Genomic DNA, 57,172 nt, shown 5'->3' with positions numbered 1-57,172 from the left:
GTCTACGGCAGGGTTCGCCTACGACCCAACTCAGCTGCGCAGAGCCTGCCCCACGGTGCCGACCATCGCGTCCACCGCGAACTTCGGCTTGACGTTGACCGCCAGCGCCTCCCGGCATTCCAGAACCGCCTCGATACAGCGCAACAGCTTCTCCGGTGACGCGTGCGCCGCCATCGCGGCGACCTTGTCGGCCATGTCGGGATGATTGGGCGACACAGCGGTGGCCCCCGAGGACACCAACAGCGCGTCGCGGAAATACGTCGCCAAGTCGATCAGCGCACGGTCCAACGCATCGCGGGACGCCCTCGTCTGCCGCGATTTCTGACGTTTCTCCAGGTCTTTGATCGCGCCGGCGGCACCCCGCATCGTGCCCGCGGTGCCCTTGCCCGTACCGCCGGCGCCCAGCGCGGTGCGCAGTTCCTCGGCCTCGGTTTCGTTGCGGTCCTCGGTCAGCGCTTTGGCCTCGGCATCGGCCGTCGCCACCAGTTCCTCGGCGGCGGCATAGGCCCGCGACGGCGTCGCGGCATCACGGGCGAGGCTCAGCGCACGCTGTCTGCGTTGCCTGGCCTGCTCATCGGTAGCCAGCCTGCGGGCCCGACCGACATGACCCCCGCTGACCGACGCGGCCCACGCAGCGTCTTTCTCCGGAAGCCCGTCGGCATCGATCAGCACCCGCGCGATGGCGTCCACCGGCGGCGTGACCAGCGCGACATGGCGACAGCGCGACCGCAGCGTGATCGCGATGTCTTCCGGATCCACCGAAGGCGCACACAACAGGAACACCGTGGACGGCGGCGGCTCCTCGACGACTTTCAGCAGCGCGTTGGCCGCGCCCTCGGTAAGCCGGTCCGCGTCCTCGACGACGACGATCTGCCAACGGCCCGTACCTGGCCGGCGGGACGCGACCTGCACGATCGTGCGCATCGCGTCGACACCGATCGACAATCCCTCCGGGATGATCCGGCGCACGTCGGCATGGGTGCCCGCCATCGTCGTCGAGCAGGCCCGGCACTCGCCGCAGCCGGGCGGCCCGTCGGACGTGCACTGCAGGGCGGCCGCGAAGCACAGCGCCGCCACCGAACGTCCCGAACCCGGCGGACCGGTGATCAGCCACGCATGCGTCATCGTGCCGGTCTGTGCGCCAGCCCCCTCACCGGCACCGTTGTGAGCGGAATCACCGCGTGCCGCGCGTGCTGCGGCGATGAGCTCCGCTTCGACAGCGTCCTGCCCCACCAGACGAGAGAAAACACCGGCCATCGCCGATAACAGTAGTGCTGCGAACCGACACGTCCGTCCCAGACGCCCCTTCTGCGTCAGCGCGGCCCGATACGGTTAACCAATGCCCGGCGAAGCGACCGAGATCGGACGGATCAGTGCATTCGTCCGCTGGGTCGCGCGCACGCCCTGGCCGGTGTTCACCCTGGGCATGCTCCAGGCCGACATCATCGGTGCCCTGCTGGTCCTCGGTTTCCTGCGGTTCGGTCTGCCCCCGGAGGACCGCATCCAGCTGCAGGACCTGCCCGCCTTCAACCTGGCGATCTTCCTGGGCTACCTGTTCGTCTCGTTCACCGTGGCGTCGTACCTGACGCTGCGGATGCTGATCCCGGTGATGCGCTGGCAGCGCCGCGACATGCTGCTCGGTGACCGCGACCCCGCCGACACCGAGGTCGCCCGCATGCGGGCGCTGAAGATGCCGTTCTACCGGTCCCTGATCAGCGCGACGAACTGGCTGCTCGGCTCGATCGTGTTCATCGTCGCCAGCTGGCCGGTGGCGTCGAAATCCGCACCCGTGGTGGCGGTCGCGACGGGCCTGGGCGCCACCGCGACGGCGATCATCGGCTATCTGCAGTCCGAGCGCGTCCTGCGCCCAGTGGCGGTGGCGGCGCTGCGCGGCGGCGTTCCCGAGAACTTCCGCGCACCCGGCGTCATCCTGCGCCAGGTGTTGACGTGGGTGCTGTCCACGGGTGTGCCCGTACTGGCGATCGTGCTCGCGCTGGTCGCGAGCAAGTTCGAAATCCTCACAGCGCCCGCAGACCGGCTGATCACGACGATCCTGCTGTTGTCCATCGTCGCGCTCGTGATCGGGCTGTCGAGCACCGTCCTGGTGGCCATGTCGATCGCCGACCCGCTGCGGCAGCTGCGCTGGGCGCTGGGCGAGGTGCAGCGCGGCAACTACAACGCCCACATGCAGATCTACGACGCCAGCGAGCTCGGGCTGCTGCAGGCCGGGTTCAACGACATGGTCCGCGACCTGGCCGAACGACAACGTCTGCGCGACCTCTTCGGCCGCTACGTCGGCGAGGACGTCGCCCGCCGTGCCCTGGAGCGCGGCACCGAGCTCGGTGGCCAGGAACGCGACGTCGCGGTGCTGTTCGTCGACCTCGTCGGCTCGACCCATCTGGCCGCGACCATTCCCGCGTCCGAGGTCGTCAACCTGCTCAACGAGTTCTTCCGGGTCGTCGTCGACACCGTCAACCGGCACGGCGGCTTCGTCAACAAATTCCAGGGCGACGCGGCGCTGGCCATCTTCGGTGCCCCGATCGAGCATCCCGACGCGTCCGGCGCGGCGCTGGCAGCGTCCCGTGAGCTGCACGACGAGCTCATCCGGGTGCTCGGCGAGACCGACTTCGGTATCGGGGTGTCCGCGGGCCGGGCCATCGCCGGCCACATCGGCGCGCAGGCCCGCTTCGAGTACACCGTCATCGGCGACCCGGTCAACGAGGCAGCACGGCTCACCGAGCTCGCCAAGCTCGAACCCGGCCACGTGCTCGCGTCGTCGCTCGCGGTCGCCGACGCACTCGATGCCGAGGCGCTGTGCTGGGATGTCGGCGAGATCGTCGAGTTGCGCGGACGGACCGCGCCGACTCAGCTGGCCCGCCCGATCAATCTGTTCACCCCGGGCAGCGTCGACGGTCAGGTGGCAGACGACGCGTCCAGCAGAATCCGCTGAACTCGGCCTTAAGCCTTCTTGGCGGCCTTCTTCGCGGGGGCCTTCTTCGCAGCCTTCTTGACCGTCTTCTTCGCCGCGGCCTTCTTCTTCACCGGGCCGCGGGCCCGGCGGTCGGCCAGCAGCTCGGAGGCCCGCGCATCGGTGATCGACAGCACGTCGTCACCCTTGCGCAGGCTGGCGTTGGTCTCGCCGTCGGTGACGTAGGGGCCGAACCGGCCGTCCTTGATCACCATCGGCTTCTCCGACACCGGGTCGACGCCGAGTTCGCGCAGCGGCGGCGTCGCCGCGCCCTGCCGTCCACGACGTTTCGGCTCGGCATAGATCTTGAGCGCCTCGTCGAGCGTGATGTCGAACATCTGCTCCTCGGTGGCCAGTGACCGAGAGTCGGTGCCGCGCTTGAGATATGGGCCGTAACGACCGTTCTGCGCGGTGATCTCCTCGTTGTTACTCGGGTCGACGCCCACGACACGCGGCAGCGACAGCAGACGCAGCGCATCTTCGAGCGTCACCGTCTCGAGGTCCATCGTGCGCAGCAGCGAACCGGTGCGCGGTTTCGGCCCCGTCGGAGTCTTCTTCTTCTTGGCCGTCGTCCCGTCCTCGGGATCTTCCGGCGGTGCGGGCAGCACCTCGGTGACATACGGCCCATACCGGCCGTCCTTGGCCAGGATCTCGTGCCCGGTCTCCGGGTCCACACCCAAGGAGCGGCCCTCTTGCGGTGTGGCGAAAAGCTTTTCGGCGAGTTCGAGGGTCAGCTCATCCGGGGTCAGCTCGTCTTTGAGGTTGGCGCGCTGCGGCTTGAAGCCCGTCTCACTCTCGGGATCGGCGATCATCCGCTCGAGGTACGGCCCGTTGCGGCCGACGCGGACGTTGATCGCACGGCCTTCCTCGTCATCAAAGAGCTTGATGGAGTTGACTTCTCGTGCGTCGATCTCTTCGAGGTTGCCGCCGACGAGCTTCTTCAGGCCACCGGCGCGGGCGATGGAACCGTCGACGCCGTGCTCACCGCCGAAGTAGAAGTTGTTGAGCCAGTTGGTCCTTCGCTCGTTCCCGGAGGCGATCTCGTCGAGCTCGTCTTCCATCGCGGCAGTGAAGTCGTAGTCGACCAGGCGGCCGAAATGCTGCTCCAGCAAGCCGATTACGGCGAACGCTACCCACGACGGGACCAGCGCACTGCCCTTCTTGTGGACGTATCCGCGGTCCTGGATCGTCTTGATGATCGAGCTGTAGGTCGAGGGCCGGCCGATGCCGAGGTCTTCGAGCGCCTTGATCAGCGACGCCTCGGTATAGCGCGCGGGCGGCGACGTGGTGTGGCCGTCAGCCGTCAGATCCTTGGCGTCCACGCGCTGACCCTGGGTCAGGTTCGGCAGCCGGCTCTCGGCGTCGTCCGCCTCGCCACCTGCCTGCTCATCGAGGCTCTCGACATAGGCCTTCAGGAAGCCCGCGAACGTGATGGTGCGGCCGCTGGCGTTGAAGACGACCTGCTCGCCACCGGAGGCTTGCCCCGAAATCCGCAGCGACAGTGTCGTCCCCCGCGCATCGGCCATCTGGGACGCGACGGTGCGCTGCCAGATCAGCTCGTAGAGCCGGAACTCGTCGGTGTCGAGCTGGCTGTGCAGCTGGCCGGGCGTCTGGAAGACGTCACCGGCGGGGCGGATGGCCTCGTGAGCCTCCTGCGCGTTCTTCACCTTGCGGGTGTACTGGCGCGGCGTCGGGTTGACGTACTCCTCGCCGTACAGCTGGCGGGCCTGGTTGCGGGCGGCATCGATCGCTGACTGCGACAACGTCGTCGAGTCGGTACGCATGTAGGTGATGTAGCCGTTCTCGTACAGCCGCTGCGCGATGCTCATCGTGCGCTCCGACGACATCCGCAGCTTGCGGCCCGCCTCCTGCTGCAGCGTGGAGGTCATGAACGGCGCATACGGGCGGCGGGTGTACGGCTTCTGCTCGACCGACGAGACCGCGAGCTGCGCACCGCGCAGCCCGGCAGCCAGGCCGGTGGCCGCAGCCTCGTTGAGGACGAGGACCTCGTCGGGCTTCTTGACCGCACCCAGGGAGTCGAAATCGCGGCCCGTGGCGACGCGGCGGCCGTCGACGCTGTTCAGCTTGGCGACGAAGGTCGGCGGGCTCGCCTGGGCATCGGACACGCTGGCATCGAGCTCGGCGGTGACGTCCCAGTACCCGGCGCTGCGGAACGCCATGCGCTCGCGTTCCCGCTGCACGATGATGCGCGTCGCGACGGACTGCACGCGGCCTGCCGACAGCTTCGGCGCGACCTTCTTCCACAGCACGGGACTGACCTCGTAGCCGTAGAGGCGGTCCAGAATGCGGCGCGTCTCCTGGGCGTCGACCAGGTCGTTGTCCAGGTCGCGGGGGTCCTCGGCGGCGGCGCGGATCGCGGGCTCGGTGATCTCGTGGAACACCATCCGCTTGACGGGGATACGCGGCTTCAGGGTCTCCAGCAGATGCCACGCGATGGCCTCGCCCTCGCGGTCACCGTCCGTCGCGAGATAGAGCTCGTCGACGCCTTTGAGCAGGTCTTTCAGCTCGGCAACAGTGTTCTTTTTGTCCGGGCTGATGATGTAGAGCGGTTCGAAGTCGGCGTCGACGTTGACGCCGAGACGCGCCCACGGTTCCGACTTGTATTTGGCAGGCACATCGGCGGCCGCGCGCGGCAGGTCACGGATGTGTCCGCGGGAGGACTCAACGATGTAGTTGGACCCCAGATAACCTGCGATTTTGCGTGCCTTAGTGGGCGACTCGACAATGACCAGTCGCCGCGTTGAAGACCCGTTCCTACCGCCGCCGCGGTCCTCGTCAGCCACGTGACTTATTCACCGATCCAGCTCCACCATTCTTCTGCTGCCTACGGAGGCATTTACTCATGCGTCCCGCTCTGGCAACTCACAATTTCGCACTCCGGGCTTGCCTACGCAAACCGTCCCTCCCCGATCGGACTGCCGCAGACCTACTGGATCCGCGGCCAATGCGACAACGCCTCAGCAGCCGCAGGAGGTTCCCCCACGTTCTCTACCAGGCGCGATAGACGTCGTCGTCCACTGATCCGCAGCGCCGGACGCGACCCTCGGGTACCGATGAGAGTCGGCGCGATGCCCACCCTCATCATTGCCGATGCCAGCGCGGAATGCGTGTCGGGAGCGTGCGGATCCAGCCCGAGCAAGTAGCGATCGGCCTCCGGGGTGCCTGACGCAAGCGTCCAGGCCCGTAACTCGCGGGCCCCGGGCAACCACTGCGCCGGGACGGTCTTGACCGCTCCTCGGGTCCATTCAGCGGCAATTCCGGCGAGGCGGACGTCGGCTGCGGTGCGCACGAGCGGGTTGTTCTCGTCGGTGCGAGCGATCTCGGGGTCCAGGCCGGCGTCGGCGATCATCTCGGCGAGCGCCTCGGCGCGCCACAGCTGATCCACCACGACGGACAATCGGGCGGCGCCACCGGTGACCACCACCTGTCCCGGCGCGGCCAGTAGACCCGTCAGATCGGCGATCGCCGGGGGCACCGACTCCGCCGAAAAGAAGGACAGCTGACTCACACCGACGACACTAAGCCAGGGGGACTCTGCAGACGCGTTACCCGGCCGCAGGTCCTTTTCCCTCACAAGAGAAACCCCCGCGTCATCCGGTGGACGGCGCGGGGGCGTGAGGTCTTTGGTTGCTCTTGCTCAGACGGCGCGGACGCCGGTGGCCTGCGGGCCCTTGGGGCTCTGGCCGACCTCGAACTCGACCTTCTGATTCTCTTCCAGGGTGCGGAAGCCGGACCCCTGGATCTCCGTGTAGTGGACAAAAACGTCAGCGGAGCCGTCCTCGGGGGCGATGAAGCCGAAGCCCTTCTCCGCGTTGAACCACTTCACAGTTCCCTGTGGCATCTTTCGTACTTTCCTTCTCTATATTCACCGGGTGCGGCCCGCCGTGTTTCGGCAAGCCGGGCCCGTTCCGACCGCCATACCTTCGTGGAGTGCCCGGAACTCGACCCGACCTACAACCCTCGCAGGAACCGCGACCGCAACGTCGTTCCTGCGAGTGCTGATACACGAACACAGAAGCTGCGACCGCGATTAGTCAACCACGTTCATGGCTGCTGCGACAGTCTCGCCGGGATCGCGTAGTGAAGAATTCACGTACACCTTGTGCTGGGCCGGGTTTTGGGCGGCTTCAGCCTCCAACCGGGAGGGTCGGATGTGACTGATCCGGTGCCGGATTTCGGTCGCGAACTGCTCGCGTGCGCGGTCGAAGGCACCGCCGCAGACGAGCATCCGCTGCGCCATGTCGCAGATCTGGCGCCCAGGCGTGCCCGATCTCAGACGTGGCCGCACTGGGCGGACCCAGATGTGGTGCGGGCGTTCCATGATCGTGGTGTCGAGTCGCTGTGGTCGCATCAGCTCGCGGCGGCCGAACTCGCTCACAACGGGCGCCACGTGGTGCTCAGCACGGGTACCGCGTCGGGCAAGTCGCTGGCGTATCAACTGCCCATATTGACGAGCTTGAAAGACGATCCGCGGTCCCGGGCGCTCTATCTGTCACCCACGAAAGCACTCGGTCACGACCAGTTGCGGGCGGCGGCAGCGCTCACCGCCGCCATCCCGCAGCTCCAGGATGTCGCGCCGGCCGCCTACGACGGGGACAGTCCGTCCGAGGTGCGGCGCTTTGCGCGGGAGCGATCGCGGTGGATCTTCTCCAACCCGGACATGATCCACCTGTCACTGTTGCGCAACCACGCCCGTTGGGCGGTCTTCCTGCGCAACCTGCGCTATGTCGTCGTCGACGAATGTCATTACTACCGAGGCATTTTCGGCTCGAACGTCGCGATGGTGCTGCGCCGACTGCTGAGGCTGTGCCAAAGATATGCGCCAGCCGATACCGGCTTCTCGGGCCCGACGGTCATCTTCGCCAGCGCGACCACGGCCCAGCCGGCGGTGACGGCGTCGGAGCTGATCGGACAGACCGTGGCCGAGGTGACCGACGACGGCTCGCCCCAGGGCGCCCGGACGGTGGCGCTGTGGGAACCGGCTCTGCTTCCTGATCTGTTGGGCGAGAACGGGGCACCGGTGCGGCGGTCGGCCGGCGCCGAAGCGGCGCGGGTGATGGCCGATCTGGTGACCGAGGGCGCGCGCACGTTGACGTTCGTGCGCTCGCGCCGGGGCGCGGAGTTGACGGCCTTGGGCGCGAAGGCCCGGTTGGCCGACACCGCACCGGAATTGGAACCGCTCGTCGCGTCCTATCGAGCCGGGTATCTCGCCGAAGACCGCCGGGATCTCGAACGCGCGCTCACCGATGGAGAGCTGCGTGGCATGGCCACCACGAACGCGCTCGAGCTCGGGGTCGACATCGCGGGGCTGGATGCCGTTGTGCTGGCCGGGTTCCCGGGGACAGTTGCGTCGTTCTGGCAGCAAGCCGGGCGTGCGGGCCGACGCGGTCAGGGGGCGCTCATCGTGCTGATCGCACGCGACGATCCGCTGGACACCTACCTGGTGCATCATCCCGCGGCGCTGCTCGACAAGCCGATCGAACGCGTCGTCATCGACCCGAGCAACCCATACGTGCTCGGCCCTCAGCTGCTTTGCGCCGCAACGGAATTGCCACTCACCGACGTCGAGGTTCGGACGTGGGACGCGGAGACGGTCGCCGCCACCCTCGTCGACGACGGCCTGTTGCGCAGACGCCCGAGCGGATACTTCCCGGTTCCGGGCCTCGACCCGCACCCCGCCGTCGACATCCGCGGCTCCTCCGGAGGGCAGATCGCGATCCTGGAGGCGGGCACCGGCCGGATGCTCGGCAGTACGGGCGCCGGGCAGGCGCCTGCCTCCATCCACCCCGGCGCCGTTTATTTGCATCAGGGTGAGAGTTATGTCGTCGACTCGCTCGATTTCGAGGACGGCGTGGCCTTCGTCCACGCCGAGGATCCCGGTTACACGACGTTCGCCCGCGAAGTCACAGACATCGCCGTCACCGGACCGGGTGAGCGCGTCGAGCATGGTGCCGTCACCGTCGGACTGGTCCCCGTCTCGGTCAGCAACACCGTCACCGGATACCTCCGCAGGGCCCTCGACGGCGAGGTGATCGACTTCGTTGAGTTGGAGATGCCGACGCGGACGCTGGACACGATGGCGGCGATGTGCACCATCACCCCGGAAGCGCTGCAGGACAATGGGATAGGACCGCTGCGAGTACCGGGATCGTTACACGCGGCCGAGCACGCTGCCATCGGTCTGCTGCCGCTGATGGCCAGCTGCGACCGCGGCGACATCGGAGGGGTGTCCACCGCCGTCGGTCCGGTGGACGGCCTTCCGACGATTTTCGTCTACGACGGCTATCCCGGGGGCGCCGGGTTTGCCGCCCGTGGTTACCGCACGATGAAGCGGTGGTGGGAGGCGACGGCGTCGGCCATCGAGGCGTGCGAGTGCCCGGCGGGTTGCCCTTCGTGCGTGCAGTCCCCGAAATGCGGCAACGGCAACGACCCGCTCGACAAGGCAGGAGCCGTTCGGGTGTTGCGCCTGGTCACAGCCTTGCTGGACGAGCAGTCGGGGTAGGTAAGATCTGCCCATGACCCACGACTGGACGCTCGTGGAAACACTCGGCACCGAACCCGTCGTCGTCGCACACGGAGCCCATACCAAGAACCTGGTTCCGATTGGCACGTTCTTGCGCCGCAACCCGCACCTGATGGCCATCCAGACGGCGATCGCCGAGACGGTGCGCGGGGCCAGCGGGTTGAGCAGCATCACCCCGAAGAACGACCGGGTGATCCGGACCGAGGTCGTCCAGATGTCGGACGGCCGCATCCACGGCGTTCAACTCTGGCTGGGCGCACCTGATGCGGCACCGCCGGAACGGCCGCTGGTGGGGTCGCTGCTGTGGGATCTCACCGCGGGTACCGCGACCGACACGACCGAATCGCTTCAGGTCGGCGGGTGGAACCCTGCCAAGCAGATGACGCATGGCCGCGCGTTCGCCGACGACCTGCCGCGGCGGGCGTTGAAGGCCAACGAGGCCGAGGTGATCAGCATGGTGATCAATCCCGAAGTGGGACTCACCATTTGCGACACCTGGGATGTCACCGATTACCGCGGGGAACCGATCACCGTGGGCTTCGTGGCGCGCTCGGTGCCCGAGGTCCAGGAGGACGGCAGCGAACGGTTGATCTGCCGGGCGATGAACTGGCGCAGCGTTCGCGAGGGCCCGGGAATTCAGCACGACGTGCTGGCGCAGCGCATCTTGGACGGGCTGGCGCAGCCGGGCGTGCATCGCGCGCTCGTCGACCCGAGGAATTGGACGCTGCTGAAGTGGCTCGACGACCCGGTGCCGTTCTTCGACTGGCGCGCGGGCATGGTTCGCGAGCACGCGGTTCACCCGCAGGACCGGCAGACGATGAAGGAGATGGCCGCCGCGTTCGACAACGGCAGGGCCAGCGGGGTGCTTCGCATGGTCGGCCACGAGGGTGGCTGGACACCCGTGCACATCACCGTCAACCGCGTGGAGCTCGGCCGCGGCGTCTCCGCCGGTCTGGCGTCGATGCGGATGCCGACGCAGGAGGAGCTCGCCGCGGCGGGTATCGACGGCAACGCCAGGGCTTAGCTGCGCACCTCAGGGCTTCTTGCCGTTGCCGTTCCCGCGGCCGTTTCCGTTGCCCTGGCCGGGTGTGTTCTTCTTGTCCGGCTTCTGTTGCGGGATCTGCGGGGCGGGCTGGGTGACCGGGACAACCGAGGTGGGGGTCGTCGGCGGCGGCGTCGTGGTGCTGGTGGGCGGCGGCGGCACGGTCGTGCTCGTGTTGACGGTCTGCGGCGGTGTGCTCGGCGTCGACGAATCCAACGCCAGGGCGAGCGCCGCGACGACGAGCCCGCAAAGGACCGCCGCGGCAAGCAGATACCGGCGTGTGCGCGTCATCGGCCGTCGCGGCGGAGGCACAAGACGAGTCGCGGGATCGGGCAGCGGTTGGGACAGTACTTTCGTCGCCGGCCTCGGTGCACCGGCGGTCAACGCCGCCACATCGCCGGCGAGCGCGGCCCGCATCTGCGCCGCACTGCCGAAGCGGGCGCGGGGGTCTCTGCTGATCGCCCGGTCGATCACCGCGGCTGTCACGGGGTCGACGTCGGCCAGGGTGCTCAGCGGCGGCGGGGGTGCGTCGACGATGGCGCGTGCGAGCGCGACGGGATTGTCCTGAGGGAACGCGCGATGTCCGAGAACCGCCTCGTACCCCATCAAGCCGACCGCATAAAGGTCGTCCGATACCGATGCGGGCGCACCGGTGACCCGCTCCGGGCTCATGTAGCACATGGTCCCGATGACCTGCCCCGTCATCGTCAGTGCTGCTCCCCCACTCTTGGCGATACCGAAGTCGGCAACCTTCATCGAGCGTCCGTCGGAGGTGAGGAGAACGTTCGCGGGTTTGATGTCGCGATGCAGCACGCCCGCTGTGTGCGCGACCGTCAGGGCTGCGAGCACGTCGTCGAGCATGGAACGAACCTGCGGCGGCGGCATCGGACCCTGGGCGATGACATCGGCAAGAGTGTGGCCGGGCAGACGCTCCATCACGATGAACGGTGTGCCGTCCTGATCGCCGAAATCGTGGATCGCGACGATGTTCGGGTGGGACAGCGGCGCCGCCGACCGCGCTTCGTCTTCGAAGCGACGGCGGGCGTCAGGGTCTGCGTTGAAGCTGGGGTGCAGGAGTTTGACGGCCACGGGGCGGTCCAAGCGTGCATCCCAGCCGTCGCGGACCTCTGCCATTCCGCCGCAGCCGAGCAGACCGCGAAGTTCATAGCGGCCGACCAGCATCTCCTGGCCCGTCATCCTGCCTGCTTAGCCCTCCTTGCGTGGGCGTAAACCCCCACGCGAGGAGAACTCTAGACCGGCCCGGCCCGCGCGATCGCACGGGCCGCACCTGTCCCGACCAGACGCACAGCCACCGGCGCCTCGATCGTGACAACGAGGTCGAGGCCGTCCACCGCGCAAGCCACCGCAGCCGTGCCCATCGTGAACGCCAGCGCCGAAGCCCGCGCGCATGCCTGCTCCGTCCCCGCGGGTACCGACGCCGCGCCGGCGAGTGCGGCGAGGTCGGCGGCGGCCTGGGCCTTGTGCCGAGCGATCACGGCGGCGCCGATGTGCGCCCCGCCGACGGTCACGGTCAGCAGTGCCGCACACATGACGGCAGCGATCAGACTCGCCGAGCCGTCTTCGTCAGCCAGCCGACTCGACAGCGGAGACACTCTGCGCGCTGATCGACAGCATCGGCAGCAGAACCGATTTCGCGGTGACCCGGGCGACGACGAACCCACCGTCGCGGCGCACGTCCACCACCGCTGACGACGGGGCGATGCCCTGAGCCGCCCGTGTGGCCGAAGTGCTGTCGCCTCGCGCAGCCAGCCGCGCGGCCTCACGAGAGGCGTCGATACACCGCACCTGCATCGACACCGCGGTGAGACCGGCGACGCAGACAGCGAGCACCGCGACCAAGGCCGCGATGCCGAAAGCTGCTTCGGCAGTGGCGATTCCCGCGTCTCCACCTAGACGTTGGTGCTCAGCGCCCGGTTGATGATGTTGGTCAGCGCGGTGACGATCGAGTCGCCTGTCACGACGGTGTAGAGAATGGCCCCGAATGCCGCCGCGGCGATGGTCCCGATGGCATATTCCACCGTGGACATGCCATCGTCGTCGACTGCGAGGACGATCAGCCGTGCACGCAGAACCTGAAGGCGTTGTCTCATAACAGTTTTCTCCTTTGCATTTCATCACAGCACTCCCGACTGCAGGACTTCACCGGCCAGCCCGGCCACGACCGGCACGATGCCGAGGCACAGAAACGCCGGGAGGTAACAGAGGCCGAGCGGACCGGCCATCAACACCGATGCCCGCTCAGCCCTGGCGCTTGCCATGTCGGCGGCGTCTGCGCGCAGTTGCACGGCGAGTTCCTCAACCCCGTGCGCGAGTGCGGTACCCGATGCCGCCGATCGCCGCGCCATCCGGAGAAACGCTTGCACGTGAGCATCCAGCGGGCCCGCCGGATTCGCCCACGCGTGCTCCGGCGCCGCGCCCAGGGCAAGAAGATCGGCGGCTCGGCCGAGGAGGGCGGCGAGATCGTCTGGAGCCGACTCGGCGACGGCGGCCGCCGCCGTCGACACCGCCATCCCGGAGCGCAGGCACGCGCCAAGGACGTCCAAGCTCGCGGCCACCGCCAGGTGGTCACTGCCCTCATCACAGGTCTGCTGCTCGTTGACGGCATCGTGACCACGCCGCATCCTCGTGGTCGACGCCGGTGGCAGCGCAAGCAGCGCTGTGGCGAGAAGGACTGCCGCCCAGCTCATGCGAGCACCTTCGACGTGATCCGGTCCGACCACAGCAGGCCGCAGCACACGAGCGCCGTACCGACGACCAGCAACCACCCGCCTGCCCCGCCGGACAGCAGGAAGCGCAGCGGCTGCGCGCCGATAGCGTGGCCGAGCAGTACCCCCAGCAGCGGCAGACCGGCCAGAATCGCCGCCGTGGCGCGGGCACCGGCCATGCCGGCGTCGACCCGTCCGCGAAACCGCTCACGTTCGGCGATGTCGCGCTGCGCTGCATGCATCAGAGTGGCGACGGCCAGGCCGTGCTTCTGCGCGAGGTGCCAGCACACCGCCAGCCGGTCCCAGTGGCCTGGCGACGGCGAACTCCGGCCTTCGGAGCGCAGACCGACGGCGACGTCGGCGCCCAGCAGTGCCCGGGCCCCGACGGTTTCCAGAGATCGTGCGACCCGCCCGCCGGTTTCCTGCGCGGCGATGCCGATGGCGGCGACGGGGTGCGCCCCGACCCGAAGCTCGCCGACCAGAACGTCGAGCACTTCCTGCAGGGAGGTCCCCTCTTCGGTGCGGCGGCGCCGCCGCTGCGTGAGGCGACGCCGCAGGAGCAGCGTCGCAAGCAGCAGAGCGAGTGCTGCTGCCGCGGTCGGCGTGGACAGGACCGCCGTCGTCACGCAGACCGCGATCGCGACCGCGGGCAGCGGAACAGGCACCCGCATCGGCTTGTCCGTCAGCAGCGCCCGCGCGCGCCGCCGCGGGTCAGTGGGTGCGATCAGCACGGCCAACGCCAACGCCAGCGCCGCGGTAGTCACGAGATGTTCCTGGCACGGACGAGTTCGTTCAGCGCGTCGGCGCCTGCACCGAATCCGCTGTCGCAGTGCCAGCACGTCACGACGTCCACCCGACCGTCGTCGCAGCGGTGCAGCACGCCGACCTCGCTGAGCCGGCGTCGCCCGGAACGATCCCGGGTCACATGCAGCACGACCTGGACCGCCGCGGCCAACTGACTGTGCAATGCCGCCCGGTCGAGACCGCCGAGTGCGGCCAAGGCTTCGAACCGGGCCGGCACCTCAGCGGGACTGTTCGCGTGCACGGTGCCGGCGCCACCGTCATGTCCGGTGTTCAGCGCTGTCAGCAGATCGACGACTTCGGCGCCGCGCACCTCGCCGATGACGATCCGGTCGGGCCGCATCCGCAGCGCCTGTTTGACGAGGTCGCGGACCGTCACCGCTCCGGCCCCTTCCACGTTGGCGTTGCGTGCGACGAGCCGGACCAGGTGTGGGTGGTCGGGGGCCAGTTCGGCGGCATCCTCGACGCATACGATGCGCTCCGCCGCCGGCACCGCGGCCAGGAGAGCGGCCAACAGCGTGGTCTTGCCGGCACCCGTTCCGCCGGACACCACGAAGGCCAGCCGTGCCGCGAGCACGTCCCGCAGCAGCGCGGCCGCGTCGTCGTCGATGGCGCCCGCGGCGATCAACGCGTCGAGATTCTGGTTCGCCGGCCGCAGCACGCGGAGCGACAGACACGTGCCGGCCGCCGCGATCGGAGGAAGAACCGCGTGCAGCCGCACGCTCAGCGGAGCTCCCGGCTGGTCGGTGTGCAGGCCGGTGAGATGGCCGTCGACCCACGGCTGCGCCTCATCGAGGCGGCGCCCGGCACTGAGGGCCAACCGCTGCGCAAGCCGTCGCACCGCGGCCTCGTCAGCGAACCGCACCGAGGTTCGTCGCAAACCGCGGCCGTCGTCGACCCAGACCGAGTCGGGGGCCGTCACCAGGACGTCAGTGGTCCCCGGTGCGGACAGCAACGACTCCAGAACGCCGGCGCCGAGAAGCTCGGTGTGCAGCTCGCGCATGCTGGTCAGCACCTCGGCGTCGCCGAGGACACCGCCGGACTCGGCCCTGATGGCGGCAGCAACGACACTCGGCCGCAGCGGCGCCGCCTGCGCTGCGAGTCGTTCGCGGACCCGTTCGATCAGCGGTGCACTCATGCCGCGGTCTCCGCGGCGGCGAGCAGGTGGGGATTCTGGCTAAGCACCGCGAGGACCTTTCGGGCGGCGCGGGCCAGGGGCGACCGCGGCCGGATCCGCAAACCGCCACGCTCCAACAGCGAATCGATTCCCGGCTGAGGGCGCATCGCGGCCAGCACCGGGAGGCCGACGATCCGCGCGACGTCGACGGGCCGCAGCCCGCCCGGCGCAGGACCACGGACGACGACACCGGTGTTCGGATTTCCGGCCGACACCCACTGCGCCGTCGCCGCCGCCGCGGCGCATGAACGCACATCCGCCGGGGTGACCAAGACCACAAGATCCGCCGAGGCGACCGCGATCTCGCTCGCGGCGGTGGGACGCCGGGCCACATCGCACACGACGGTCACGCCGCCACGACTGCCCGAATCGATCACGGCGCCCAGCGGCGCGACGTCGATGTCGTTGCTGGATCTGTCGCCAGACAACATGCGACTGCCGGACAGGACGGTGACGCCGTGCCGCTTCGGTAGCGCATCGCGAAGCGCTGGGAAGCTGACGCGGCCGCCCGCCAGCGAAAGATCGGGCCACCGCAGTCCTGACTCGGTCTCGCTGCCGAGGACCAGGTCGAGACCGCCACCCCACGGATCCCCGTCGATCAGAAGCGATTCCGCGGCCGTCTGCGCGAGCGCCGTCGCGAAGACCGATGCCCCGCCTCCACCGCGGCCTGCAAGAACGGCCACGACCGGACCGCGCGAAGCACCTTCGTAGCCGGCCTCTGTGGCATCGGCCAGCTCGGCCATCAGGTCGCTGTCGCCCGCCGGCAATGTCACGATTTGTTGCGCACCGACGGCGACCGCAGCTTCCCAATCATCGGGACCGGGCGTCTCTGCGCAGATCAGGAGGACGCGGGCACGTCGCGGCAGACCACGGGCGGCACACCGGCGCGCGGCCGCGGAATCGACGACGATCGCCGCGGCGCTGGTCCAGACCCGCCGACTCGACGGGTCGGTGGCGCGCACGATCCGAAGACCGGCGGCCGCCGCGACCCGGTCGATGTCGGCATCGAGGACCCGGTCGTCAACGAGGGCAAGGATGCCGTCCGTGGCGTTCATAGCGCCCAGCCTGCAGCCGGACGTGACGGCCCGAAAGGGTCACAGCAAGGATCTGTGGATCAACTCGGATCTGTGCAAAACCTGCGCGGCTGCCTGTGAAAACACCATTCCGCAACGAACTAACGGCAAATTAACTATCCGCGTGGCGAAAACACCCTACAAAAGGGACGACCCCCGCCAGGGGGGGAGGAGGCGGAGGTCGTCGTGTATCAGCCCCGGGGGGTCGGGCTGATGCACACCCGGCATAAGCCGAGTAATGCCCACTATACACACGCCTGACAGGGCCAGCGCAAGTATCGAAATGGGAACAAGTTGGTGTTGAGCCGTAATGACAGCAGTCGCAGACAGGTGTCGTGATCTGCCAATTTGTACGATCGGGCACGATCTGTCACGCAGCTCACCTCTATGCTGAGCGTGTGACCTCATCCGACCCGGCGGCTGGGGGTAGCCAGACGCCTCCTGCGTCCGCCTCATCGGACCGCCCCATCCGCACCGCGGCGTTCTTTGATCTCGACAAAACAGTTATCGCAAAATCCAGCACTTTGGCTTTTAGCAAACCGTTCTTCAGCCAGGGGCTAATCAACCGCCGAGCGGTGCTGAAGTCGACCTATGCTCAATTCCTCTTCCTGATGTCCGGCGCCGACCACGAGCAGATGGACCGGATGCGGTCCTATCTGACCAACATGTGCGCGGGCTGGGATGTCGAGCAGGTGAAGGCGATCGTCGGCGAGACATTGCACGACATCGTGGACCCTCTCGTCTTCGCTGAGGCCGCCGAGCTCATCGCCGACCACAAGCTGTGTGGCCGCGACGTCGTCGTGGTGTCGGCGTCCGGCGAGGAAATCGTGGCGCCCATCGCCCGCGCGTTGGGCGCCACGCATGCGATGGCCACGCGGATGGTTGTCGAAGACGGCAAGTACACCGGCGACATCGCCTTCTATTGCTTCGGCGAGGGCAAGGTCGAGGCGATCCGCGCTCTTGCCGACCGGGAGGGTTACGCCCTCGAGCATTGCTATGCCTACTCGGACTCGATCACCGACATTCCCATGCTCGAGGCGGTCGGCCATCCGACGGTCGTCAACCCGGACCGGACGCTGCGCAAGGAAGCCGCGGCCCGCGAATGGCCGATTCGCACTTTCACCAAGCCGGTGTCGTTGCGCGACCGCCTGCCCGCCGCACCCTCCGGCGCCGCGGTGGCGACGACGGCGGCGGTGGGGATCAGCGCGCTCGCTGCCGGCGCGCTGACCTACTCGCTGCTGCGCCGATTCGCGTTCTGACACAAGCTACTTGCGGGTAGCTGGAGGCCGGTTGTAACGATCAGAAATCGCGGGCCAATTACCCTTGATGTGACTGGGGTCACGTAGTACAAAGGAAGCACGGAAGCCGGGCGAGGCCAAGATCGAGCCGGAAGAGAAGGCTCGATCTCCCGACCTCGGCTCCCCAGCACGGGTCCCGGAACCCACGCGGAGCACATGCCGCGGAATAGGCAAAAGTGTTGCGGGCCTGCGTAGTTGCGAAGATCGGACGACCTCGACGGCCCTTTGGGTGGGGCTGCGGTTGTAGCGGATCGCGAAGGCGCCGAGGCCACCCACGTAACCCATCACGCACGCTTGGTAACCGGAAACCCGTGCTAGCGGGCGGTGAGCCGATGAGGTCGCAAGACCACAACGGAGCACCGCCCGCTTCATGTTGCTAGACGTTGTGAGCAGAAGCGGTCACGACTGCGGCGCCTGGGCAATCGACAACGCTTCGCGAGCGCCTGCGTGCAGTGCCTCATTGCTCAGCAGCAGCCAGGCCGTCAGCCCGTCCGGAGTGCCGGACGCAAAGCCGCGCGCTGCGGCCCGGTAATCATTGGACCGCTTCATCCAGTGCACCTCGGGCACGCCCAGCCCGTGGGGGTCGAGTCCGCTGGCGATCGTGATCAGCCGCGACACCGCGCGCGCCACCACCCCGTCGGCACTGCCGAACGGTTCGAGCGTCAGCAGCTCGCCGTGGGCCACGGCCGCGAGCACCGTCGCCGGCACCCGGGTTCCTCCCGTCACGATGTCGGACAACAGTTCCAACCGGCGGCCAGCCCCGTCCCGGGGCCGTCCGAGCGCGTCGTCGTCGACGAGATCCGCCGCAGCGAGCGAGTGCAGCCGGGCCATCGCCTGAAGGGGCGCCCGCCGCCACACCCCGATGAGCGCGCCTTCCCCGCCCTCGAGCGCCTCGGCGACGCGCAGGGCGCCCGCGAGAATCGGGTCCCGCTCATCGACGTCGGGCGCGAATTGCAGCGGTCCCCCGTCCAGTACGGACGACGCCCGCGCCGCCCGCAGCGAGGCTTCGGCCGCCGTCTTCGGCCAGCCGCGCAGATTGGTGCGGTGCCGGTGCGCTCTGCCGAGTGCTTCGCGAGCTTCCTCGCCCGCCTCGGCGACGCCGGGTAGCTCTGTCAGCGGGGCCAACGGGTCGGTCACGCCCCAGAAGATACCGTTGGACCGACGAGCGCCGACGTTCGTCGCGCCGCAGGTGCCGCCTGCAGCCCCGGATGTGAGTTGCCAACCTCAATGCAACGTTGGGTGACTACCCTCACAATCATGACCGAGACGCACGTGGACGCACCCTCGTCCTATCCTCCGGCCCCCGAGTTCGCCGAGAACGCCAATGCGACAGAGGCGCTCTACGACGAGGCGGAGGCCGACCGGCTGGAGTTCTGGGCCACGCAGGCCAACAGACTGAGCTGGGAGACGCCGTTCACCGACGTGCTGGACTGGTCGGACGCCCCGGTCGCGAAGTGGTTCGTCGGCGGCAAGCTCAACGTCGCCTACAACTGCGTCGACCGCCACGTCGAGGCAGGCAACGGCGACCGGGTGGCGATCCACTGGGAGGGTGAGCCGGTCGATCATTCCCGCAGCATCACCTATGCAGAGCTCAAAGATGAGGTGTCCCAAGCAGCCAACGCGTTGACCGAACTCGGACTCAAGTCGGGTGACCGGGTGGCGATCTACATGCCGATGGTGCCGGAGGCGATCATCGCGATGCTGGCCTGCGCGCGTCTGGGCGCGATGCACAGCGTCGTGTTCGCCGGCTTCTCTGCATCGGCGCTCAAGGCCCGCATCGACGATGCGCAGGCAAAGCTGGTCATCACCACCGACGGTCAGTACCGCCGCGGAAAGGCCGTCTCACTCAAGGAAGGCGTCGACGAAGCCATCGAAGGGCTCGGCGACAAGAGTCCTGTCGAGCACGTACTTGTGGTGCGCCGCACCGGGATTGACACACCGTGGACCGAAGGCCGCGATCTGTGGTGGGACGAGGTCGTCCCGAAGGCCTCCACGGACCACACCCCGGAGGCGTTTGACTCCGAGCACCCGCTCTTCCTGCTGTACACCTCGGGCACCACCGGCAAGCCCAAGGGCATCATGCACACCTCGGGCGGCTATCTGACCCAGGCGTCCTACACCCACTTCAACGTCTTCGACGTCAAGCCCGAATCCGATGTGTATTGGTGCACAGCCGATATCGGCTGGGTCACCGGGCACAGCTACATCGTCTACGGGCCGCTGTCGAACGGCGTCACCCAGGTGGTCTACGAAGGCACCCCGGCCTCGCCGGACGAGCACCGTCACTACCAGGTGATCGAAAAGTACGGCGTCACAATCTATTACACCGCCCCCACGCTGGTCCGCACCTTCATGAAGTGGGGCCGCCAGATCCCCGCCGAGCACGACCTGTCGAGCCTGCGGCTCCTGGGTTCGGTCGGTGAGCCGATCAATCCCGAGGCGTGGCGGTGGTACCGGATGGCGTTCGGCGCCGACAAGACCCCGATCGTGGATACGTGGTGGCAGACCGAGACCGGTGCGATCATGATCTCTCCGCTGCCGGGTGTGACGGACTGCAAGCCCGGTTCGGCGATGCGCGCACTGCCGGGCATCTCGGCCAAGATCGTCGACGACGACGGCAACGAGCTCAAGCCGGGCACCGACCACGGCGAGCAGGTCAGCGGGTACCTCGTCCTGGACAAGCCGTGGCCGTCGATGCTGCGCGGCATCTGGGGCGACGAGGAACGCTACAAAGAGACCTACTGGTCACGTTTCGCCGAGCAGGGCTGGTACTTCGCCGGTGACGGCGCCCGGTACGGCAAGGACGGCGAGATCTGGGTGCTCGGCCGCATTGACGACGTCATGAACATCTCGGGACACCGCATCTCCACCGCCGAGGTGGAGTCCGCGCTCGTCGGGCACTCCGGTGTCGCCGAAGCCGCGGTCGTCGGCGCGACCGACGAGCAGACCGGTCAGGCGATCTGTGCGTTCGTGATCCTGAAGTCGAGTGCCCACGGCGGTGAAGAGACCATGATCGACGAGCTGCGCGCCGAAGTGGCCAAGGAGATCTCCCCGATCGCCAAGCCGCGCGAGATCCACGTCGTGCCCGAGCTGCCGAAGACCCGAAGCGGCAAGATCATGCGGCGCCTGCTGCGTGACGTGGCCGAGGGCCGCGAACTCGGAGACACCTCGACGCTGGTCGACCCGAGCGTGTTCGAGGCGATCCGGGCGAGCAAGTAGTCAGGAACCGACGGGTCGGAAGCCGCTTCCTGGCCGGTTCTTGGCGACGATGTCGGCCAGCTGGGTGTTGATCGACATCGTCACCGCGGGCGTGTGCAGCGGGATGAACTTGACCACGCAGGTCGGAAGGTCCTCGGAGAACGCGCCGTGAATCATGCCGACGAGCCGGTTGTTCACGGTGACGGGGGCGCCGGAGTCGCCGGGCTGTCCGCACACCTGGTTGACGATCGTGCCGGGTTCCTGACCCGGCCCCCACGTCACGCCGCAGGAGTAGCCGGTGGTCCGGCCCAGCTTGCAGGCCACCTCGCCGAAGGTCGGGTCGGGCCCGAGGCCGTCGATGCGGAAACCGTTGACCTCGTTGACGGGCGTGACCTTGGCCGGATCGAACTTGATCACGGCGTAGTCGAGGATGTCGTTGCCGGCCACCATCTCGCCCACGATGCCGGCATTCTGGGCGCCCTCGGCGCCCACGACCGCGCCGGGTCCACCGCAGTGCGCCGACGTGAACCCGATCAGGTTGCCCTGGTTGTCGGTGCCGATCGCGGTCAGCGTGCACAGCGTCTCGCCGTTGACGACGAGGCCGGAGCCTCCGCCGAGCGGGACGGGGGCTTGCGCGTGAGCGGTTACGGTGCCAAGCGTGGCGGCGACGCACGAAGCGGCGGCCAGGGCCACGAACACGGCACGAACCGTCAGCCAGAGGCTGTTGGCTCTCAAGAAGTGACTCCCTCTCTCCGAAAACAGACGTGTGCCCGACCCGCCCAGCAACGAACGTGGGCAGTCTATCGTCGGCCGGAATCGTTTAGGTCGACGCTACGTGGCAACATGAACGCGTCCGAGTACGACAGGCGGGAAGGAAGCTTGTAGTGAGCGACCGCAGGAACGGCGTCCCCAACACAGTGACGTCGATACCGCTGGTGGATCCCCACGCACCGAAGCCCGATCCGTCGATCGGCGATCTGGTCAAGGATGCGACCGCGCAGGTGTCGACTCTGGTGCGCGCCGAGGTCGAGCTGGCCAAGGCGGAGATCACCCGCGACGTCAAGAAAGGCCTGACCGGCAGCGTCTTCTTCATCGCGGCGCTGGTGGTCCTGTTCTACTCGACGTTCTTCTTGTTCTTCTTCATTGCCGAACTGCTCGATACCTGGCTGTGGCGGTGGGCAGCGTTCCTGATCGTATTCGGGATCATGGTCGTCGTGACGGCGGTGTTGGCGCTGTTCGGATATCTGAAGGTGCGCAAGATCCGAGGTCCGCAGAAGACCATCGAGACCGTCAAGGAACTCCCCGGCGCTTTCACTCCCGGTCCCGATACGAAAGCTGTTGCCGCCACAAACGGCGACCCGGCTGCGCAAAAAGACCCGTCAGGCTGGTAGTGGGCCGGCCCGATCCGTCGGTTGTGCGCATCGGCGGGCCGTGGCGCCATGTGGATGTGCACGCCAACGGGATTCGTTTCCACGTCGTCGAAGCCGAGCGGCCCGCCTCAGCTGATGATCAGTCCAAGCCGCTCACGGACCGTCCGCTCGTCATCCTGCTGCACGGCTTCGGGTCGTTCTGGTGGTCGTGGCGCCATCAACTCACGGGTCTGACCGGCGCCCGGGTGGTCGCTGTCGATTTGCGCGGTTACGGCGGCAGCGACAAGCCTCCCCGGGGTTATGACGGCTGGACGTTGGCCGGCGACACGGCCGGGTTGGTGCGGGCGCTGGGACACAACACGGCCACACTCGTCGGCCACGCCGACGGCGGTCTGGTCTGCTGGGCCACAGCGGTGCTGCACCCGCGGGTGGTGCGGGCGATCGCCGTCGTCAGTTCGCCGCACCCGTCCGCGCTGCGCGCGTCGGCACTGAGGCGCCGCGACCAGGGCAGGGCGCTGTTGCCGTGGATGCTGGGCTATCAGATGCCGATGTGGCCTGAGCACAAGCTGACCCGGCACAACGGAGCCGAGCTCGAACGGCTGGTGCGCAGCAGGGCGGGCGCCGCGTGGCAGACGGGCGAGGACTTCGCGGAGACCATCGGGCATCTGCGTCGCGCGATCCAGATTCCGTCGGCGGCGCACTGCGCACTCGAGTATCAGCGCTGGGCGGTGCGGAGCCAGTTGCGTGGTGAAGGCAGGCGCTTCATGCGGGCGATGAGAGCACCGGTGACGGTTCCGCTCGTGCATCTGCGGGGCGATGCCGACCCGTACGTGCTGGCCGACCCGGTGAACCGGACGCAGCGGTACGCACCGCACGGGCGCTACGTGTCGATCGCCGGGGCCGGGCATTTCGCCCACGAAGAGGCCCCCGAGGCAGTCAACGGGCAGTTGTCGCGGTTTCTGGGCCAGGTGTACGGGTGATCAGCTGGCGCTGATGCAGGTTCCGGTGGGAACCCGCTCGACGTTGCCGACCTTGGCCATCTGCGCGGCCACCTCTTTGGCGGTGAGCACGAATCCGGTGTCGACGTCGTCGACGGCCGCGCCGAACACCACGCCGAGCACCTTGCCCTGCCGGTTGATCATCGGACCGCCTGAATTACCTTGCCGCACAGTACCTCTGATGGTGTACACCTCGCGGGTGACGGTTGTGCTGCGGTAGATGTCGGGCCCGTTGAGCTCGATGACTTCGCGCACCCGCGCCGGGGTCGCGGTGAAATCCCCGCCGCCGGGATAGCCCATGACGATGCCGTCGGTTCCGGGCGGGGCCTGGCCTTCGGCGAACTGCAGGGGCGCCGACGGCAGGTTCGGGACGTCGAGGATGGAGATGTCGGCGTCGGGGTCGTAGGAGATGACGCCCGCGTCGTAGGTCTGTCCGTCGATCTCGATGGTGACGCTGTCGGATCCTGCGACCACGTGGGCGTTCGACATGACCCGGTTGGGGGCGACGACGAACCCGGTGCCTTCCAGCACCTTCTGGCAGCTCTGGGCGACGCCGCGCACCTTCACGACGCTGGGCTGGGTGGTGCCGACGACCGCCGACGTCGCCAGCGACGCGTCGGGGGGTTCGATGTCGGCGACGGGGGTGGGCCCGAACGGTTTGAGAACGTCGTGCAGACCGGCGGTCTCCCACAGCGACGACAACCGGTTGGGTACGGCGCGCAGCCAATTGGGCGCCACCGAATCGACTTCGGCGATCACCCGCGACCCCTGGACGGCGGCGGCGAGATTGGGCTGCGGCGACGACACGAGTGCGGTTCCGAGCAGCCACGACGCGGTCAGGACGAGCACGAGTTGCAAGGCCACGCCGACGACGGAATCGGCGATGCGCAGCCCCGGGTTGCGGATGGCACCGCGCACGGCCCTGCCGAGGACCACACCCGCAATCTCGCCGATGACGACCAGCACCAGGATCAGGAAGAGGGTGACGAACAGCTTCGTGCGGGGACCGCTGAGGTGGCTGACCACATGCGGGGCGAGCAGAATTCCGGCGGCCGCCCCGAGAACCACCCCCACCAGGGCAAGCAGGGACCCGGGCGCACCGGAGCGCCAACCGGATATGGCGGCGAGGAGCGCGATGGCGAGGATGGCGATATCAAGCCACTGTGACGAGTTCATCGTTGCGCATCACCGTAGCTGCCCTCGGCGTCGAGTAGCGCCATTGCATCGCTGAGTTCGTACAGTTTGTCGTTTTGCCAGGGCACCGCCCAGCCCGCCACGTCCAGCATGGCCGAGATGACCTGGCCGGTGAATCCCCAAACGAGCATCTCGTTGAGCAGGAACGCCGGACCGGCCATGCGGCGGGTGTTCTCGCTGCGATACACCATGATCCGGTTCTCGGGGTTGATGAATGCGCGCACCGGGACCCGTGCGACGTGCGCCGTCTCGTGTTCGTCGATGACGGCGACGGGGCCAGGGTCTGATGAGTAGGCCAGCACGGGGACGACGTGGAATCCCGACGGCGGGATGAACATCTTCTCCAGCGTTGCCAGCGGTTGCAGCCGGCTCGCGTCGATGCCCGTCTCCTCGGTGGCTTCCCGCAGCGCGGTGTGGACGGGGCTCGCGTCGCCGGGGTCCGCGGCACCGCCGGGGAACGCGGCCTGTCCGGCGTGATGCCGCAGCGTCGATGCCCGCACCGTGACCAGCAGGTCGGCATCGTCGGGAAGGGTTCCGCGCACGCCGTCACTCGGGCCCGAGAACAGCACGAGCACCGCAGCATCTCGGCGGGTTCCTGCCAAGGCAGCGGTGGTGTTCGCCGCGGTGACCGCCGCCAGGACAGCGGCGGGGACCCGGCGACGGTAGGCGGCTTTGACGGCACCCGGCTCGACCAGCGGCGCGAGCCAGGGCGGCGCCGAGGACGGAGCCAGCCCACCTTCTCCGCTGTCCCAGCTCACGACACTCCGATCTTCGGGTCGACTGCCGCGGCGATGTCGTCGACCGTCGCGAAGGACCGGGGCAGGATCTCGGCCACGCTACCGTCGGCGCGCAGGACCACCGTCGCAGGCATGACGTTGGGGACCTGCAGTGCAGCGGCGATGGTGCGTCGTCCGTCTTGCAGGGTGGGTAGGTGTACGCCCAACTCGGCCATCCGCAGCAGCGCCGCGGTCTCGTTCTCGTCCTGGTGCACGGTCAGCACGGTCACGTCGGGTCCGACGCGTCGCTGGTACTCGGCCATGGCGGGCAGTTCGTCGGCGCACGGGCCACACCAGTAGGCCCACAGGTTCAGTACGACGGGACGCCCGGCCAGGGCCTTGGCGACGTCGACGCTCGTGCCGTCGCCCGCGCATTCGAGGACGATGCCCCGCAACGCTTCCGGCCCGGGACCATCCCCTGGCGCGGGGCAGGGCTGGAGTTCGGCGTCGGCGCGCGGGCCTGCGAGAGCCTGCGGGGTGTCGGCGTCGCGCCGGTCACGGGCGGAGACGGCGCTGCGCTCTGCGGACGGGGTCGACGGCTCTTTTCCGAGCTCCGACCACAGCGCGACGCCGAGGGCGACCAGAATCACCAACGCCACGATGCTCCAGCGGGCCGACGCGCTCACCGCTCCTACAGTCCGGCCAGCGCCAGCAGATGCTCGGTCTCGGGCCCTTTGACCAGCGGAGCGGCAATCAGCGGGTCGGTGGGCCCTTCGCCGTAAGACGGGCAGTCCTTGGCGAGCACGCAGACCCCGCACGCCGGCTTGCGGGCGTGGCATACGCGTCTGCCGTGAAAAATGACCCGATGACTCAACAGCGTCCACTCGCTGCGCTCGATGAGATCGCCGACGATGTGCTCGACCTTCACCGGGTCTTCCTCTGCGGTCCAGCGCCAGCGGCGGACCAGCCTGCCGAAGTGGGTGTCGACGGTGATGCCCGGGATGTCGAACGCGTTGCCCAGCACGACGTTGGCGGTCTTGCGCCCGATACCGGGCAGCGTCACGAGTTCGTCGAGTGTGTTGGGCACCTCGCCGTCGAACCGCTCCTCGAGGGCCTGGCCGAGGCCGATCAGCGAATTCGTCTTGTTCCGGTAGAAGCCGGTGGGCCGAATCAGCTCTTCGAGTTCGGTGCGATCGGCGGTGGCGTAGTCGCGGGCGGTGCGGTACTTGGCGAACAACGCCGGCGTCGTCATGTTGACCCGCACGTCGGTGCACTGCGCGGACAGGATGGTGGCCACTGCGAGCTCGAGCGGGGTGGTGAAGTCCAGTTCGCAGTACACATGCGGGAATGCTTGTGCCAGAGCGCGATTCATACGACGTGCCCGCCGCACCAGACCCAGGTGGGTCTCTCGGTCCCATTTGGCGGCACTCTTGGCGGCCTTGGCCCGGGCGGGCTTGCGCGCCCCGGCCGACGACTCACTCACGGTCACCACGCCAGCGTACTGACCAGGTCCGACACGCCCGGCGGTGCATAGGTCATTAACGTGGACTTTTCGTGATCCCGCTGAGACCTTCGCCGTGTTTACTTCCTCCTTGTGTCGTGGTTGCTCGTCGCGCTGATCCCCGGGTTGCTCATCTTGGCGACCCTCGGATTGGAGCGCGTCGAATCCGGTCTGCGGCGGGAGGCGCTCTCACCTGCCGACGTCGATGAAATGGTCGAGCAAGCCAGAGGTCAAGCGGTCGACGCGCATGCTCGTCACGTTCCGCAACGCGCACTTCCCGTGAGTCGACGACCGGTCACCGAGACCGCGCCTCTGGCCCGCCGCTTCGTCGAGCCGATCTCGTCGCCGGGTTTGCCGACCCACGAGTACCTCGCACACCTGGCGAATACTGAGTTTCGGCAGACCCGACATGCCAATCGTGTGTAGCGTGGGCTGGTCACGCTAGGGGGCTCATCGTCGGCAACGTCGCCGAGGACGTACCTCTAAACTGATCTCGAGGCCTTCCGGGGCCGTTTTGTCTGATCACCGAACGCTTATAAAGGGGCAACGTGGACGAGATCCTGGCCAGGGCCGGAATCTTCCAGGGGGTCGAACCCAGCGCAGTCTCCGCGCTGACGAAGCAATTGCAGCCCGTCGACTTTCCCCGTGGACACACCGTGTTCGCCGAGGGTGAGCCCGGCGATCGCCTGTACATCATCATCTCGGGCAAGGTGAAGATCGGGCGGCGTTCGCCGGACGGTCGCGAGAACCTTCTCACGATCATGGGCCCATCGGACATGTTCGGTGAGCTGTCGATCTTCGACCCCGGTCCCCGGACCTCGAGCGCGACCACGATCACCGAAGTGCGTGCCGTCTCGATGGACCGCGACGCGCTGCGCGCGTGGATCGCCGACCGCCCCGAGATCGCCGAGCAGCTGCTGCGCGTGCTGGCCCGTCGTCTGCGCCGCACCAACAACAACCTCGCCGACCTGATCTTCACCGACGTTCCCGGCCGTGTCGCCAAGCAGCTGCTGCAGCTCGCGCAGCGCTTCGGCACCCAGGAGGGCGGCGCGCTGCGCGTGACGCACGATCTGACGCAGGAAGAGATCGCACAGCTCGTCGGCGCCTCCCGCGAGACGGTCAACAAGGCGCTCGCCGACTTCGCCCACCGCGGTTGGATCCGCTTGGAGGGCAAGAGCGTGCTGATCAGCGACTCCGAGCGGCTGGCCCGCCGAGCGCGGTAGCGCGAGCATTCAGCGGCGAGCGCGGTAACGCGCGAGCATTGGGCACCGAGCGCGGTAGCTAGCGCCTCAGGTAGTTCAGCTGGGCCTGCACCGACGATTCGGCTGCGTCCCACAGCTTTTCGTCGACGTCTGTGTAGACGTGCTCGACGACCTGGCGGGCGCTGGCGTCGGCGCCGATTTCCCGGAGGGCACCACGTACCTGGTCGAGCCGTTCCTCACGGTGCGCCAGGTAGGTGTCGCTGGTGGCGACGAGGTCGTCGAGCTCCGGTCCGTGCCCGGGCAGCACCCGGCGGTGACCCAGGCCCCGCAGCCGGCGCAACGAGTCCAGATAGTCCCCGAGGTCGCCGTCCTCTTTGTCGATGACGGTGGTGCCGCGACCAAGAATGGTGTCGGCGGTCAGCACCGCATCGTCGACGAGGAACGACACCGAATCGGCGGTGTGACCGGGGGTGGCCATGACGGTGATCTTCAACCCCGCCGCGTCGATGACCTCGCCATCGGTCAGCGGTCCACCCAGCCCGCGCAGGAAGCCGCTCCCCACCGACCGGACCACGGCGCCGGCGAGTTCGACGATGCGGTCGATGCCGCCGGTGTGATCGTGGTGCCGGTGGCTGATCAGGACCAGCGGGATCTTGCCGAGCGCCGCGAGCCGCTCGATGTGTTCGTCCTTGTCGTCGGGTCCGGGGTCGACGATCACCATCTCGTCGCTGCCCTTACCGCGCAGCACCCAGGTGTTGGTGCCTTCGAGCGACATGATCCCCGGGTTCTCGCACAGCAGTACCGACGCGGTGTCGGTCACCGGCCTCAGTAGTCCGTACGCGGGGTGTTCCACTCAGGAAACCTCGGCGATGACTTCCACTTCCACCGGAGCATTGCGTGGCAGCTCGGAGACTCCGACCGCCGACCGGGCGTGCGCGCCGTTCTCGCCGAAGACCTCGCCGAACAGCTCGGAGGCGCCGTTGATGACGCCGGGTTGTCCGTCGAAGCCGGGTGCCGAGGCGACGAAGCCGACGACCTTGACGATCTTGACGACCGCGTCGATCCCGACGAGTGCGTCGATGGCTGCCAACGCGTTCAGCGCACACTGGCGGGCCAGGTCCTTGGCGTCTTCCGCGGACACCTCGGCGCCGACCTTGCCGGTCGCCTGCAGTTCGCCGCCGCTGATCGGCAACTGGCCTGCTGTGTAGACAAGGTTTCCGGTGCGCACGGCCGGGACGTAGGCCGCCAGCGGCGCCACGACCTGAGGCAGCTCGATGCCCAGCTCGGTCAAACGGGCCGACCAGCTGGTCATTTGGCTCGCTTCAGGTACGCCACGTGCTGCTCACCGGTCGGTCCCGGCAGGACCGAGACGAGCTCCCAGCCGTCCTCACCCCACTGGTCGAGAATCTGCTTGGTCGCGTGCGTCAGCAGCGGAACGGTGGCGTATTCCCATTTGTTCGCTCCACTCACGACGCCCACCTCTTCTGCTCACTCATACGGCTGAGCTTATCCGGAGGCCGACCCGCTATGGCTAGCATGCTTGCGTGGCTACCACCTCATCTGGGTCTGACGGCTCACCGGACGGTCCCAAGCCGGTCGGCTGGCCGTCGCGCCTGACCAAGGCCCGCCTCCATTTCGTCACCGGCAAGGGCGGCACCGGCAAGTCGACCATCGCCGCGGCGCTGGCGCTGGCGCTGGCCGCGGGCGGCCGCAAAGTTCTTCTGGTGGAAGTCGAAGGGCGCCAAGGGATTGCGCAACTCTTCGACGTCCCGCCGCTGCCCTATGAAGAGGTGAAGATCGCGACGGCCGAGCGCGGCGGCGTGGTCAACGCGCTCGCGATCGACACCGAAGCCGCGTTCCTCGAATACCTGGACATGTTCTACAACCTCGGGCTGGCGGGGCGCGCGATGCGCCGCATCGGCGCCGTCGAGTTCGCGACGACGATCGCGCCGGGCCTTCGGGACGTGCTGCTCACGGGCAAGATCAAGGAGATCGTGACCCGCAATGAACGGGAGCAGCCGCGCGGCAAGGGTGGCGTCTATGACGCGGTCGTCGTCGACGCACCGCCCACGGGTCGTATTGCGCGCTTCCTCGATGTGACGTCAGCGGTGTCCGAGCTGGCGAAGGGCGGCCCCGTGCATTCGCAGGCCGATGGCGTCGTGAAGCTTCTGCATTCCGATCTCACCGCGATCCACCTCGTGACGCTGCTGGAGGCGCTGCCGATCCAGGAGACCCTGGAGGCGATCGACGAACTGCGCGAGATGCAGTTGCCTATCGGCAGTGTGATCGTCAACCGCAACATCCCGTCCTTCCTGGCGCCCGACGATCTTGCGAAGGCAGCCGAGGGCGTCATCGACGCGGACGCCGTGCGGGCGGGTTTGGAGTCCGCGGGAATTACCTTGCCGGACAACGATTTCGCCGGTCTGCTCACCGAGACGATTCAGCATGCCACGCGTATCGCGGCACGCACCGAGAGCGCGCGACAGCTGGTCGAGCTCGATGTGTCACGGCTCGATCTGCCTGCGATCGCCGACGGCGTCGATCTCGGGAGTCTGTACGAACTGGCCGAAGCGCTCGCCCAGCAGGGCGTGCGGTGAGGGGAGGGGCACGATGAGCGCTTGCGCGAAGAGGAGATGGCCCAGATGAGCACTACCCCAGCGGTCCTCGACATGGCCGCCATCCTGCGCGACACCTCGAATCGTGTCGTCGTGTGTTGCGGCGCAGGCGGAGTCGGCAAGACGACGACCGCCGCAGCGATGGCGCTGCGTGCGGCCGAGTACGGACGCACCGTTGTCGTGCTGACCATCGACCCGGCGAAGCGACTCGCTCAGGCGCTGGGGATCCGGGATCTCGGGAACACGCCGCAGCGAGTTCCGTTGGCGCCCGAGGTGACCGGCGAGCTGCACGCGATGATGCTCGACATGCGCCGCACGTTCGACGAGATGGTCATGCAGTACTCGGGTAGCGGTACCGCAGAAGCCATTCTGGACAACCAGTTCTACCAAACCGTGGCCACGTCCCTTGCTGGGACTCAGGAGTACATGGCCATGGAGAAGCTGGGACAGCTTCTGGCAGAAGACAAATGGGATCTGGTGGTTGTCGACACTCCCCCGTCTCGCAATGCGCTGGACTTCCTCGATGCGCCGAAACGGTTGGGAAGCTTCATGGACAGCCGACTGTGGCGCATGCTGCTGGCACCGGGCCGGGGCCTGGGCCGTTTGGTGACCGGGGCGATGGGGCTGGCAATGAAGGCCATGTCGACGATCCTGGGTTCTCAGATGCTTTCCGACGCTGCATCTTTCGTGCAATCACTGGACGCGACATTCGGCGGCTTCCGCGAGAAGGCGGACCGCACCTACGAGCTGCTCAAGCGGCGCGGTACCCAGTTCGTCGTGGTGTCCGCCGCCGAGCCCGATGCACTGCGCGAGGCGTCATTCTTCGTCGACCGGTTGTCGACCGAGCACATGCCGCTGGCGGGACTGATCCTGAACCGCACCCATCCGACATTGTGTGAGCTGCATGCCGACAAGGCGACAGAGGCCGCGGACGATTTGGCGAAGAAAGATCCGGACTCGGTGGCCGTGGCTGCGTTGCGCATCCACGCCGCCCGGGCGTCCACGGCGAAGCGCGAAGTGCGGCTGCTCTCGCGGTTCACCGGCGCGAATCCGGCCGTGGCGATCGTGGGTGTGCCGTCACTGCCGTTCGACGTGTCCGATCTGGAAGCGCTGCGGGCGATCGCGGATCAGATCTGCGCCGAAGGCACCGCCGCCGCCTAGTGCCCACACGGAGAAGCCGCGCCCCAGGCGGGCGCGGCGTCCGTGAATCAGGCGTTCGAGTGTCTGACAGGTGAGCCAATCCGCGAATCAGGCAATCGCGGCTTAGCTGTCAAACTTCTTAGCCAGCAGTGCGGTGTTTGCGCTGGGCGGCAAAAAAGTCAGCCCAGGAAACAACTTCGGGGTGCTGCTTGAGCAGAGCGCGGCGCTGGCGTTCGGTCATGCCTCCCCACACACCGAACTCGACGCGGTTATCCAAGGCGTCGGCACCGCATTCGGCGATGACCGGGCAGTGGCGACAGATGACCGCGGCTTTGCGCTGAGCGGCGCCCCGAACGAACAACTCGTCCGGATCGGTTTGGCGACACCGGGCTTGCGAAACCCAAGCAATACGGGCTTCAGCCTCCTTACCCTGCACAATGGACTGGGCAGTTGGATTCAACGTGGCATTTCGAGCCGCGGGCTTGATTGTTGACACCAGCGATCCCCTTATCGTTCTGGCCGCGCCCCGACAACGCAGACGACTGTTTACCCTCGCGTCGATAGCTAGTGCGATCTACGCCACATTGCGAGTACTGGGTGTGACCTGCATCGCACTGTGCGCTCAATTTAGGTGGTCACAGGGCTTCTACGCAATACATTCGTGACCACTTTTTTGGGACGACCGTGCCGTCAGCGGCGTACAGTGCCTGCTTTCGGCGTTTGACATGCCCTGACATGTGCTTATCGGGGCCGCTCGAGAGCGGAGTGGCCACAACTCGTCGCTACTCTGTACGCATGCCGGACCACCCCCCGACACGCCCGCCGCGCGCGGTCACGCTCATCAAGCTCGCCTGGTGTGTCGTACTCGCCAGCGTGGTGGTCGCCGGTCTGCTGTTCCCTGTGGTCGGCGGGTTCGGCCTGGTGTCCAACCGCGCCTCGGATGTGGTTGCCAACGGCTCCGCCCAACTGGTCGAGGGCGAAGTCCCTCAGGTGTCCACGATGACGGACTCCAAAGGCAACATCATCGCGTGGCTCTATACCCAACGCCGCTTCGAAGTTCCGAGCGAACAGATCGCCAACACGATGAAACTGGCGATCGTTTCCATCGAGGACAAAAGGTTTGCCGACCACAACGGTGTGGACTGGCAGGGAACGCTGACGGGTTTGTCGGGCTACCTGTCGGGCAACCTCGACACCCGCGGCGGCTCGACCATCGAGCAGCAGTACGTCAAGAACTATCAGCTGCTGGTGATTGCGCAGACCGACGCCGAGAAGCGTGCCGCGATCGAGACCACCCCGGCCCGCAAGCTGCGCGAGATCCGGATGGCGCTGACGCTGGACAAGACGTTCACGAAGCCGGAGATCCTGACGCGCTACTTGAACCTGGTGTCCTTCGGCAATAACGCCTTCGGTGTGCAGGACGCCGCGCAGACCTATTTCGGGATCAACGCCTCTGAGCTGAACTGGCAGCAGGCCGCGCTGCTCGCGGGCATGGTGCAGTCCACCAGCACGCTGAATCCGTACACCAATCCCGACGGCGCCCTGGCCCGGCGCAACGTCGTGCTCGACACGATGATCGACAATCTGCCCGAGCACGCCGAGGAACTGCGCGCCGCGCGGCAGCAGCCTCTGGGAATCTTGCCGCAGCCCAAGGAGCTACCGCGGGGATGCATCGCGGCCGGTGACCGCGCGTTCTTCTGCGATTACGCCCTCGACTACCTGGCCAGGGCCGGCATCAGCAAGGACCAGGTGGCCAAGGGCGGCTACTTGATCAGGACGACGCTGGACCCCGATGTGCAGGCGTCGGTCAAGAACGCGATCACCCAGTACGCCAGCCCGGATCTGCCCGGTGTCGCCAGCGTCATGAGCGTGATCAGGCCGGGTAAGGAGTCCCACCCGGTCCTGGCGATGGCGAGCAACCGGACCTACGGCCTGAACCTCGACGCCGGGGAGACGATGCAGCCCCAGCCGTTCTCGCTCGTCGGTAACGGCGCCGGCTCGGTGTTCAAGGTCTTCACGACGGCTGCCGCAATGGAGATGGGCATGGGCATCAACGCCCAACTGGACGTGCCCAGCCAGTTCCAGGCCAAAGGTCTGGGCAGCAGCGATCGGCCGGGCTGCCCGAAAGAGACCTGGTGTGTCTCCAACGCCGGCGGCTACCGAGGGACGATGAACGTCACCGATGCGCTCGCCACATCTCCGAATACCGCGTTCGCCAAGCTGATCGCACAAGTCGGGGTACAACGCGCCGTCGACATGGCGGTTCGCCTGGGCCTGCGGTCCTATGCACTGCCCGGTACTGCGCGTGATTACGACCCGGAGAGCAACGAGAGCCTCGCCGACTTCGTCAAGCGTCAGAACATCGGGTCGTTCACACTGGGCCCGATCGAGGTGAACGCACTCGAACTGTCGAACGTCGCCGCGACACTGGGCTCGGGCGGGGTGTGGTGCCCGCCCAATCCGATCGCCGAGGTCCGGGATCGCTACGGCGAGCAGGTCTCGGTGACGACGGAGACCTGTGAGCAGGTGGTTCCCGAAGGCTTGGCCAACACGCTGGCCAACGCGATGAGCAAGGACGACACAGGTGCGGGCACCGCGGCGGGCGCCGCGGGCTCTGTCGGGTGGAGCCTGCCGATGTCGGGCAAGACCGGCACAACGGAAGCGAACCGTTCGTCTGCGTTCCTGGGCTTCACCAACCAGTACGCGGCAGCGAGCTACATCTACGACGATTCGACGGCACCGACGGAGTTGTGCTCGTTCCCGCTGCGGCAGTGCGGGTCGGGCAACTTGTTCGGCGGTAACGAGCCGGCGAGGACGTGGTTCGCCGCGATGAATCCGATCGCCACCGCGTTCGGTGATGTCGCGCTGCCGCCCACCGATCCCCGGTACGTCGAGGGCGCCCCGGGTTCGAAGGTGCCCAGCGTGGCGGGCATGAACATCGACACCGCGCGTCAGCGGTTACGTGAGGCGGGTTTCCAGGTCGCCGATCAGCCCACTCCGGTGAACAGCACCTCCCCGTACGGCGCGGTGGTCGGAACGGCACCGAGCGGTCAGACGGTGCCCGGTTCGATCATCACGATCCAGATCTCCAACGGTGTCGCCCCGGCGCCGCCACCACCGCCGCCGGGTGCTCCGCCTCCGGGCGTGCCCCCGCCGGTGGGCCAGACGGTGATTCAGATCCCTGGTCTGCCGCCGATCACGGTGCCGGTCCTCGGGCCGCCGCCGCCTCCCGCACCGCCCCCACCGCCGCCGCCCTAGACCCCCGACAGACTGTGTCTCACAGGGTCTGGCAGTAGGCTGCAGGGCATGTCTGCTCCTCGATTTGGGGGCCCTGGTGCCATCCTCAAGACCACGGCCGTCGCCTCCGCGGGCACGCTCGTCGCGGGCATCGGATACGCGTCGCTGATCGAACGCAATGCGTTCGTCGTACGTGAGGCGACGATGCCGGTACTCTCGCCCGGGTCGTCGCCGCTGAAGGTCCTGCACATCAGCGACATCCACATGCGGCCCGGCCAGCGGCGCAAGCAGGCGTGGCTGCGCGACCTGGCCCGGCTGGAGCCCGATTTCGTCGTCAACACCGGCGACAACCTGTCGCATCCGAAGGCTGTCCCGTCGGTGGTGCAGGCGCTCGGAGATCTGCTGGCGGTGCCGGGGGCGTTCATCTTCGGCAGCAACGACTATTTCGCGCCGAAGCCGAAGAACCCGGCCAATTACCTGACCAAGCCCAACGCTCGTATTCACGGTGAGCCGCTGCCCTGGCAGGATCTGCGCGCGGCCTTCACCGAGCGCGGGTGGCTGGACATGACGCACACGCGGCGGGAATTCGAGGTGGCCGGGCTGGTCATCGCTGCCGCGGGTGTCGACGATCCGCATCTGAAGCGGGACCGCTACGACACGATCGCGGGGCCGGCGAGCCCGGCGGCGAACCTGACGTTGGGGCTGACGCACTCGCCCGAGCCGCGGGTGCTGGATCGCTTCGCCGCTGACGGCTACCAGCTGGTGATGGCCGGCCACACGCACGGCGGGCAGCTGTGTGTGCCGTTCTACGGGGCGATCGTCACCAACTGTGAGCTCGACCGGTCACGGGCCAAGGGTCCGTCACAGTGGGGTGCCCGCACGCAGCTGCATGTGTCCGCCGGGATCGGCACGTCGCCGTACGCGCCGCTGCGGTTCTGCTGCAGGCCTGAGGCGACTTTGCTGACGCTGGTGGCGGCACCGACCGGCGGCTCGGACGTCGGAACCCATGTGGGGCAACAGCATCCGACCGTATCGGCGCGGTGAGCCCGTCGGGCCCGTGCCGCCAGTCGCGGACGTGGGTGGACAACGCGGTTCGGTTGATCGAGGCGGATGCGCGACGCAGCGCTGACACGCATCTGCTGCGGTATCCGCTGCCGTCGAAGTGGTCGGGCGATGTGGATGTCGCGCTGTATCTGAAAGACGAGACGACCCACATCACGGGCAGTCTCAAGCACCGGCTGGCGCGTTCGCTTTTTCTCTATGCGCTGTGCAACGGGTGGATCGGCGAGGACACCACCGTCATCGAGGCGTCGTCGGGTTCGACGGCGGTGTCGGAGGCGTATTTCGCGGCGATGTTGGGGTTGCCGTTCATCGCGGTGATGCCGGCGTCGACGAGTGCATCGAAGGTCGCGCTGATCCAATCACAGGGCGGCCGTTGTCATTTCGTGGAGCAGTCGGCGCAGGTGTACGACGAGGCGCAGCGGCTGGCCGAGGAGACCGGCGGACATTATCTGGATCAGTTCACGAATGCCGAGCGTGCGACGGACTGGCGCGGCAACAACAACATCGCCGAGTCGATCTTCGAGCAGTTGGGCGAGGAGACCCATCCGGTACCGGAGTGGATCGTCGTGGGGGCGGGCACTGGCGGCACGAGCGCGACGATCGGCAGATACATCCGCTACCGCCGCTATCCGACGCAGCTGTGCGTGGTGGACCCGGAGAACTCCGCGTTCTTCCCGTCCTACGAGCGTGACGACCCTGACGTTGTGACAGGAATCTCATCGCGGATCGAAGGGATCGGCAGGCCGCGGGTGGAGCCGTCGTTCTTACCGGGGGTGGTGGACCGGATGGTGTCGGTGCCAGACAGCGCGTCGGTGGCGGCCGCCCATCACGTCAGCCGGGTCCTCGGACGCCGGGTCGGACCGTCGACAGGCACCAACATCTGGGGTGCGTTCGGCTTGCTGGCCGAGATGGTCGCGCAGGGCTGCAGTGGCTCGGTGGTCACGCTGCTCGCCGACAGCGGCGACCGCTACGCGGACACCTACTTCTGCGACGAGTGGCTGACCAGCCACGGCATCGTGCCGTCGGAATCGGCCCTGTCACTGGCCGAGTTCGAGCGTTCCGGTGCCTGGCCCTGAGCCTTGGGGCGCCGCGTCAACGGCACGTCGGAGGTCAGGAACAGCCACAGCGCCGCCAGCGCGAAGAAGCCTAGGTAGATCGATGCGCCCAACCCAGTCATGTCCCGCCTCGTTTCACGTCGTTCGTGCTTTCAGTGTGCATAACGTCACCGACACCTCGGTTCCATCCCGGGGCGTGTCACCTCGGCTGTTCTGTACCCGTTATGCGTTTGGCTTCCACGGGGCCCGGTGCGATACGCTGTCGTGGCTTCACTCGGGGTGTGGCGCAGCTTGGTAGCGTGCTTCGTTCGGGACGAAGAGGTCGTGGGTTCAAATCCCGCCACCCCGACAGAGTGAGCAGGGCCCTGATCCGTTTCGTTCGGTCAGGGCCTTCTCATTTGGCCGGGGTCGGCGCGCCCAGATCCTCGGGTATTTCGTCGGGTCGGTATGCCGGCAGTCTCGACGCAGGCAGGATCGCGACAGCGCTGATGCCGGCCAGGATGAGCAGCCCGAGTTTGAGGGCGCGCAGGCGCGCATCGGTGTTGATCTGTACTGCGGCGTCGACTTCGGCATCGGACGCATCGGTGCCGGCGAGAACGTCGCGCAACTGGTCGTTGCTGACGAAGTTGACCTGGTCGAGATCGACCTGCGCGATGAGCCTGTCGGGGATGGCCACGTCGTTGATGACGGCCCGGCCGACGTTGAGCGACAGGATGCCCACCAGCATGGCGCCTGCGAGCGCGGTACCGACGGCCGACGCGAGGTTCTGGGTGGTGCCGCGCACCGAACCGACGTCTCCGGCGAGCTCTTTGGGCGCGGCGGTCACCAGCACGTTGAAGACGAGCGTGACGAGGGCGCCCTGACCGATGCCGAACACGATCAGCCCGAGGATCGTCGGCAGTGTCTCCCAGTTGTTGGTGACGACGAACGACAACCACACCAGCGCCACGGTCGTCAGCGTGAAGGAGAAGATCCCGATGACGCGCGGACTGAAACGGCTATAGAAGCGCACGACCAGTGTCGCGGTGATGAAGACCGTGAGGTTGAACGGCAGCATGGCCAGCGACGTGTCAAAAGGCGTGCGGCCCTGGACGATCTGGATGTAGAGCGGCACCGTGAAGTTCAGCGCGGCTTCCAGCGACACCACGATGAACATTGCGTAGACGGCCGCACGTTCACGGCCCGACCCCAACACCGACAGGCTCACCAAGGGCACTTTGCCGGTGCGCGTTCGGTGGCGGGTCCACACGAAAAAGCCCTGTCCCAGAATGACTCCCACGATCACCAGGACCGGCGCCGGGGAGAGTCCGAGGATCGCGAAGGGCGCATCCCCGGTGGCCTGGAGCACGCCCCAGCCGTTGAGGTTGTTGAACCCCAGCGTCAGGGACATGATCGCCACGCCGATCAACAGTGCGGCAAGAACGTCGATCTGGACCGACTTGTCGCCCGCTGCCGAGTGCAGCCGGAAGCTGAACAAGAACACCGCGACTGCCAGCGCGAGAACGATCATGAAGACCGGCCGCCAGCCCACGAAAGTGCCGAGGGTTCCCCCGATGAGGAATGCGCTGACGCCGGACAGTGCACGCGCCGAACCCAGCGATCCGACAGCGGTGGCTTGTTGTGCACCACGGTAATTCGCGGCGATCAACGCGACCAGGGACGGCACGATGATGGCCGCCGACGCTCCTGCCACGGCTTGCGCGGCGATCACCCATGCCACCGACGGCGAGAGAATCATCATCAGCGCCGAACCCGCGAACGCTGCGACCACGAACCGGAACACTACGATCCACCCGATCCGCTGGCCGAGTTTCGCACCGACCATCACGAGCGCTGCGACCACAAGGCCGTAGGTGACGATGGCGGTGCTGACCGCGGTCGGGGGCACCCCGAAGTCCTCAACCATCCCCCCGATGGACACGGGCAGTGCGGCGACGTTGAACGACATCAGCATCTGGGCCAGAAACAGGCCCACCATCGGAATCCAGGAGGTGCGCTCGGCACCGGGTGAAGTCGGTTCGACGGTCACGCGTGATCCTTTCGTCCGATCACCGAGGGGTGGGCACTGGACGCGAAGATGTTGAGCCCGAGCACCCGCGACAGGTAGGCCGTGGCACGTTGCCCACGAACGCTGTTGCCTGCCGGATCCAGGGGTGGCGAAAACGTGCCGATGCCCGCCTTGCCGGGGGCGACCGTCACGAGGCCGCCGGCGACCCCGGACTTGCCGGGCAGGCCGATCTCGAAAAGCCATTCACCGGAACGCTCATACGCGCCGTTGGCTGCCAGGATGGCCAGCGTGTCGCGGCATACGTCGGCCGAGACGACGCGCCGCCCGGTCACCGGATTCACGCCGCCGTCGGCCAGCGTCGCCCCCATCACCGCCAGGTCGGCCGCGGTCACTCGTAATGCGCACTGGCGGGTGTAGACGTCGACGACGGCCAGCGGATCCGCATCGATCCGGCCGTAGCTTTCCAGCAGGCGCGCGATCGCACGATTGCGTTGGTTGGTCTCGGTTTCGGACCGGTAGACGGTCTGGTCCATTTCCAGTGGGCGGCCGGCGAACTCGGACAACCCGGATGCGATGGTGTGCCACTGTTCTTCCGGGGTGCTCCCTGTCACGAGCGCCGTGGTGGCGATCGCGCCGGCATTGACCATGGGGTTCATCGGATGGCCGTCGTTGAGTTCGATGGCGATCACCGAGTTGAACGCCAAGCCGGTGTTGTTGACGCCGATGCGCTCGGCGACGACTTCGTGGCCGTAGGTGTCGCACACCAGCGCGTAGACGAACGCCTTCGAGATCGACTGGATGGAGAACTCGACGCCGGCGTCGCCTGCGGTGTGGACGCTGCCGTCGACCTCGGCGACACACACCGAGAACCAATTCGGATCGGCCTGCGCCAGCACCGGAATGTAGTCTGCGACAACGCCGTCGGCATCTGCCCGGCATCGTCGGTAAGCCGCCTCGACCAACGATTCGACCTCAGACCACTGCGGCAGTTCGCCGGTATGCGCCTGTTGCGTGACGTCGCCCACCTCGACATCCATTTCCGAAGCCTATGCAGGTCTTCGGCGGACCGCGTCACGTTCGCGAAGTTCTGGTTGACTTCCGGCATGGGCCTACGGCGACCGACAGCGTGGATATCCGCCTTTTTCGTCGTGGTGCTGGCGGTGTTGCCGACCGCGCCCGCTCACGCCGACACACCGAACTGGTCTGGCCTGGACGCGCGATTCTTCGCCGAGCCGATCCCCGCGCAGGGCACGACGATCGCGTCGGTGCCGTTGGATCCCGCGTTGTCGATCAGCGGGGCAGGTCCGGCCTACCGCGTCCTCTACTCGACGCTCGACCAGCACGACCAGCCGGCTGTGAGCACCGGCGCAGTTTTCCTTCCACCCGGTCCGGCGCCCGAAGGCGGCTTCCCCGTCATCGCGTGGGCGCACGGCACGGTCGGAATGGGCGACGACTGCACCCCCTCGGCGCTGCCCCGGACACCGCGTGACAACGAGTACCTGTCGCACTGGTTGAACGAGGGCTACGCCGTGGTCGCCAGCGACTATGCCGGCCTCGGCACTCCCGGATTGATGAGCTACCTCAACAGCGTGACGACGGCTCACGGCGTCGTCGACTCGGTGGTCGCCGCCCACGACATGGGTCTGCCACTGTCTCCGAAATGGGCGATCGTGGGGCAATCCCAGGGTGGTGGCGCGGCGATCAGCAGTGCCCGCTGGGCCACCGAGTTCAGTGAGGGCACCGGCCTGGACTACCGCGGTGTCGTGGCCACCGGCACGCCCGCCAACATCGACGAATTCATCAAGCACGCGGGGCCCGATCTTCAGCTGCCCGAATTGGGCCCGATTGCCAACGCGTACGCCGCGTACATCATTGCGGCCCTCCGCGAGGTCCGACCGGACCTTGATATCGACAGCGTGCTCAGCCCTGCGGGACTGGACGCAGCTCAGCGCGCTGAGACCGTCTGCGTCCTGCAGCTGTCGGAGCAACTCGCTCGTTTGACGCCGGCTGCGCTGTTCTCGGCGCCGTTGAACACGATCCCGGGGATCGCCGACGCGCTCTACGCGTTCATGGGCACCCCGTCCACCGGGTTCGACCGCCCGATCATCCTGGGTGTCGGGCTGTTGGACCGGGATGTGCCGCCACAGTTGACGCTGGCGTTCTACGACCAACTCGTCGCGAACAACCAGAACGTCACCCTGCGGATCTATCCTGAGGAAGACCACAGCGGCACCGTGCTCGCATCCCTGCCCGACTCCACGCCGTTCCTCAGAAACGTCTTCGTCGGCAACTGATTTCGCGTCACGCAGTTCGCAGCTGCCGCACAGCCGCGACTGACTTGACGACCGCCGCTACGACCGGAGCGCCGAGCACCATGCCCAGCAGGCCGGCCACCGTTCCGCCGACCATCGTGGCCAGTAACACCGCGACCGGGTGAAGACGCAGGGATGACCCGAGAGCCCAGGAGCTGACGACGCTCTGGATGGTGCCGTTGGAGACGACGAATGTCACCCCGACGATGAGTGCCGCGGTCGGCCCACCGGAACCGAACGCGATCAGCACGGCGAACACTCCGGTGATCCACGCCCCGAGGTAGGGGACGAAGGACAAGACGAAGTACAGGATGAAGATGGGGATCACCAGCGGTACGCCGAGAAGGAGCAGCGGCACCATGAAGATCGGCGCGGTGACGAGAGCGGTCACCGCGGTGCCCTCGAAGTAGCCGCGCACGGACTCCCGCGTCGACGCCACCACCGCCGCGACTTCCGCGGCGTCCAGCGCCGTGGTCCGGGCCAGCCAGGCTGGGAACCGGTTGGCATCGCGCAGCGCGAAGAAGAGGAAGAACACCGCCAAGAAGGTCCCCATGACAAGCGAGACCGCACCGTAGAACGTGCTCGTGACCGCACCGAGGATGCCCTGCCCCAGCTGGGGCGCATGCCCTTCGAAGGCGGAGCGGGCGTGCGAAAGCCACTGCGTATCAAGGTCAAGTCCGGCCGCCCACTCAAGCAGGCGGGTCCAGCCGAGCACCAGCTGCCGGTAGATCTCCGGCCATTGCCGCGCGAATCCCACGACCACGAGCGCGATCGAACCGGCCGCGGCGCCGAGTGCGGCCAGCATCGTCGTCACAGTGGCCAGGATGGTGGGAAACCCGATTCGCTGGAGCCCCCGAGACACCGGTTCGAGCACGATCCCGATGATGACCGCGATGACCAACGGGATGAGAACTCCGCTGACCGCGCTCACTGCGACGGCCACCACCGCTGCGAAAGCGATGATGCCGAGCGCTGACCAACAGGTGTGCCCTGCGTGCCGGATCGTGTCCCGCGCTCCCATGCGCGTGATTGTGCCCGACGGTGCCGCACTGGATTGGTGATCGAGACCCCTCCGTGCTGCGGTTAGGGTTCTCGTGACCGCCGAATCGACTGGATGAAACGGAACCTGCGTACCCGTGCTGCCCTCCCGCTCCCGGCTTGAGAGCTGGAATCCCGATTCCCTGACGTTCGCCGGCAAGGCGATCCAGGACCGCGGAAAGGCCGTCGCCGACTCCGTGACGGCGTTGAGCACCAACATCGCGACCATGCCGGAGACGAGAGCGTGGTCCGGAATCGCCCACGACGCGGCCACCCAGATGTTCGGGCGGGCGGACAAACAGACGACAGCCTTCTCGGCCTACACCACGGCTCTCGGAAACGCCCTCTCCGCAGGAGCCGGCAAGATCGGCGGCGCGCGAACGGCGTTGTTGGACAAGGCCGATCAGATCGACATGACGGGCCAGTTGTACGTCAGCGACCAGTGGGTGGTCCTGATCACCGGCGCCAAGATGACCCTCGAAGAGGCGGCCGCTCTTGAGAAGCGGGCCCAGGCCGAACAGGCCACCGTCAACCGACTGCTGTTGGCGGTGGGCGCCGCCGACGATGCGACGGCCGACAGCCTGACCGCCGCTGCGAAGCCGCACGGTTTCGAAGTACCTAATTCCGGAGCGCCAACCGACCCGCTCAGCGTCCCGATTGCGGGTTCTCAGAGACCGGGAGACGAGGTCCCCAATCCGTCCAACCCTGTCGGCATGATGCAGCAGGCAACGCTTCGGGACGCCGACATGTCCCAGACTGTCCGCGATTCCAAGACCGAGACGACGTACGACCCTGCGACCGGCGAGGAAACATCTACGACGACGACCGTCTACATGCAGGACGGAAGTCGTCACGAGCGGACGGTCGACGCCCGACCTAACTTTCCCGATCGAGGGCCGACCACCACCAATACGCATTACAGCAAAGACGGCAAGATGATCACCGAGACCAGCTCGACCACATTCAACGATCTGGGCGACCACAGCCTGAAGAACGCGCACGTGGACACCATCAAGATGGCCGACGGAACCGTCGTCACGGTCATCGAACGCGCGAACGGCAGCAAGTCCGCCAGCATTTTGACGCCGGATGGCCGCACAGCAGACGTTCCACACGAGTTCTTCTCCAACCCCGTCATGACGGGTGTCGACGCGACCATAACGGGGCTGGGGGCGCAGGCCGAGCGCGGTATCCCGCGTCTCACCGACGAAGCCCTCGAGCACATCAAAGTCGGCACCAAGTATGGTGGCCCGGCGCTCGGCGTCGCCCAGTCTCTGTGGAGTGTGGCCGTTGCAGACTCCGGGTTTGAGAGATGCGTAGCCGCAGCAGAAGGGGCCACATCGTTCACGACAGGTACCCTCGCCGGTCTGGCGACCGCGGAGGCGGGACCCTGGGTGGCCGTACCGGTAGCCATCGTCGCCTCGGAAGGCGGTACTGCGCTCGGAAACTGGATTGGAAACACGTTTTGTCCGCGATGAGAAGTCCGGTACGACCGATCCTGCTGGCCGTCGCCGTCGGTGGCATTGGTGTCTTCACTGGCTACTGGTCAGTGGCGTGGGCACTCCGCGGGAGCTATGTAACTGCGTTGATCATGCTGGCTGTGGCGATATGGGGCCTGGGCTTCGCCGCGTTCTATCTGTGCACTGCCCTCGGCGCAGCTACCCCGCGAACTGACAGCAGCTCGGCGGGCACCCTGTTGCGCCCAGGATTGTTTGTGGACATAGTCACCGTGGTGCCCATCGCAGCGATCACCATCGCTGCGGCCATGTATCTCGTCCTATCGCCTTTCGGCCTCGTCGACTACAGCCCGTCCGGAATCGCGCGTGGCATTCCCCTTATCTTCGTGGCCTTTCTGGTTCTCGGCGTCACGACTCTCTACCGGATGGTCAAACACAAAGGCGGAGGACACCTGCGACTCGACCCAGCGGGCTTCGAAGTGTGGAACAGCCACTGGAACTCATTCAGAGGCGGTACATGGGACGAGATCGAACAGATCCTCGACCACAAACCCAACGGCGGCAAGCCATTCAACAAGCTAGTGGTGTTTGTTCCGTCAAAGGGCGCGAACGCGGTGCTGTACTCCGACGCCATCACGTCCGACAGCGACGCCCTACTCACGTGGATCCGGTTCTATTGGGAACACCCGGAGTACCGCGACGAGCTTGTCGACGATCGGGGCTTGCAGCGCCTCAGCGACGAGAAGTTCACCCCCGAGCGATGAGTGGGCCTGCACGCGCGATCGTGCTGGCGTTGTTGCTCGCCGGGTTCGGCGTCTTCTCCAGCGTGTGGACAGTCAACTGGCTCGTGCGGGGAAGCTACGTGACGGCAGCTCTGATTGGCTTGCTGACGATATGGGCGTTCGGATACGCGGCGTACTTCGTCATCACGGCACTGGGTGCGCCAAATCCGCGAACGGACAGCGGTGCACACGGCGTACTCCTGCGGCCAGGGATAGCTCTGGACGTCGTGAACTTCGTCCCCGCCGCGGCGATCTCTCTTGCAGCGGCGCTCTATCTGATCTTCTCGCGGTTCGACATGATCGACTACACCCCGGCCGGTATCCAGCGAGTAACCGTGCCTGCCGGTTGCGTGGCGCTGCTGCTATTCAGCGCGCCGACCATGTATCGCCGATTCAAGTACAAAGGCGGCGGGCATCTTCGTCTCGATCCGGCCGGCTTCGAGGTCTGGAACGGTCAGTGGGGATCGCTCAAGCATGGGGCTTGGGACGAGGTCGAGGAGATCCTGGACCACCCGATCAAGGGAAAAGCGTTCAACAGGGTCATCGTTTTCGTCTTGGCTGATGGGTCTTCGGCGACGTTGATGGCCGACACCATCATCAGCGACTTCGAGCCCCTCTACGAATGGGTCCGGTTTTATTGGGAGCACCCGGAGTATCGCGGCGAGCTCGTCGATGACCGAGCCTTCCAGCGCCTCCGTGGGGGAAACTTCACCACCGGGTGACGTCGGCGATCATTCCGTTGACGTACGCGGTCAACGTCTCGACGTCGACCGGTTCGGCGTTTTCGGTATCTCCCGCATCGAAGAGGTAGTCGCCGTCGGCGTGGACCTGGGCCCACTGCAGGGCCGGGAGGGCGGGATCGGTGCCCCACTGCCGTGCCGCCTGGCTTCGCGCCTGGACCGTGCCGGTCGCGACGACGTCGCGCACGCTCACCTGAGGGACCGACACGTCGGTGGGTGCTGCCAGGAAGTCGAGATCGCCATAGCCGTCGGGCTCGGAAACAGGGCGCGTCACCGCGATGCGCGGGTGCGCGCCCGCGCCGACGAGCCCGACCGATTCGGCGACTACCGCACCCACCAGGTCCGGCGACACCGCGTAGATGTCCACGACGTCGACCCCGTCGCCGTCGCTGCCCTGCATCGCGACAAACGCCGTCTCGCCTGCGCTCACCGTGTGCAACCGGAGATCGGGAGTGTCCGCATCGACGTGATGCACCCGGCATTCCACACAGACATCGGCGCGCACCAGGGCTTCCACCCAGGCCCGGATGCCGCGAAGGTCGCCGTCGGCGAGTCGTTCGTCGATCGGCGCGACGTCGCGGCTCGCAAGCCACACCGACCCGACAGGACGGCTCCGGCCAAGCGGATACGGCAAGACATCGCGGCCGTACTGTTCGCACGCCGATTCCAGATCGACCACCGCGACGGTGCCCAACAGTTCAGACCAGATCGATTCCGGAAGACTCGGCCGACGCGTCATGGTTCCCATTGTCTCGTCACCCACCGATGAGTCCGTGCGCCAATTACGGTCAGAATCGACATGACAGAAGAGTTCGTCGCCGCGAAGGCCGTCATCGGCGCCTCGGCCGAGACCGTGTTCGACCTGCTGGCCGACCCCTCCACCCACGGCGCGATCGACGGCACCGGATGGGTGCAACAGCCCGTCGACCGTGACCGCCTGACGGACATCGGCCAAATCTTCCGAATGGGCATGTATCACGACGGCCACCCGAACAAGCACTACGAGATGTCGAACCGGATCGAGGTGCTGGACCGGCCCCGCGCCATCGCGTGGATGCCGGGAGCGCAACCCCGGCACATTCCGGGTCGCGACGCCTCCGAGGGGGACACCGTCGAATACGGCGGCTGGATCTGGCGCTACGACCTCGTACCGGCCGGAACCGACCGCACGCACGTCACGCTGACCTACGACTGGTCCGGCGTACAGGACCCCGATATCGAGTTCCCGCCGTTCGACCCCGTGCACCTGGACAACTCGTTGCAGCATCTGGCGGAACTGGCCGAGAGCGCCTAGGCGGGTCAGCACCGGCCTGTCGGTGCGCTGCGGCACGATATCGGCATGCTTCCGGGTGACGACTCCTCGCTGCGCAAGGCGCGCGGTGCGTTCTTCACCCCGGCGCCCGTGGCGCGCTTCCTCGCCGACTGGGCCGTCCGGCACCCCGGCCACGCCGTCCTCGAGCCGTCCTGCGGAGAGGCGGTGTTCCTGCACGAGGTCGGCCGGCGCGGCCACGACGGCCCGCTTGTCGGCGTCGAGATCCACACCGAGTCCGCCGCGGCTTCCGAACGCAGCCTCCGCTCCGGCGGCATAGCGGCCACCATCCACGCGCGGGACTTCTTCTGCCACACCGAGTTCGGCACCTACGATGCCGTGATCGGCAACCCGCCGTACGTCCGCTACCAGGATTTCACCGGGGAGTCGCGCACCCGTGCCCGCGAGGCTGCGCTGCGTGCGGGCGTCACACTGTCCAACCTCGCGTCGTCGTGGGCGGCGTTCACCGTGCACTCGGCCCTGCACCTCAAGCCGGGCGGGCGGCTCGGGTTGGTGCTGCCCGCGGAGCTGCTCAGCGTCAACTACGCCTCCGGCGTGCGCCAGTTCCTGATGGATCATTTCGCGTCCGTCGGTCTCGTGTTGTTCGACGAACGCGTGTTCCCCGGGGTTCTCGAGGAAGTCGTGCTGCTCCTCGCGGACGGCTTCACCCCCGCGGGGGGCAGCGGCGCCACCCATATGCAGCTGTCGCAGGTGAAGGACGCCGACGCGCTCGACCGCGACACCGCGACGCGGCGCTGGACACCACCGGCCAACGGCGCCAAGTGGTCGGCCGGGTTGATGTCGGCGGCAGGCCTGTCGGCGTTCGACGCCGTCGTCCGCGGCGAGGCGTTCACGTTCCTCGAAACCTGGGGTGACACGACCTTGGGGATGGTGACGGGCAGCAATCGGTTCTTCACGCTGTCCCCCGCCAAGGTCGAGGCGCTTGGGCTGGCCGAATCAGACATCATCACGCTGTCGCCTCCCGGGTCCCGCCACCTCCGCGGCCTCGGCCTGACCGAGCAGTCGCTGCAGGGGCTCGGGCAGGAAGGCCTCGCAACGTACCTCTTCCGTCCGGCGCAGCAGCCGTCGGCGGCCGGTTGGCACTACATCCGCTCCGGCGAGGACCTCGACGTACATCAGGCCTACAAGTGCCGTGTCCGAAACCCTTGGTGGCGTGTGCCGTATCTGCGTCCGGCCGATCTGTTCCTGACGTACATGAACGCCGACACCCCGCGCCTGACGAGCAACCGCGCGCGGGCACACCATCTGAACTCGGTGCACGGCGTGTACCTGCGCGACGAGGTGCGCCGCGACGGGATGAACCTTCTGCCGCTCGCGTCGCTGAACTCGGTGACCCTGCTGGGCGCCGAGACGGTGGGCCGCGCCTACGGTGGGGGGATGCTGAAGATCGAGCCGCGCGAGGCCGACGTGCTGCCGGTGCCGTCGCCGGATCTGGTTCGGCGCACCGCCGATCAGCTGCGCAGCGTGAAGCCTGCGGTGGCGGCCCGGCTGCGTGACGGTCGGCTGCTCGATGCCGTGGCCCTCGTCGACGAGGCCCTTCTGATCGGATCGATGACGGTGACCGAGCGGCAGCTGCGCGCCATCCGCCGGGACCACACCAGCCTCACCGCCCGCCGCATCGCCCGGGGAAAAGCCCACGGTGCCAAGTAAACCCAGCTCGAAGTCGCTCGCCTGGCCGCTGTTCGACGCGATCGTCGACCGGTCCGCCCTGAAGGACGTCAACCCGTGGCAGGCCGACGGGTTCGCCCCGGACTACGACGCGCTGCGCAAGCTGCTGGCCGTCCCGATCCTTCTCGGCGCCGAAAGTCGTTCCGGTGTACCTGCACTCGCGCTCGACGTGTGGGTCGCCTATGAGCTGCGACGCGCCGGCCTCGACCCCGACGCGGTGTGGCCCCGGGCCGAGGCTCCCCGCGTCGTCGACCGCGACGTGCTGAACTTCGTGAAGTCGATCCCCAAGGCCGCACGCAAGGAGCTCATGGAGCGGCTCCGGGCCGGCGGAGGCATTGGCGCCGCATCCGCCAACATCGCCGGCAAGAACTACTTCAAACAGGTCGATGTGATCATGTCGTCGTGGCAGACGGGTCCGGAGCTGCTCATTTCGACGAAGCGGATGGACTCGTCGTTCGGCAAGAACGCCGCCAACCGCGTCGAGGAGTCCTACGGAGACGCGAAGAACCTCGCGCTGCGTCATCCGCTGGCTGCGCTCGGTTTCATGTACTCGTTGCGCTCGACCGCCTATTCGGAGGAGCGCAGACAGTTCGACTGGATCGTCGACCTTCTGATCAAGCTGGGCCGTGAAGACGACGCGTACGACGCGTGCGCGCTCGTCGTGCCCGAATGGGAGGGCGACGCACCGCCGGACGGGCCTCCGGCCGCCGACGACGCAGTCATCGAGCCGTACCTTTTCGACATCGACGAGCCCGACGACAGGGACGCACCTACGGTTGACGTCTCCGCGCAGCTCGCAGCGCTGCCGGAGGTGACCCTGCGGACCGACCTGGTGCCCGCCGAGCTCAGCCCCGCCCGATTCTTCGCGCGGATGCTGACGATCGTCCTGGACAACTCGAACATCACCCAACACGAGGAGGCTCGTCTGCGCCGCAGTCAAGTTGTCGGCTAGGGTCTGGCAGTCGTGCACACGGGACTCGACGAGACTGCGCGGCGGCTCCGCCGGGCGCGCCGCCGGTGGACCGTCATCGCGATCTGCTCGTCGCTGTTCTTCGTGGCGGTCTACCTTCTCGCGGTCCGCACCTCCACCGGTCAGGCAGTCGAGAACGCTGCGCTCAATGGTGCCGAACAAGTGGGCGAGCGCGCGTATCTGGCTGCGAGCAAAGCCCTGAGCACCATCACGTATACATCGCTGGCGGTGGCGACGTTGGGTGTCGGCGCGATCGGGCTGCTGCGCCGCCAAGTCCATCTCGCGGTGGCCGCGATGGCCGTGATCCTCGGCAGTCAGGCGGTCACCCAAATTCTGAAATATGTTGTGCTGCAACGACCTGAACTGCTGTCCACCAACGAGTATCTGGAGAATACGCTTCCGAGCGGGCATACGACGGCGGCCATGTCGGTGTTGTTCGCCACGCTGATCGTGGTGCCGTACCGTTTTCGAGGCATCGCGATGTTCTTCGCGCTCACGTGGGCGGTCGGCATCGGGGCCTACACCGTGATCGCGCGCTGGCACCGTCTCTCGGATGTCTTGTCCGCGGATGCGGTCACTCTCGTCGTAGCATGCGGCGCAGCACATTTCCTCGCCCGCACCGACCGAATCCGGGCGGTGGTGTCCCCGGGGGCGGCTCGGTTCACACTGCGCACCGTCTTCGTCACGGTCGTCGCCCTTGTTGGCACGGTGAGCCTCGCACTGGGTAGCGTGTCACTCATTGCTGCCGTCGATGAGCGCATCGACGGCGATGTCGAGTGGCAGTTGTTCCTCAGCGCCCAGTGGGTCGCGGCCGCCGGATCGATCTTCGCGGCGCTGCTGTTCTGGTGGACGTGGCACCGCTTGGAAACCAAGCGCCGAGGTGATCCCGTCGACGCGCGCTGATCACGCAGTGGGCTCGTCGGCGTCCTTGTTGACGTCTGGGGTGTCGTCGGTTGCGCGCCGCTCGACGTCCTTGTCGTCGGCGTCTGTGCTCTGCTTCTCGTCGTCGTAGATTCCCTTGCCGCGGGTCATGAGGTCCTCTCTCAGTGCGATGCGGAGCGGAGCTTGTCGAGCAGCGGCCCTGCTGCCTCTTCCAGGAACGCGTCCTGGCTGTCGCCACCGACTTGGACGAGCGCGATGTCGGTGAAGCCGGCTTCCCAGTACTCGCGCACCGACTCGACGATGGCATCGAGGTCGGGGCCGCACGGGATGGACTCGGCGACGTCTTCTTTGCGGACGAATTGCGTCGCACCGTCGAATCCGGCAGTGGTCGGCAGATCGGCATTCACGGCCCAGCCGCCGGCGAACCACCGAAACTGGTCATGGGCGCGATCGATCGCTGCGTCGCGATCGGGATCCCAGCAGATGGGGATCTGCCCGATCACGCGGACGTCGCCCGGCAGTCCGGTGGCGCGCCGCGCCTCGTGCCAGCCGTCGACAACGTCTTTGTCGGGTTGGACGGCGATGAGGTGGTCGGCCAGCGGGGCGAACGTCTCGACCGACCGGTCGCCGGAGACGGCAGCCGCGATGGGCAGGGGGACATCGGGGACGTCCCAGAGCCGGGCCGAATCGACCTGGAAGTACTCGCCTTTGAAATCGACGATGTCACCGCTTTGCAGTTCGCGGATGATCTGGATGGCCTCGCGCAGCATCTCCTGTCGCCGCGCGACGGTCGGCCATCCTTCACCGACGACATGCTCATTGAGGTTCTCTCCGCTGCCGAGTCCCAGCGTGAAACGGCCATCGGCAAGGATCTGGGTTGTCGCGGCTTTCTGGGCGACGATCGCCGGGTGATAACGGAACGTCGGGCACGTCACGTAGGTCATGAGTTCGACGCGGTCGGTCGCGTGGGCGACAGCGCCCAGCACCGACCACGCGTACGGCGCATGCCCCTGCGAGGACAGCCACGGGAAGTAGTGGTCGCTGGAAACCTCGAAGTCGAACCCCACATTTTCTGCCGATATCGCATAGCGGACAAGCTCTTTCGGTCCGCTTTGCTCGGTCATCAGGGTGTAGCCGAAACGCGTCATAGGGTTCGGGTACCCGGGCTGGTCGGCGCAAAACGATACTGATCTCTGGACGTCTACTGATCTTGATAGATACCGTTGTGGCCAGCAGAAACACCTCGGACTTCCAGGATGACAGGAGTGCCCATGAAGATGCGTGCCGCGAGGATGTACGGGTACAAGCAGCCGTTGCGCCTCGAAGAGATCGACGTCCCCACCGCGGGGCCGGAGGAGGTGCTGATCCGCGTCGGCGGTGCAGGCATGTGCCGCACCGACTTTCAGCTCATCGACGGCTACTTCGACAACGGCCTGTCGATGGATTTCCCGATCACCCCAGGCCATGAGGTCGCCGGTTGGGTCGACGGGATCGGCGCCGCCGTCCCGACGTCGGCCGGCCTGTCCGAGGGCGACCAGGTCGTGGTGTTCGGCAGCTGGGGCGACGGGGCGTGCCGGCAGTGCCACGAAGGCAACGAGCAGCTCTGCGCCCACGGCGTGTGGGCCGGTTTCGGCCTCCACGGCGGATACCAGGAGTACATGCCCGTCAACTACCGGTAACCTGATCAAGATGCCGGGAAACGGCGAGCTGTCCCCCGACAATCTGGCACCGCTGACCGATGCGGGGCTGACTCCGTATCGCGGACTGAAGAAGTTGCGGGCAGCGGGCCATTTGGGCCCCGGGCGCACGGTTGCGGTGTCCGGTGTGGGCGGGCTCGGCAGCTACGCGGTGCAATACGCGAAGTTGCTCGGCGGCGGAGCCCAGGTGGTGGCCTTCGCGCGCAGCGACGAGAAACTCAAGATCGCCAAGGAGAACGGCGCCGACCACGTCATCAACGTCCGGGACAAAACCGTCGACGCCGTGCGCTCCGAACTCGAATCACTCACCGGGAGAAGCGAACTCGATGCGGTCATCGAGTGCGCCGGTTCCGAGGACTCGATTCGGCTGGCATTCTCGCTGCTCGCCGCGGAGGGAGCCGTCGCCTCGGTCGGGCTGATCGGCAATCGGGTGGACATTCCGCTGTTTCCGTTGGTGGCTCGCGAATACACCTACTACGGGTCGTTCTGGGGTAACTACAACGACCTCACCGAGGTACTCGCGCTTGCGCAAACCGGGCAGATCAAGCATTCGGTCACCAGGGTGCGGTTCGACGATGTCAACGACACACTCGAAGCGATCGCCCGCGGCGACGTCCTGGGCCGCGCGGTCATCGTCTACGACTGACCTCCGTCAGCTGACGTTGTCAATTTCGCGGCTGATCGACAGGATGGTTGCATGACCTACGACGCCGGCGGCTACGGACCGGCGGGGCCACCACCCCACGGAGCCGCGCCTCCGGGGTATCCGCCGCACGGCTATCAGGCACCCCCACCCGGCTACCCGGGCTACCCACCCCCCGGTTACGGGCCCCCGCCCGGCTATGGCCCGCCACCTGGCTACGGCGCACCGCCGCCCGGGTACGGACCGCCACCGAACTGGCAGCCGAACGGGTACGGAGCACCGGGCTATCCCCCGCCGTACGGCCCGCCTCCGGTCATCAAACCCGGCGTCGTACCGCTGCGCCCGCTCGGCCTGTCCGACATGTTCAACGGGGCGGTGTCCTACGTCCGCGCCAATCCCAAAGCCACCCTGGGTCTCACGACGATCGTCGTCGTGGTCGCGCAGATCATCACGCTCCTGCTGTCGCTCTGGCCGATCGCCTTCACGGGGGACTTCGCCACCGCCCTCGACGGCGACGAACCGTCCGCAGGGCTCATCCTCAGCTGGGTCGGGTCAGCCCTGGCCGGTGCCATCACGACCGCGCTATCGGCGTCCATCCTCAGCGGCATGCTGACGGTCGTCATCGGGCGATCGGTGTTCGGCGCCGGCATCACGATCGGCGAGGCGTGGCAGCGACTAAAGCCAAGGATCTGGCCCCTGATCGGGTTCTCGCTGCTCAAAGCACTCGCTTTCGTCCTGTTGTTCGGCATCGTGGGCGGGCTGAGCGCGGTCGCATTCTTCGCACTGGACGGGCCCGCCGGATTCGTGGTCGCGGTGCCGCTGGTCCTCGCTGCCATCCTGCTGTCGATCTGGGTGTCCACCGTTCTGACGTTCGCGCCGGTGATCATCGTGCTGGAACGTCGCGACATGATGTCCTCGATCAAGCGGTCGTACGCACTGATCAAGGGCGACTTCTGGCGGGTTTTCGGCATCTGGCTGCTCGCTTACATCGTCGCGCAGTTCATCGCGGCAGCGGTGTCGATCCCGTTCAGCATCGGCAGCCAGGTCGCGATCACCGTGTCCCCGACGACCGGCGCATTCCTGCTTTCGCTCGTGCTGGCTTCCGTCGGCGGCGCGATCGGTCAGATCATCACCGGCCCCTTCACGGCCGGAGTCGCGGTCCTGCAGTACACCGATCGCCGCATTCGCGCAGAAGCCTTCGACCTGGTGCTGCAGACGGGCGCCGCAGCGGGCCCCTACGCTCCGGCTAACTCCACCGACGACCTCTGGCTCACCGGTCCGCGCTGACGTGTCGACGATTGACATCGACCGCGATGCGGCGCGCGACGCCGCGCAGGCCGAGCTCTCGAAGCCGATCTATCCGAAACCGTCGGCAATGGACATCCTCAGTGACTGGCTGGAGGAGTTGCTGTATCGCCTGACGGCGGGCGCGTCGAAGTTCCCCGGTGGTTGGCTGACGATCTCCGTCCTGCTGATCCTGCTCGTCGTGGCGATCGTCATCGCCGTGCGCATCGCGCGACGGTCGATGCGCAGCAGCCGCGGTGAGACGGACGTTCTGTTCGGTGACCATATGCTGAGCGCGGCCGAGCATCGGGCAACCGCGGAACGCTATGCGGCGTCCGGGGATTGGGCCCCCGCCATCCGCCATCGGCTGCGCGCGATCGCCCGCCAACTGGAGGAGAACGGCGTCCTCGACCCGGTGCCGGGACGCACCGCCACCGAACTTGCCCGCACCGCGGGTCGCGCGACATCCGGATTGTCTGGTGAACTGTTGACCGCCGCAGAGGTTTTCAACGATGTCACCTACGGGGAACGTCCCGCGACCGAGCCGCAGTACAGGATGATCGCCGACCTGGACGGCAAGCTGGGCACGCAGACCGCGCCGAGTCCCGGCGTATCCGACGACGCGTCGGCCTCCCAGCCGTGGGCCGAGGTCCGATGAGCACGTCGACCGCGGTGGGTTCGACGATCACGCAGCGGTGGCGGGGTCTGCGGTGGGTGCTGCTCGGGCTGGTCGCAATCGTCGCGGTCGCGACGGCGACGACCCTGCTGACGGCGCCGCGACTCGGTGGGCGGCTGGACCCGGCCTCCACCTCGCCCGAGGGTGTCCACGCCCTGATGGCGCTGCTGCGCGACCACGGCGTGACCGTCGTCGAGGCAGGCACCATCGACGACGTCGAACGTGAGGCTCAAGACGGCACCCTCGTGGTCGCCGCGCAGACCTTTCATCTGTTCGATGACGAACTCCTGCAGCGCCTGTCCGAGGTCCCCGGTGACCGGCTCCTGATCGCCCCGATCGGCCGGACCAGGGAGGCGCTGGCACCCGAGCTGACGCACGTGGACGCGACGGAATACACGGGGTTGACACCGGGCTGCGACCTTCGGGAGGCGAACCAGGCCGGTGCCGTGCAGTTCGGCGTCGCCGAGACGTTCGAGGCCCAGGGTTCGGTTCCGGTGACCACCTGCTACGAGGGCGCTCTGGCGCGTTACACCGACGCCGGACGCACCATCACGGTCGTCGGCAGCGACGAATTCGTCCTGAACTCACGCCTGTCGGACGAGGGCAACGCGGCGCTGGCGATGAACCTTGCGGGCACCCAGCCCCGAATGATCTGGTATGCACCCCAATTCGATCAGGGCGGCGGATCCTCCGGTTCGGCCTCGTTCACCGATCTCATCCCGTCGCAAGTGTATTGGATGATCCTGCAACTGGCGCTGGGAGTCGCTCTGTTGGCGTGGTGGCGCGGCAGGCGCGTCGGTCCACTGGTCGCCGAGCAGCTACCCGTGGTGGTGCGCGCATCGGAGACCGTCGAGGGTCGCGGGCGGCTGTACCGATCCCGGCGCGCGAGAGACATCGCGGCCGAATCGCTGCGCGCGTCGACGCGGCAGCGCATGCTGCCCCGGCTCGGACTCGACCAGGCGGCCACGGAGCCGGAAGTCGTTGCAGCCGTCGCAGATCGGTGCGCTCTGGACTCCCATTCCGTCGGCTCGACGCTCTACGGCCCGCACCCGGCCACCGACGCCGATCTCGTGAACCTCGCACGCGCACTCGACGACATCGAAAGGCAGGTCGCACAGTCGTGACAGAGCCCACCCATCATGAGGGTGCCCGCAACGCGTTGATGGCCCTTCGCGCCGAGATCGCGAAAGTCGTTGTCGGCCAAGATGCCGTCGTGAGCGGCTTGGTGATCGCCCTGCTGTGTCGCGGCCATGTTCTTCTCGAAGGCGTGCCGGGGGTGGCGAAGACGCTGCTGGTGCGAACGCTTGCCGCGGCGCTGCAACTGGAGTTCAAGCGCGTGCAGTTCACGCCGGACCTGATGCCCGGCGACGTGACCGGGTCGCTGGTCTACGACGCACGCACCGCCGAGTTCGAGTTCCGCGCGGGCCCCGTGTTCACCAATCTGATGCTGGCTGACGAGATCAACCGCACACCACCCAAGACGCAGGCCGCACTGCTGGAGGCGATGGAGGAGCGTCAGGTCAGCGTCGACGGCGAACCGCGCCCGCTGCCCGACCCGTTCATCGTCGCCGCCACGCAGAACCCCATCGAGTACGAAGGCACCTATCAGCTGCCTGAAGCGCAGCTCGACCGCTTCCTGCTGAAGCTCAATGTGCCGCTGCCGCCGCGTGATCAGGAGATCGCCATCCTCACCCGGCACGCACGGGGATTCGATCCACGCGATCTGTCCTTCATAAAACCCGTCGCCGGGCCCGCGGAGTTGGCGGCGGGCCGAGAAGCGGTGCGGCAGGTGCTCGTCGGCGACGAAGTGCTCGGCTATATCGTCGATATCGTCGGTGCCACAAGGAATTCCCCGTCGTTGCAACTGGGCGTGTCCCCCCGCGGTTCGACGGCATTGCTGGCGACGGCACGGTCCTGGGCCTGGCTGTCGGGTCGAAACTACGTCACCCCCGACGACGTCAAGGCGATGGCCCGCCCGACGCTGCGCCACCGGGTCGCGCTGCGGCCGGAGGCCGAGCTGGAGGGTTCCAGCGCCGACGGCGTGATCGAGGGGATCCTGTCCGCGGTACCCGTCCCACGCTAGTGGTCCTCACTGGTCGCGCCGGGCTGATCGCACTGCTGTGCGCTCTGCCCGTCCTGCTGTCGCCTTATCCCGCAGTGACGTTCGGAGTACTGGCGGCACTGCTGGCTGTTGCCAGCATAGTTGACGCCGTGCTCGCGAGTAGTCCGCGCGCGTTGCGACTTTCACGCAGCGGGTCGGTGTCGGCGCGGTTGGGGCAGCAGGTAATCGCGGAGCTGACGGTCGATAACGGTGGACGATCCCGCTTCCGCGGTCTCGTCCGCGATGCGTGGGCGCCGAGCGCCCGCGCACAGCCTCGAACACATTCGGTGAATATCGCCGCGGGCCAACGGGTTCGACTCGACACCGAGCTGCAGCCGGTGCGCCGGGGAGACCAGAACTCGGCGCTGGTCACGGCGCGATCGATCGGGCCGCTGGGTTTGGCCGGACGGCAGGCATCCCACCGGGCCCCGTGGCAGATCCGTATCCTGCCGCCGTTCCTGTCCCGCAAGCACCTGCCGTCCCGGCTGGCGCGGCTGCGGGAACTGGAAGGCATGACGCCCGTACTGATTCGGGGGCAGGGTACCGAATTCGACTCTCTGCGTGAGTATGTGGTCGGTGACGACGTCCGGTCCATCGACTGGCGGGCCACGGCCCGGCGCGCCGATGTGGTGGTGCGCACGTGGCGCCCCGAACGGGACCGCCGTGT

The 57,172-nt window shown here is 67.2% G+C and carries 57 protein-coding genes and 1 tRNA gene (1 of these 58 running past the window's edge); 30 read left to right on the top strand and 28 right to left on the bottom strand.

The window, feature by feature from the left end:
* Positions 1-30: 30 nt before the first annotated feature.
* Complete coding sequence (locus P9A17_RS11650) at positions 31-1,257, bottom strand: DNA polymerase III subunit delta' (RefSeq protein ID WP_278038801.1); 1,227 nt, start codon at positions 1,255-1,257, stop codon at positions 31-33.
* 82 nt (positions 1,258-1,339) lie between these two features.
* On the opposite strand from P9A17_RS11650, the gene P9A17_RS11645 reads away from it, so the two are divergent.
* A complete protein-coding gene (locus P9A17_RS11645) occupies positions 1,340-2,950 on the top strand; it encodes an adenylate/guanylate cyclase domain-containing protein (RefSeq protein WP_278038799.1) in 1,611 nt (536 codons plus the stop codon).
* Positions 2,951-2,958: 8 nt separating this feature from the next.
* On the opposite strand, the gene topA is transcribed toward P9A17_RS11645, so the two are convergent.
* The 3 genes from topA to P9A17_RS11630 form a co-directional block, all read right to left on the bottom strand.
* A complete protein-coding gene (topA, locus tag P9A17_RS11640) occupies positions 2,959-5,772 on the bottom strand; it encodes a type I DNA topoisomerase (protein WP_278038798.1) in 2,814 nt (937 codons plus the stop codon).
* Between the two features lie 143 nt (positions 5,773-5,915).
* Positions 5,916-6,497 (bottom strand): hypothetical protein, encoded by a 582-nt coding sequence (locus tag P9A17_RS11635; RefSeq protein WP_278038797.1) that lies wholly within the window; start codon positions 6,495-6,497, stop codon positions 5,916-5,918.
* A gap of 129 nt (positions 6,498-6,626) precedes the next feature.
* The gene (locus P9A17_RS11630) at positions 6,627-6,830 is read right to left on the bottom strand and encodes a cold-shock protein (RefSeq protein ID WP_006243848.1); all 204 of its coding nucleotides are present in this window, start codon (positions 6,828-6,830) and stop codon (positions 6,627-6,629) included.
* Between the two features lie 324 nt (positions 6,831-7,154).
* Here P9A17_RS11630 and P9A17_RS11625 point away from each other — a divergent pair, with 324 nt between their 5' ends.
* Positions 7,155-9,491, top strand: coding sequence for a DEAD/DEAH box helicase (locus P9A17_RS11625; protein WP_278039820.1), 2,337 nt, complete (start codon positions 7,155-7,157; stop codon positions 9,489-9,491).
* Between the two features lie 13 nt (positions 9,492-9,504).
* Positions 9,505-10,536: a PAS domain-containing protein gene (locus tag P9A17_RS11620; RefSeq protein WP_278038793.1), complete on the top strand. Its 1,032-nt coding sequence runs from the start codon at positions 9,505-9,507 to the stop codon at positions 10,534-10,536.
* Between the two features lie 9 nt (positions 10,537-10,545).
* Here P9A17_RS11620 and P9A17_RS11615 read toward each other — a convergent pair whose 3' ends face one another.
* Genes P9A17_RS11615 through ssd form a run of 8 tightly spaced genes read right to left on the bottom strand, consistent with a single transcriptional unit; the run spans position 10,546 to position 16,313 of the window.
* Entirely contained in the window at positions 10,546-11,751 is a 1,206-nt protein-coding gene (locus P9A17_RS11615) for a serine/threonine-protein kinase (RefSeq protein WP_278038792.1), read from the bottom strand.
* A 53-nt stretch (positions 11,752-11,804) separates the two neighbouring features.
* On the bottom strand, positions 11,805-12,167 hold the full coding sequence (locus P9A17_RS11610) for an Rv3654c family TadE-like protein (protein ID WP_278038791.1): 363 nt from the start codon (positions 12,165-12,167) through the stop codon (positions 11,805-11,807).
* Positions 12,139-12,450: a TadE family type IV pilus minor pilin gene (locus P9A17_RS11605; RefSeq protein ID WP_278039819.1), complete on the bottom strand. Its 312-nt coding sequence runs from the start codon at positions 12,448-12,450 to the stop codon at positions 12,139-12,141. Before P9A17_RS11605 ends, P9A17_RS11610 begins: the two co-directional genes overlap by 29 nt.
* 14 nt (positions 12,451-12,464) lie before the next feature.
* The gene (locus P9A17_RS11600) at positions 12,465-12,665 is read right to left on the bottom strand and encodes a DUF4244 domain-containing protein (protein ID WP_278038790.1); all 201 of its coding nucleotides are present in this window, start codon (positions 12,663-12,665) and stop codon (positions 12,465-12,467) included.
* A gap of 24 nt (positions 12,666-12,689) precedes the next feature.
* The gene (locus P9A17_RS11595; RefSeq protein ID WP_278038789.1) at positions 12,690-13,262 is read right to left on the bottom strand and encodes a type II secretion system F family protein; all 573 of its coding nucleotides are present in this window, start codon (positions 13,260-13,262) and stop codon (positions 12,690-12,692) included.
* The gene (locus P9A17_RS11590; protein WP_278038788.1) at positions 13,259-14,044 is read right to left on the bottom strand and encodes a type II secretion system F family protein; all 786 of its coding nucleotides are present in this window, start codon (positions 14,042-14,044) and stop codon (positions 13,259-13,261) included. Before P9A17_RS11590 ends, P9A17_RS11595 begins: the two co-directional genes overlap by 4 nt.
* Positions 14,041-15,219, bottom strand: a complete 1,179-nt coding sequence (locus P9A17_RS11585; protein ID WP_278038787.1) for a TadA family conjugal transfer-associated ATPase — start codon at positions 15,217-15,219, stop codon at positions 14,041-14,043. Before P9A17_RS11585 ends, P9A17_RS11590 begins: the two co-directional genes overlap by 4 nt.
* Positions 15,216-16,313, bottom strand: a complete 1,098-nt coding sequence (ssd, locus tag P9A17_RS11580; RefSeq protein ID WP_278038786.1) for a septum site-determining protein Ssd — start codon at positions 16,311-16,313, stop codon at positions 15,216-15,218. Before ssd ends, P9A17_RS11585 begins: the two co-directional genes overlap by 4 nt.
* Positions 16,314-16,798: 485 nt before the next feature.
* Here ssd and P9A17_RS11575 point away from each other — a divergent pair, with 485 nt between their 5' ends.
* A complete protein-coding gene (locus P9A17_RS11575) occupies positions 16,799-17,590 on the top strand; it encodes an HAD-IB family hydrolase (RefSeq protein WP_278039818.1) in 792 nt (263 codons plus the stop codon).
* Positions 17,591-18,028: 438 nt separating this feature from the next.
* On the opposite strand, the gene P9A17_RS11570 is transcribed toward P9A17_RS11575, so the two are convergent.
* On the bottom strand, positions 18,029-18,766 hold the full coding sequence (locus P9A17_RS11570; protein ID WP_278038785.1) for an oxidoreductase: 738 nt from the start codon (positions 18,764-18,766) through the stop codon (positions 18,029-18,031).
* Positions 18,767-18,886: 120 nt separating this feature from the next.
* Here P9A17_RS11570 and acs point away from each other — a divergent pair, with 120 nt between their 5' ends.
* Positions 18,887-20,848, top strand: a complete 1,962-nt coding sequence (gene acs / locus P9A17_RS11565; protein ID WP_278038784.1) for an acetate--CoA ligase — start codon at positions 18,887-18,889, stop codon at positions 20,846-20,848.
* On the opposite strand, the gene P9A17_RS11560 is transcribed toward acs, so the two are convergent.
* On the bottom strand, positions 20,849-21,514 hold the full coding sequence (locus P9A17_RS11560) for a S1 family peptidase (protein ID WP_278039817.1): 666 nt from the start codon (positions 21,512-21,514) through the stop codon (positions 20,849-20,851). It abuts the gene before it with no gap.
* Positions 21,515-21,711: 197 nt separating this feature from the next.
* Between P9A17_RS11560 and P9A17_RS11555 the strand changes: the two genes are divergently transcribed.
* Together P9A17_RS11555 and P9A17_RS11550 are read left to right on the top strand one after the other, a co-directional pair.
* Entirely contained in the window at positions 21,712-22,218 is a 507-nt protein-coding gene (locus tag P9A17_RS11555) for a phage holin family protein (RefSeq protein ID WP_278038783.1), read from the top strand.
* A complete protein-coding gene (locus P9A17_RS11550) occupies positions 22,218-23,177 on the top strand; it encodes an alpha/beta hydrolase (protein WP_278038782.1) in 960 nt (319 codons plus the stop codon). Before P9A17_RS11555 ends, P9A17_RS11550 begins: the two co-directional genes overlap by 1 nt.
* Here P9A17_RS11550 and marP read toward each other — a convergent pair whose 3' ends face one another.
* The 4 genes from marP to nth are packed head-to-tail and all read right to left on the bottom strand — an operon-like array spanning position 23,178 to position 26,477.
* Positions 23,178-24,371, bottom strand: a complete 1,194-nt coding sequence (gene marP, locus P9A17_RS11545; protein ID WP_278038781.1) for an acid resistance serine protease MarP — start codon at positions 24,369-24,371, stop codon at positions 23,178-23,180. It abuts the gene before it with no gap.
* A complete protein-coding gene (locus tag P9A17_RS11540) occupies positions 24,368-25,147 on the bottom strand; it encodes a CoA pyrophosphatase (protein ID WP_278038780.1) in 780 nt (259 codons plus the stop codon). Before P9A17_RS11540 ends, marP begins: the two co-directional genes overlap by 4 nt.
* Entirely contained in the window at positions 25,144-25,791 is a 648-nt protein-coding gene (locus P9A17_RS11535) for a TlpA disulfide reductase family protein (RefSeq protein WP_278038779.1), read from the bottom strand. Before P9A17_RS11535 ends, P9A17_RS11540 begins: the two co-directional genes overlap by 4 nt.
* A gap of 5 nt (positions 25,792-25,796) precedes the next feature.
* Positions 25,797-26,477, bottom strand: coding sequence for an endonuclease III (gene nth, locus P9A17_RS11530; protein WP_278039816.1), 681 nt, complete (start codon positions 26,475-26,477; stop codon positions 25,797-25,799).
* A gap of 222 nt (positions 26,478-26,699) precedes the next feature.
* Here nth and P9A17_RS11525 point away from each other — a divergent pair, with 222 nt between their 5' ends.
* A complete protein-coding gene (locus P9A17_RS11525) occupies positions 26,700-27,032 on the top strand; it encodes a hypothetical protein (protein ID WP_278038778.1) in 333 nt (110 codons plus the stop codon).
* Positions 27,033-27,154: 122 nt separating this feature from the next.
* Positions 27,155-27,829, top strand: coding sequence for a cAMP-activated global transcriptional regulator CRP (gene crp, locus P9A17_RS11520; protein ID WP_005138643.1), 675 nt, complete (start codon positions 27,155-27,157; stop codon positions 27,827-27,829).
* A gap of 58 nt (positions 27,830-27,887) precedes the next feature.
* On the opposite strand, the gene P9A17_RS11515 is transcribed toward crp, so the two are convergent.
* Genes P9A17_RS11515 through P9A17_RS11505 form a run of 3 tightly spaced genes read right to left on the bottom strand, consistent with a single transcriptional unit; the run spans position 27,888 to position 29,278 of the window.
* Entirely contained in the window at positions 27,888-28,661 is a 774-nt protein-coding gene (locus P9A17_RS11515; RefSeq protein WP_278038777.1) for an MBL fold metallo-hydrolase, read from the bottom strand.
* The gene (locus P9A17_RS11510) at positions 28,662-29,120 is read right to left on the bottom strand and encodes a RidA family protein (protein WP_278038776.1); all 459 of its coding nucleotides are present in this window, start codon (positions 29,118-29,120) and stop codon (positions 28,662-28,664) included.
* Positions 29,117-29,278: a DUF4177 domain-containing protein gene (locus tag P9A17_RS11505; protein WP_278038775.1), complete on the bottom strand. Its 162-nt coding sequence runs from the start codon at positions 29,276-29,278 to the stop codon at positions 29,117-29,119. The genes P9A17_RS11510 and P9A17_RS11505 overlap by 4 nt, the downstream gene beginning before the upstream one ends.
* A 74-nt stretch (positions 29,279-29,352) precedes the next feature.
* On the opposite strand from P9A17_RS11505, the gene P9A17_RS11500 reads away from it, so the two are divergent.
* Both P9A17_RS11500 and P9A17_RS11495 read left to right on the top strand, forming a co-directional pair.
* Positions 29,353-30,405, top strand: a complete 1,053-nt coding sequence (locus tag P9A17_RS11500) for an ArsA family ATPase (RefSeq protein ID WP_278038774.1) — start codon at positions 29,353-29,355, stop codon at positions 30,403-30,405.
* Between the two features lie 45 nt (positions 30,406-30,450).
* Positions 30,451-31,584 carry an ArsA family ATPase gene (locus P9A17_RS11495; RefSeq protein ID WP_278038773.1) on the top strand — a complete coding sequence of 378 codons (1,134 nt, stop codon included), beginning with the start codon at positions 30,451-30,453 and terminating at the stop codon, positions 31,582-31,584.
* Between the two features lie 118 nt (positions 31,585-31,702).
* On the opposite strand, the gene P9A17_RS11490 is transcribed toward P9A17_RS11495, so the two are convergent.
* The gene (locus tag P9A17_RS11490) at positions 31,703-32,059 is read right to left on the bottom strand and encodes a WhiB family transcriptional regulator (protein ID WP_278038772.1); all 357 of its coding nucleotides are present in this window, start codon (positions 32,057-32,059) and stop codon (positions 31,703-31,705) included.
* A gap of 299 nt (positions 32,060-32,358) precedes the next feature.
* On the opposite strand from P9A17_RS11490, the gene ponA2 reads away from it, so the two are divergent.
* From ponA2 to P9A17_RS11470, 4 genes are all read left to right on the top strand, one after another.
* Entirely contained in the window at positions 32,359-34,821 is a 2,463-nt protein-coding gene (gene ponA2, locus P9A17_RS11485) for a transglycosylase/D,D-transpeptidase PonA2 (RefSeq protein WP_278038771.1), read from the top strand.
* 48 nt (positions 34,822-34,869) lie between these two features.
* Complete coding sequence (locus P9A17_RS11480; RefSeq protein ID WP_278038770.1) at positions 34,870-35,844, top strand: metallophosphoesterase; 975 nt, start codon at positions 34,870-34,872, stop codon at positions 35,842-35,844.
* A complete protein-coding gene (locus tag P9A17_RS11475) occupies positions 35,841-36,938 on the top strand; it encodes a PLP-dependent cysteine synthase family protein (protein ID WP_278038769.1) in 1,098 nt (365 codons plus the stop codon). Before P9A17_RS11480 ends, P9A17_RS11475 begins: the two co-directional genes overlap by 4 nt.
* Positions 36,939-37,192: 254 nt before the next feature.
* Positions 37,193-37,266: transfer RNA gene (locus P9A17_RS11470), tRNA-Pro, on the top strand.
* Between the two features lie 45 nt (positions 37,267-37,311).
* On the opposite strand, the gene P9A17_RS11465 is transcribed toward P9A17_RS11470, so the two are convergent.
* Both P9A17_RS11465 and glsA read right to left on the bottom strand, forming a co-directional pair.
* On the bottom strand, positions 37,312-38,946 hold the full coding sequence (locus tag P9A17_RS11465) for an MFS transporter (protein ID WP_278038768.1): 1,635 nt from the start codon (positions 38,944-38,946) through the stop codon (positions 37,312-37,314).
* Entirely contained in the window at positions 38,943-39,962 is a 1,020-nt protein-coding gene (glsA, locus tag P9A17_RS11460) for a glutaminase A (protein ID WP_278038767.1), read from the bottom strand. The genes P9A17_RS11465 and glsA overlap by 4 nt, the downstream gene beginning before the upstream one ends.
* 66 nt (positions 39,963-40,028) lie before the next feature.
* Here glsA and P9A17_RS11455 point away from each other — a divergent pair, with 66 nt between their 5' ends.
* Positions 40,029-41,219, top strand: coding sequence for a prolyl oligopeptidase family serine peptidase (locus P9A17_RS11455; protein WP_278038766.1), 1,191 nt, complete (start codon positions 40,029-40,031; stop codon positions 41,217-41,219).
* A gap of 7 nt (positions 41,220-41,226) precedes the next feature.
* Here the strand turns inward: P9A17_RS11455 and P9A17_RS11450 are convergent, their stop codons facing one another.
* Positions 41,227-42,258: an AI-2E family transporter gene (locus P9A17_RS11450; protein WP_278038765.1), complete on the bottom strand. Its 1,032-nt coding sequence runs from the start codon at positions 42,256-42,258 to the stop codon at positions 41,227-41,229.
* Positions 42,259-42,373: 115 nt separating this feature from the next.
* On the opposite strand from P9A17_RS11450, the gene P9A17_RS11445 reads away from it, so the two are divergent.
* The 3 genes from P9A17_RS11445 to P9A17_RS11435 are packed head-to-tail and all read left to right on the top strand — an operon-like array spanning position 42,374 to position 45,236.
* Positions 42,374-43,753: a hypothetical protein gene (locus P9A17_RS11445; protein WP_278038764.1), complete on the top strand. Its 1,380-nt coding sequence runs from the start codon at positions 42,374-42,376 to the stop codon at positions 43,751-43,753.
* Positions 43,750-44,496, top strand: coding sequence for a hypothetical protein (locus tag P9A17_RS11440; protein WP_278038763.1), 747 nt, complete (start codon positions 43,750-43,752; stop codon positions 44,494-44,496). Before P9A17_RS11445 ends, P9A17_RS11440 begins: the two co-directional genes overlap by 4 nt.
* Complete coding sequence (locus P9A17_RS11435; RefSeq protein WP_278038762.1) at positions 44,493-45,236, top strand: hypothetical protein; 744 nt, start codon at positions 44,493-44,495, stop codon at positions 45,234-45,236. The genes P9A17_RS11440 and P9A17_RS11435 overlap by 4 nt, the downstream gene beginning before the upstream one ends.
* Here P9A17_RS11435 and P9A17_RS11430 read toward each other — a convergent pair.
* On the bottom strand, positions 45,223-45,993 hold the full coding sequence (locus P9A17_RS11430) for an ESX secretion-associated protein EspG (protein WP_278038761.1): 771 nt from the start codon (positions 45,991-45,993) through the stop codon (positions 45,223-45,225). The two genes, P9A17_RS11435 and P9A17_RS11430, sit on opposite strands and share 14 nt — an antisense overlap.
* Positions 45,994-46,053: 60 nt before the next feature.
* On the opposite strand from P9A17_RS11430, the gene P9A17_RS11425 reads away from it, so the two are divergent.
* Genes P9A17_RS11425 through P9A17_RS11410 form a run of 4 tightly spaced genes read left to right on the top strand, consistent with a single transcriptional unit; the run spans position 46,054 to position 50,125 of the window.
* The gene (locus tag P9A17_RS11425) at positions 46,054-46,548 is read left to right on the top strand and encodes a polyketide cyclase (protein ID WP_278038760.1); all 495 of its coding nucleotides are present in this window, start codon (positions 46,054-46,056) and stop codon (positions 46,546-46,548) included.
* A 45-nt stretch (positions 46,549-46,593) separates the two neighbouring features.
* The gene (locus tag P9A17_RS11420; protein ID WP_278038759.1) at positions 46,594-48,234 is read left to right on the top strand and encodes an N-6 DNA methylase; all 1,641 of its coding nucleotides are present in this window, start codon (positions 46,594-46,596) and stop codon (positions 48,232-48,234) included.
* On the top strand, positions 48,224-49,204 hold the full coding sequence (locus P9A17_RS11415; RefSeq protein WP_278038758.1) for a hypothetical protein: 981 nt from the start codon (positions 48,224-48,226) through the stop codon (positions 49,202-49,204). Before P9A17_RS11420 ends, P9A17_RS11415 begins: the two co-directional genes overlap by 11 nt.
* A 12-nt stretch (positions 49,205-49,216) precedes the next feature.
* Entirely contained in the window at positions 49,217-50,125 is a 909-nt protein-coding gene (locus P9A17_RS11410) for a phosphatase PAP2 family protein (RefSeq protein ID WP_278038757.1), read from the top strand.
* Here the strand turns inward: P9A17_RS11410 and P9A17_RS11405 are convergent, their stop codons facing one another.
* On the bottom strand, positions 50,126-50,254 hold the full coding sequence (locus tag P9A17_RS11405; protein WP_278038756.1) for a hypothetical protein: 129 nt from the start codon (positions 50,252-50,254) through the stop codon (positions 50,126-50,128).
* Positions 50,255-50,265: 11 nt separating this feature from the next.
* Positions 50,266-51,252 (bottom strand): LLM class F420-dependent oxidoreductase, encoded by a 987-nt coding sequence (locus P9A17_RS11400; protein WP_278038755.1) that lies wholly within the window; start codon positions 51,250-51,252, stop codon positions 50,266-50,268.
* Between the two features lie 123 nt (positions 51,253-51,375).
* Here P9A17_RS11400 and P9A17_RS11395 point away from each other — a divergent pair, with 123 nt between their 5' ends.
* The 7 genes in view from P9A17_RS11395 to P9A17_RS11365 are tightly spaced (at most 51 nt apart) and all read left to right on the top strand, a layout consistent with a single transcriptional unit that may run on beyond the window.
* Positions 51,376-51,783: an alcohol dehydrogenase catalytic domain-containing protein gene (locus P9A17_RS11395; protein WP_278038754.1), complete on the top strand. Its 408-nt coding sequence runs from the start codon at positions 51,376-51,378 to the stop codon at positions 51,781-51,783.
* Between the two features lie 10 nt (positions 51,784-51,793).
* A complete protein-coding gene (locus tag P9A17_RS11390; RefSeq protein WP_278038753.1) occupies positions 51,794-52,447 on the top strand; it encodes a zinc-binding dehydrogenase in 654 nt (217 codons plus the stop codon).
* Positions 52,448-52,498: 51 nt separating this feature from the next.
* Complete coding sequence (locus P9A17_RS11385; RefSeq protein WP_278038752.1) at positions 52,499-53,731, top strand: hypothetical protein; 1,233 nt, start codon at positions 52,499-52,501, stop codon at positions 53,729-53,731.
* A gap of 1 nt (position 53,732) precedes the next feature.
* Positions 53,733-54,386, top strand: a complete 654-nt coding sequence (locus tag P9A17_RS11380; protein WP_278038751.1) for a DUF4129 domain-containing protein — start codon at positions 53,733-53,735, stop codon at positions 54,384-54,386.
* A complete protein-coding gene (locus P9A17_RS11375) occupies positions 54,383-55,528 on the top strand; it encodes a DUF4350 domain-containing protein (protein ID WP_278038750.1) in 1,146 nt (381 codons plus the stop codon). The genes P9A17_RS11380 and P9A17_RS11375 overlap by 4 nt, the downstream gene beginning before the upstream one ends.
* A gap of 38 nt (positions 55,529-55,566) precedes the next feature.
* Positions 55,567-56,487 carry a MoxR family ATPase gene (locus P9A17_RS11370; protein ID WP_278039815.1) on the top strand — a complete coding sequence of 307 codons (921 nt, stop codon included), beginning with the start codon at positions 55,567-55,569 and terminating at the stop codon, positions 56,485-56,487.
* On the top strand, positions 56,487-57,172 hold the 5' portion of the coding sequence (locus P9A17_RS11365) for a DUF58 domain-containing protein (RefSeq protein ID WP_278038749.1). Its footprint extends 637 nt past the window's final position; only the first 686 of its 1,323 coding nucleotides appear in the window; its start codon is at positions 56,487-56,489; its stop codon lies beyond the right edge, outside the window. Before P9A17_RS11370 ends, P9A17_RS11365 begins: the two co-directional genes overlap by 1 nt.

The sequence above is a fragment of the Mycobacterium sp. 236(2023) genome, from assembly GCF_029623955.1.
GTDB lineage: Bacteria > Actinomycetota > Actinomycetes > Mycobacteriales > Mycobacteriaceae > Mycobacterium.
This window is presented reverse-complemented; position numbering and strand designations above follow the sequence as displayed.

Bases quoted from the DNA above. Each gene is read 5' to 3' on its own strand.
- P9A17_RS11480 (WP_278038770.1), top strand. From the start codon at position 34,870: ATGTCTGCTCCTCGATTTGGGGGCCCTGGTGCCATCCTCAAGACCACG.
- ponA2 (WP_278038771.1), top strand. From the start codon at position 32,359: ATGCCGGACCACCCCCCGACACGCCCGCCGCGCGCGGTCACGCTCATC.
- P9A17_RS11630 (WP_006243848.1), bottom strand. From the start codon at position 6,830: ATGCCACAGGGAACTGTGAAGTGGTTCAACGCGGAGAAGGGCTTCGGC.
- marP (WP_278038781.1), bottom strand. From the start codon at position 24,371: ATGAACTCGTCACAGTGGCTTGATATCGCCATCCTCGCCATCGCGCTC.
- P9A17_RS11420 (WP_278038759.1), top strand. From the start codon at position 46,594: ATGCTTCCGGGTGACGACTCCTCGCTGCGCAAGGCGCGCGGTGCGTTC.
- P9A17_RS11510 (WP_278038776.1), bottom strand. From the start codon at position 29,120: ATGACCAGCTGGTCGGCCCGTTTGACCGAGCTGGGCATCGAGCTGCCT.
- P9A17_RS11600 (WP_278038790.1), bottom strand. From the start codon at position 12,665: ATGAGACAACGCCTTCAGGTTCTGCGTGCACGGCTGATCGTCCTCGCA.
- glsA (WP_278038767.1), bottom strand. From the start codon at position 39,962: ATGGATGTCGAGGTGGGCGACGTCACGCAACAGGCGCATACCGGCGAA.
- P9A17_RS11435 (WP_278038762.1), top strand. From the start codon at position 44,493: ATGAGTGGGCCTGCACGCGCGATCGTGCTGGCGTTGTTGCTCGCCGGG.
- P9A17_RS11385 (WP_278038752.1), top strand. From the start codon at position 52,499: ATGACCTACGACGCCGGCGGCTACGGACCGGCGGGGCCACCACCCCAC.
- nth (WP_278039816.1), bottom strand. From the start codon at position 26,477: ATGAATCGCGCTCTGGCACAAGCATTCCCGCATGTGTACTGCGAACTG.
- P9A17_RS11585 (WP_278038787.1), bottom strand. From the start codon at position 15,219: ATGAGTGCACCGCTGATCGAACGGGTCCGCGAACGACTCGCAGCGCAG.
- P9A17_RS11405 (WP_278038756.1), bottom strand. From the start codon at position 50,254: ATGACCCGCGGCAAGGGAATCTACGACGACGAGAAGCAGAGCACAGAC.
- P9A17_RS11450 (WP_278038765.1), bottom strand. From the start codon at position 42,258: ATGGGAGCGCGGGACACGATCCGGCACGCAGGGCACACCTGTTGGTCA.
- P9A17_RS11390 (WP_278038753.1), top strand. From the start codon at position 51,794: ATGCCGGGAAACGGCGAGCTGTCCCCCGACAATCTGGCACCGCTGACC.
- P9A17_RS11430 (WP_278038761.1), bottom strand. From the start codon at position 45,993: ATGACGCGTCGGCCGAGTCTTCCGGAATCGATCTGGTCTGAACTGTTG.
- P9A17_RS11370 (WP_278039815.1), top strand. From the start codon at position 55,567: ATGGCCCTTCGCGCCGAGATCGCGAAAGTCGTTGTCGGCCAAGATGCC.
- ssd (WP_278038786.1), bottom strand. From the start codon at position 16,313: ATGAACGCCACGGACGGCATCCTTGCCCTCGTTGACGACCGGGTCCTC.
- P9A17_RS11495 (WP_278038773.1), top strand. From the start codon at position 30,451: ATGAGCACTACCCCAGCGGTCCTCGACATGGCCGCCATCCTGCGCGAC.
- P9A17_RS11455 (WP_278038766.1), top strand. From the start codon at position 40,029: ATGGGCCTACGGCGACCGACAGCGTGGATATCCGCCTTTTTCGTCGTG.
- P9A17_RS11595 (WP_278038789.1), bottom strand. From the start codon at position 13,262: ATGAGCTGGGCGGCAGTCCTTCTCGCCACAGCGCTGCTTGCGCTGCCA.
- P9A17_RS11645 (WP_278038799.1), top strand. From the start codon at position 1,340: ATGCCCGGCGAAGCGACCGAGATCGGACGGATCAGTGCATTCGTCCGC.
- P9A17_RS11375 (WP_278038750.1), top strand. From the start codon at position 54,383: ATGAGCACGTCGACCGCGGTGGGTTCGACGATCACGCAGCGGTGGCGG.
- P9A17_RS11620 (WP_278038793.1), top strand. From the start codon at position 9,505: ATGACCCACGACTGGACGCTCGTGGAAACACTCGGCACCGAACCCGTC.
- P9A17_RS11395 (WP_278038754.1), top strand. From the start codon at position 51,376: ATGAAGATGCGTGCCGCGAGGATGTACGGGTACAAGCAGCCGTTGCGC.
- P9A17_RS11650 (WP_278038801.1), bottom strand. From the start codon at position 1,257: ATGGCCGGTGTTTTCTCTCGTCTGGTGGGGCAGGACGCTGTCGAAGCG.
- P9A17_RS11425 (WP_278038760.1), top strand. From the start codon at position 46,054: ATGACAGAAGAGTTCGTCGCCGCGAAGGCCGTCATCGGCGCCTCGGCC.
- P9A17_RS11440 (WP_278038763.1), top strand. From the start codon at position 43,750: ATGAGAAGTCCGGTACGACCGATCCTGCTGGCCGTCGCCGTCGGTGGC.
- P9A17_RS11615 (WP_278038792.1), bottom strand. From the start codon at position 11,751: ATGACGGGCCAGGAGATGCTGGTCGGCCGCTATGAACTTCGCGGTCTG.
- acs (WP_278038784.1), top strand. From the start codon at position 18,887: ATGACCGAGACGCACGTGGACGCACCCTCGTCCTATCCTCCGGCCCCC.
- P9A17_RS11400 (WP_278038755.1), bottom strand. From the start codon at position 51,252: ATGACGCGTTTCGGCTACACCCTGATGACCGAGCAAAGCGGACCGAAA.